Here is a 57,671-nt window from a genome sequence, read left to right on the forward strand (position 1 = left end):
AGTTTATGTGTATCAAGATTTGAGCCATCGATCAGGGGAGATTGTCCGCAATTAATTGAGAAAAATAATAGTAAGAGAGTAACAGTATATTTCATTCGATAATTCCGAAAGCGAAGATAGAGAATTTCATTGGTATTTTATTACGAACAGATTTGATCCACTACCTGCAAGAGGTTCCCCATTTAAAGGACCATTGGTATAGCCCGTTAAATATGGATGTCCTTGCGGATCTGTTGTGATTGAGTAGGATTCAGAAATATACCCCTTCTGTCCGGCGATAGAAGTCCAAATTTTGTTTCCATTAAAATCGTATTTGGTAAGAAACAGATTCTTTCTATCACTTGTCGGATCAGAATGAGTTTGATTGTCTAAATTGCCATTTGTAAAACCAGTAACATACAGTTCTTGATCTCTTCCAACTTTGACTCCCATACCCGTAGAGGTTTTATTCGAAACTGCAAAGATATTTCCAGTAAATCCAACCTGGCGAGTCCAAACTCGATTGCCACTGCTATCAAATTTAATAATAAGCAAATCCAATACACCGCCAGATTTTACTTGGTTATCAATGCTTCCGTTTGTGGATCCAGTGAGATAAATATTTCCAGATGAGTCTGTCGAAATCCCATTAGAACGTGTATCCTTTCCAGTAGCACCTGTTAACTTTGTCCAAGTTTTATTCCCATTGGCATCAAATTGGATTAAGAAGGCATCGTTTGTTCCATTTACAACAACTCCATCCATAGAGGTCATATTACTAGTTAAGCCAGTTAAATAAATTTTTCCGTTAAGATCACAAGTTATACCAGTTGGCTTTGGACCAGCAAATAACTTTGTCCATTGTTTTGCTCCGGATGAGTTGTATTTTACTATGAAATATCCAGCCCCACCGCCGGAAAAAGTTTGTCCATCTAAACCACTTATTGATGTGCCTGTTACATAGATATTTCCAGTAGTATCAGTCGTTACTGATGAAGCACTAGTGTAGCCAGTTACACCTAATAATCGAGTCCATTGTTTATTGCCATTGGAATCAAACTTCACTACGAAAAAATTACGATCAGCAAAATCAGGAGTTCCAAAGAATGCTTCTCCATCTAATGCTCCATTAGTTTCTCCGACTGTGTATACATTTCCCAAAGAATCAGATGCGATTCCGTAGGCTATTGTTTGATCTCCGGCGATTCCCATCAATCGAGTCCATTGCTTGGAGCCTGAAGAATTGTATTTTGAAACAAAAAGATCGTAAACGCCTGTAATATTTTGGCCATCAACGTTACCACCTGCTTGCCCCGTTACATAGACATTGCTATTAGGATCTGAAGTAATCGACTTAACTTGAACTCCTCCTGAAGTGGCTCCTAATATTCGAGTCCATTCCGGTTTTGGTCCCGGTAAACTGAAACCAGATAATAATTGTAAGATGGATAGCAATTCAAGATCGCTCGGACCTTTTTTTTCGTTCTTACAATTGGAAAATGCTCCAATCGTAATCAGAACTAATAATAACTTACTGATTATTGTTTTGATTTTGTTCATATTAATTTCCTTAAACATGAATTAAAGTAAGGTAGAATCATAAGATCAATAAAGCTCCCAATTCGATACCAGCATTGCAGACTTGACCGTTTGATTCGAAAATACAAGTTGAACGAATGCCAGTTCGAAACACAACCGACCTGATTTGAAGACCTTGCCAACCAAACTCCAAATAAGTTGCTGGGTTGGTACCAGAGAATCTCTGACTATTTCCGGAATATTGTACAGTCGATGAGCCAATTCCGATGTTTGTATAAAAATCCCAGATTAAACTATCGCCGATTCGAAATGATCGATTGAAGTAAAAAAATTGATTTAGAAAAGAGTAATTCGATGCGTTTGAATTAGATACTTGATATTCTAATCGAATGCCTGGTCTGAATTTAAGTAATTCAAAGAAAGCAGGTTCTAAATATATCGCCCCGCCGAAGGTAGCTGGATTTGAGGCTCCGAGAGGTGAACCATTCGCTAACGCTTGAATTGAAAAACCAATTTTGTGATTCCAGTTTTTATCACCTGTGTTCAAATACTTGGGATTTAAAACAGGATTCAAAGTTTCGGGAGCGTCTGAAGATCGGATCTTGTTCTTATCTATATGGATAAAGCCCAAATCGGTTTTGATCATCAATTCCTTATCTGAATCTTCCGCGACAATTCCCTTAATGTTGCTACCATCTTTTAATTGAAAAGAGGTGTAGTGATAGGAAGTGTCTGATCCGTTTTTTGTGGGATCAAGGGAGGCAATATCCTTCCTCGGAATTTCATAACTCTTTTCCTTCCAAAGGAATTTTACCCTTATATCAGATTCTTCTTGGAGTTTACCAATGAACGCTGAGCCGTCCTTGAGGACTATTTCGGCAGAATAAATCGCTGAGGTGCCAAACCACGAGGAAAATAGAAACAGAGTAAATAACGTGCTTTTGTGAGAGAAAAACTGGTAGTTGAACATAATTTAAGAAACTAAATGAGACATTTAACTTATGAATTTCCTTAATTCGCAATTTTAAGGAATAAAATATTCCTATTAATGCGAAAGAGAATTCTATAAGTCAAAAACTCACCTAATGGCTTATAGTCAAGTGAATCTAAATCACAGACATCTAAATTATGAATAAAGTAATTCAATTAAAATATATTTGATAAAAGTATGTCAAAAAAATCATTGACTCGGGTTGTTTAAAAAAGTCTCACTATGATTCATTCAGACTCTTTTTAGGAAACCAGCTATAAAATGAAATTTGATATTCAAACTTTTACTCGTATAAGTATTCTTAAAGTTGCTCTTGCTCTCTTAATTGTTTCTTCAAGTATCGCCGCCTTTCCATTTTTACAAATGTTCTCTCTTGCTGGTCCAAGTTCGGAAACAGGAATTCCTCAGCCTCTCCCCGAGGTAGTCGTCGATTCATTCGGAGCAGTGAATGCATCGATTCCAATTCAAGTGCCCAAAGGGACTAAAGACATAACTCCATCCATTGAGTTGCAGTATAATTCATTTCAAAATGACGGATTAGTAGGTGGCGGTTGGGATCTGTCGGGTATCTTAACGATTTCAATCGATCCGTCAAAAGGAATTCACAATGATGGAAATGATGCTTACGTTAGTTTTGCCGGTAAGTTAATTCAGACTTCACCTAACGTTTATCACACTAAAATTGAATCATTTTTCCAATTTAAGAAACTCTCGGATTCTTGGGTAGCACAGGATCGAAATGGTACAAGTTATTATTTTGGTGAGGATGCTACCTCCGAAAATCCTAATTCAAATGCGACAATTCGAAACCTAAGTGGAAATTCCAGAATATGGGCGCTTAATCGCGTAAGAGATTTGCATGGGAACGGTTACAATATTAAATATCAGCCATATAGTTCTTCAAACGGAACACCAATTCCGGACAGAATTGAATACAACCAAGGCAATACAGTAATTCTATTTGATATTGAAGATCGTACTGATGCTGTAGAATCGAATTTCTTGAATATCCAAGCTAAATTGACAAAGAGAATTCGATCTATTTCAGTTACACAAAAACAAGACAATGGAACGGTTACTGAATCAGAGAAATATACACTTAACTATAACAATAATCTATTTGATAAAAAGAATCGGCTTGTTGGTGTAGATCGTAAAAATTACGGACCCATTGCATTTAATTATAATAACGATTCACCGACAGCTGGTTCTACTTCTAAATCTTCTCCTTCAGCAATAGACATGAGTTATCGTTTTGAAAATTCAGCAATTAAGTCAGATTGTGATTTTGCGGCGTTGGTATGTGCATGTTCTGCTGATGCAACTTGTATGGCAATTTCGGGCGGATTCGCTGGATTGGCTTGTTGGGGTTATATGGATTCCATTGGTGATATGTGCGTGAATGGAATGGTCGGATCTCAAACTTTACTTGCAACTTTTAATCCTAGGAAGGCTCCTGAGCCTGTATGGATTTCAGGCAATAAGCAGAGCAACCAGCTTGTTCGATATGACAGCTCAAACCCCGGTGCGACATCGCCGATTGGTGGAAAAACGTTTACATTCAATGAAAAGTCAAAGGTATTTCAGGGAGATATTGATGGGGATCTTGTCTCAGACTTTATTGCATTAGAGAATGATAATGTAGAATTAAATATGAGCCTAAGTTTAGCAGGTTCCAGCTTTAATCCTATTGGCATTCTGACAATTCTAAAGTCGAATCCGAACTCTTATCAAGGGCTTGTGGATCTCAATGCGGATGGGAAGAGTGATTTTATTCAAACTGATGCTTCTAATAATTTTCAAATCTATTTAGCATCGGGTGGGACCTTAAATACAAATCCGATAACACTTGCCATTCCAGGTATCGGCTCCTCCTTCAGACAATTTGTCGATATGGATAACGATGGAATTGCTGACTATGTTAGAATGACGGATAATCCAGACGGAAGCAAGAATTTGAGCATCTCTTTCTTACGTTACAGTGGCGGAAATTTTTCCATTAGAACAACTACGTCCAGCTATATTGGTGTGTCGGGAACGGAAGGGGATCGATTTCTCGCTGACTCCAATGGAGACGGCTATTTAGATTTGATTACGTTCTCTGCTGATAATAATCTCTACGTTTATCTATCCGATGGGCATGTTGTTAGATCACCATTGGCTTTCCCGGTTAGTTACACGATGCCCTATTACGAAGTGTCAAGCAGCATCGCAAACAGTAAACGCTATTCGATGCGTGATATGAATTGGGACGGTGCGGCAGATAGAATATCATTAATCAATAACGGTTTCCAAATTGACCTATATAATCCATCTACTTTGTCTTTTGATACGACTTTCGAAGTGTCGAGTGATGGCAATCAGGTTAAACAGTTTGATGTAAACTGGGACGGAACGTTAGATTCTATTTCTTTCTATACATTCTTCTTTCAGGGCACAGGGTTCCATGTAAAGAATGGCTCGGATGATAGTAATACAGACGTTGTTTTTGATTATAACGAAACCGTTCCTGTTCCACCAAATCCGGCTTTGATGGCATCGGATAGCGCTAAAGTTTATAGTAACTTTGTGAATACGAAAACATTTTCGGATGTCGACGGAGACGGGAAGGCGGACTTTATACGTTTTCAAAATGGAACTATTTATGTTTCTTATTCTCGAAGTAAAAACAATAGTCTCTTTTATTCGAATGGAGGAGATGTTAGCTTCCCTGCGGCTTCTTTTTCAGTCGCAATGGATACGAATCAGGATGGCCGTTCCGATTTTATTGGATTTAGAGGATCAATGCGGAACTTGGTCAACGATACTTTCGTGAATAATCTTCATTCGTTTGAAAGGAATTCTACAGCTCATAGTAATACTCTGAATATTGATTACCTTGAACCTTCTTATTCCAAAAAAATTTCTCAGGGACTTTTAACTGATATTTTAAGCGTACAGGAAAAGGGAATTCAAATTAGCTACGCGAATACCTATGATTCATCAAATTCAAGTGTGGTGAATGCAATTAATACAAGTTCGATAGGTGCTTTCTTGAAGCCAAATTTAGCTCCATATTCTGTAGCAACGAACGTCTACTCGCAAGTTGCTAATGGAATTGGAGAATCCGAATCCTATATCTTTGAAAATGGGAAAACGTATATCCAGGACCAGGATAATCGTTCCATGATGGGATTTGCAAAAATTACTATAGCAAATAGTCGAACCGGAGAAAAAAATATTTCTCTTTATCAAGGAACAAATCCAAATTTTGCAGGGTTGGAAACAAAGCGAGACAACTATCTCAATAATAATCTCATATCATCAATTACTTCTACATTCGTTTCTCTGAGTAGTCCATTCGGGACCGTAAACGTAAGAAAGTCGCAGGAAGTGAATACAAAGTATCAAGATAATGCGTTGCTTTCGACTTCTCAGGCAGATTATACATATGATAGTTACAATAACATTCTTTCTAAAGTAACTCAAATTGATGGAAATGCCTCTCTTACATTGAGAGAGGATAATATTTATAATCCATCATTGGCGGATTGGGTATTATCAGAAATTATTCAGAAAAGAAAGTCGAAGGGAGGAAACGTCGCTTCTCAGGTTGAAATAATTTATTCAAACCACATGCCCGCTGACGTTAAGACTCTACTTAAGGCGGGAACTACAGAGTATTCTGTACAAACAATGCTTTCTTATGATAGCTATGGAAATCCCACTTCAATTAGGGAAGCGAGTGGAAATATAAATTTAATCGAGTATGATTCTATCGCTCACACATATGCTACGCGAATCACGAATTCTTTGGGTATACAAATTCAAAAATCTTATGATTATGTTTTTGGTAGTGAATTAACGAATATCGATCCAAACGGAAATCGATCTGAAAAGCTATACGATTTCTACGGACGATTGATCGGAGTAAAATATCCGGGAGAATCTGATTGGTCCGAGGTTGTGGAATACATTCAGACAGGTAGTCCTTCTGGAGAAAAAGTCAAAAAGACAATTCAAGATTCGAAGACAGGAAATTCTTGGATTCAGGAAACTCATGACGCATATGGACAGGTGATTCGAGCAGAGTCACTTGCCGCGGATGCAATTGTTATAATTGAGGATAGATCTTATTATTCAAATGGACTTTTGAAAAATAAAACAGAGCCTTATATTGGAGTTACCCCTTTCTTAACTTCTACATATTTATACGATTCTGAAAATAAGGTAATTACTATCTCCGATACGGCAGGCAAAAAAGTAGATTTTGTTTATTCTGGATTTTCTACAGATACAGTAACGACCGTTAATGCGAATCAAATTAATTCATTATCAGTTACAAAGAATGCACTAGGAGAGCTTCTTTCCAAGATGGAGAATGGAAAAACCATTCAATATGCTTATAATTCCAATAGCAAAACGACGCAGATTAGAGATCCTGAAGGTAAAAACGTCAATTTCGCTTACAACCTATTAGGTCAAAAGCTTTCGCAATCGACTGTTGATACCGGATCGACAACATTTCAGCTGTCACCGAGTGGAAAAGTTCAAGAGCAACGAAATGCAAACGGTTCTTATACAACGTATCAATATGATGCTTTAGATAGAGTGATCCGAATCGTTGGAAACAATGCCAGTGGCACTAAAACCATTCAGTTAAATTACGATGAATCTGGCGTTACAAATGGTGTTGGACGAATTACTTCTATCACTGATTCTATCGGAAAAACTGATTTTCAATATGATGTAAGAGGAAATCAGACTAAGATTCGCAAGTATCTGAATCAAGAGGATCTTACTTTAATATTTTTGAAAGAATATGATTTAGGGAATCGTGTTACAAACTTAACGTATCCAAACGGAACCGTCCTTCATAATCAGTACACACCCGCAGGATACTTAACTTCAATTACCATGGATTCCGCAGATGGAAGCAGCTCCGGGCAACCTGTTGTAAACTATATCGGACCTCTAATTGAAGGAGGTAAATTTAAAGTTCAGCGAACCGTTGGTAATGGAGTTCAAACGAACATTTATTTTGATCCGATCAATCGGAGGCCGACCGAGATCGTAACAGGGATAGATTCCGATGTATATGAGAGTCTTAAATATGACTATGATCTTTCCGGGAATATTACGAAAATTGAAGATTTAAAAAACCCTGGAAGAACGCAGAATTTTCAATACGATGCTTTCAATCGTTTGACGAATGCAAACGGTAAATACGGCACCGAAGACTATCAATATTCGGATACCGGAAACCTAATAAAGAAAGGTCCGAGTACCTATTCTTATAGTGGTAGTAATTTGCATGCAGTGACGCAAATTGTTTCTCCACAAGGAACCAAAACGTATTCCTATGATAGCTCTGGCTTGATGACAAATCGGGATGGAGATGTCTTGGAGTATAGCCCAATGGGTAAACTTCAGAGAATGATCACGAAAGATGGGGAAACGTTCACATACGATTATGATTATAAGGGTTCACGTGTTCGAAAGAGTAAGCAGTCTGATGGAACCAGCGTGGTCAGTCTCGATGGCGACTATGAGATAAGTTTTCGTCCTGGTTCTTCGCCTTTGCATACACTGTATATCAAAGGGTTAGGCGGAGATATTGTTTCTCAATTATCTTTGGAAAATGTGGGATTGCTGACTAACGCTCAATTTGAGACAGAAAACCAATCGAATGTTGCAGGCATGCTTATTCATCCTAAAGATTCCCTTTGCAAAGGAGTGGCAAAGGATTGTGGTAATTATTATAAGAATAAAACATACGATCTTTACCTTTCTGGTATTGAAGTTTTATTTGCAGCTCGGAACGGAAGAATTGGGAATCAATTCCGTTTAACTATGATTTCATTATTCGGTATTTGTTTGATGGGATTTATAGGCTTAAGTATAACTAAGTCGAAATCGTTTCAAGGCTTTGAATTGGCAAAAGTAGGAATCACTCCAATACTTTTATTAAGCGTTTTTATGGGATTCAATTTCTATTCCTGTGGATTGCTTCCTGGAACTGGCAATAAAAACGGAGATCCTCCTTGGGTTGTTTTCCCATCTACGATTCCAACGGACACGCCATCTGTTTCGAATCCAGGAGTCGGTTCCGGCGGGGGGAATATTGGAGGAACTCCAGTGCCAGGGATGATTTTCTTTCATCCAAACCATCTTGGATCCATTTCCATGGCGACGAATGGTGCAGGAAAACCTATTTCAGGTGGATCTGCAATTGGAACAAGCTTCGTCTCTTACAAACCTTATGGTGAAATTTTAAGAACGGATTCCTATGGACCTGATGTATTCAGAAATAAATATACTGGTCAAGAAGAGGATAAAGAAACTGGACTTTTATACTATAAGTCTAGATATTACGATCCTGCGATTGCAAGATTTTTACAGGCAGATTCGGTTGTAAACGGTGATTCTGCTTCAGGTAGCAACCTCTACATGTATGTGGAAGGTAATCCGTTAAGCTATCGTGATCCAGGTGGCCAAATTAATATTTGGCATATGTTTATGGAGATCATTAAGCATATGGCTGGAGGAATTACTCTTGCTGCAAAGGCATTGGACGGAACCCTGCGTGCAATTGGAAGAAGCATTGATCACATAGGAAGGGCTATTGCGCGAAGTGCAGATCATATTGGAAGAACAATTGCTCATAGCGTAGACCACACCTGGAGACCAATCCTTAAAAATATAGATAAAGGAGCGCGAGAGGTTCTTAAAAATGTAGATCATAGTGCCCGGGAAATGTTTAAGAATGTGGATAAAGCCGCGCGGGAAATGGGTAGGGGAATTGATGGAGAAGTCCGGGTAATTCTAAGTGGTGGAAAGTATTCAAGGAATAGCAGTACTCGCGATTATAGTTTAGAGCATAGTGATTTAGTTAAATGGGTAGAAAGTTGGAATGGAACTATGATCATTGGCGGAGCGATTATGATTATTATAGGTGCTGTTTTTGGACAACCAGAATTCATTGTTTGGGGAATCATGACTGTAATTGCTGGTATAACGGGTGCGGATTTTGGGATAGAAACATCTGGGGGAACTGAAGGGGCCGGATGAGTTTAAATAAACTACTTTTATTCTACATCATTTTTTCGTGTTGTCAGAGTTGTGTTTTTACTGAAAACAAAGTAGAAATGAGGGCCAAAAATTCCGATTCGGCTTGTTTTCTTTACCGGCTGAAATTTTCAGAAGATTCTGATTATAGCGGTATGTATTCTAAAGATTCTTGGCTTTATCGTACATCATTACTTTCGAATTTTGAACAAGGGATTCATCAAGGTATAGAAGATGTAAATAAAGCCTGCCGCAATTTAAGCGGAGAAAATGTCGCAAGAAAATATATCGAAATTTTACTGAAATCAACTATGAATCAGCAAAACCCCGATGAAATGGCGGAATTACGTAAGAAGACAGTAATGCTTTTATCTGCCGCTACTTTATTTTTGATACCTTCTTGGTTTGAATATTATTATAAACATCAGTGGAGCATTGGAGTCGGCACAAAGTGCCAAAAGATTTTTGAAACAACAGATTCAGTTACTGTTTACATCGGGATAATTTATTTCTTTGTACCTTGGAAATGGGATTCCGCACTTCTTTCTACGCCTATTGAATCGAAATTTTATAAACAAACATTAGATATTATTTCCGAATACGAAACAGCATGTAGTGGCCAGATTTAAGTTTATATTGAATGTGTTCGAAAAATTCCGAATATTTTATTTAGCTCCACTATTTATTTTATGCAACGGTAGTGGTGCTGGCTTTAGAAAATGATAGATCCGGTGGATGCTCACTCGGTTCGTGATGAAAATAACTAGAGTGTATCTATGAAAAAAACTTTTCCGTACGCTTTTTCCGAAGATTTAGAGGATTGTTTAGCCCAGATGGTAATTCCTATTTTTGTAAAAAATGGGAATCGAGTTGAGTTGAGAGGTACTGGGTTTTTAATTAAACATCTTGGAATAGACTATTTAGTATCCGCACACCATGTTTTTGAAAATGAGCAAGATTATTACTGTTTGTTAGATATACAGGGCTTCATTATTTTGAAGGGGGAAATAATGACTTATATTCCAATTGGTTTGATGACTAAGGATACTTTTGAAATCTATAAACCAGATATAGTTTACTTTAAACTTCCAGAAGGTTATCTGAATTTATTTAAAAGAGCTTTTGTTCCTTTTAGATCATCAAGTTTGCTGAAGGAGGAATCTGTTGAATTTGATAGGATATTCTTATTTGGATTCATAATATCAAAGACAAAACACTTGGTTTCTATGGGGAAGCTTCTTATCGGTATGGATATTTTGCAGTTCGAGCCAAATATATTGGATGGGAATAAACTTATTGTGGATAAAGCATTAACTAGAGAGGATAATTCAAAATTACCAGAATTGCATGGATTGAGCGGATCGCCTGTTTTTTGTTTTACGAAGAAAGGATTGCATATATTAGGAGTTGCTAAAGAGTATAGAAAAGATAAAGAAAATAATAAACTTGAAGTATACTTTGAACCAATCTCATTGCTCAATCGTTTTCTTCATGGGAAGGATGAGGATGAGGAAGTTGATTTTGATATTTTTTGGTTACCTAAATGGTATTTAAAATTATTGTCCATTCCTTCAAAGGTTGGATTTTGTCTTCCGAAAATACGACTTTCTCCTCCAAGGAAGCCAGATTAATAATTTGGTTTTCCGTGTCGCTTTCTATACCGCTCTTAAGTGACCTTTAACTTTTTACCTGTGGTTGATCACTAAGATTTTATTTTTTTCCTTAACTTATCTTTTGTGTATACACTATAAAAAATTCTATGACAGCTGATTCGTAAATTTCGGTATAAATTGCATACTTCTTTTCTTGCCGATGAAATCAAAGGTAATATCGAAATAGAGAGTTCTATTGAACCTCTCTTTTCAGGAAATAGATCAAGAGCTTTGTTCTGAAGCAACTTTATTCCAATCTAATCTCGCTTCATCAACCAAGACGAATTCCTTTGAGCTGAGATCGCAAGACTTACATACAATTTTAAACAACCAAGTATTATCTTCCTGAATGAATCGTTTCTTGGTGACTATACCGAACCAATGCTTACAGTTCGGACAGACTTTTGTATGAATTTTAGAGGTCTGATATCTCAATAATTAGAATTTAACCTTTTATCCCAGTATTTTGATATTCTTTCAATAGAATTCCAGCATTGCCTATACGCTTTTTGCCAAGAATCCTCGTATAAATGCTTTATTCCTATTTCAGATCGATGAAAACAATGATCCCAAGCAGAAAGATGTCTAGGAGGATCTATTAAGATTTTATAATTCATAGCGTCACGATTTCTCTTCACTGAACGAGACCATTTAAGAGATCTTCTCTTTTTCTCATCATATTTGATTTCGCGGTTATAGAAATTTAGCTTAGAAGATTCAAGAAATGCCGTATATGAGAAAGGCAGTGGTTTTTGAATCAAGACCTCATTTGAAAGACTGAATTTGTTTAGCGAATCCGCGATTCTGTTAATTAGTCTTTTTTTATTGATCTTCGTTGAATCTCTTCGAAGAAGATTGACTATGTAATAAAATCGTTCTTTCCATGAAGCGTTTATGTGAGGGTTTTCTGATAATAATTCAAATCTTTTTGAAAGAGCAGAAAAGTTGCTAATAGCTTTGTTTACTGCATGGGACCAAGAAACCCATCCTTCAACATGATTTTCCTCTCTTTCGGAAAAGTTATGTTTTCCATTTAAGTTGTTAGCGATACCTACAACACGGGAATAGTAAAAATCATATCTATTTAGTTTTATGAATTTTCTTGCAAGCATAGCCATAATCCTTTCCCTTAAAATTGATAATGTCCACTGCTAGTTGGATAATTTCCTCTTCATTGTAGTATCGTTTCAGCTTTGAAAGTTCTTCTACAACCAAACAGATATTAGTTTCTTCATGTTTGCCGCCTCGCCTTAATGGTACAATATGCTCGGCATTCGTATTCTCTGGAGTAAGTTCTCTTCCTGATAACATACACTTTTTCTCCTGTTGGTTTAAGATCCGGTAAAAATCTTCTGCTTTAAACTTATAAACCTTCTCGCTGTCTTTCTTGCTCATCGAGAAAGCCCAGAAAAGTTTTTGAAATCATTCCTCTGAAATCGAGTGTATAGGATTCGGGGAAGATTTTCCTTTTTAGGTTTTAAAAAGAAATCGATTCTTTGATCATATCGAGTCTTATTCAACCTCCGTTTTTCAATCAGCTTTAACTTGACCCATTTCCGAATTATAAGCATCGCTGATTGTTTGTGAACATTTAGAATAGAGCAAACTTCCGAAATTGAATGGTATTTGTTTTCACCTTTCTTTGAATGAATCAGATGCCAAATCTTTGATGCAGTCTTTTGGTGTTCTCGTTCTTTCTTTCTCTGAAAATTAGGAACATGCGGACTTGACCAAAATTGATTATGAAGGTCCATTTCCTTCTTTATGGCAGGACCAAACTCGCTAAATTCTGAAGAGTCATTCAGTAAAACATAATCATTTCGGGTCCGTGAATTGGATTCAGAATCCTCTTTTTGAAGGATGTATGAGTAAGAATCAATTGAAGTAGTAAGCCAATTTTCTGTCTTGAACTCACTCTTTTTAAGCTCATATTTTTTCCCCCGAATTCCAACCGCCTTCGTCTTCCTGGATTCGTCAGAGAAAAAATTCCATCTCCAGCAATCGACATCATCACCAATCAGCACATCCAGCCCGAAGACTTGAGCATTCTTCAAGAAGGAGAATTCATTCAAATAGCGAGTTGAGTTTTCGGGACGGATATAATAGTACGAAGCAAAAGCAGATTTCAAAACTCTGTGATTTGCCTCTGCTACTTGATTGTGAACTCCATTCTTGGACCATCGATCTTTAGCCCATCTGTAGCGTATGTCCTTTGATCGGGCAGAATGGTTTACAGATCTGTGGTTAGAGTAAATGCCCCAAAGCCAAGGATACCCTTCATCAGTCATCAATGGAGTGTGTAAAGGAAGGTGATCTTTGATGATGGGTCCAAGGGTGTTAGCCTTCTGATTTGGCACTGAATTGAAGAAAACAGGGCCTTTTTTCACTCCAATTGTGTGAACTAAGGTGCCTACTTGCCTGCCTCCAAGACTCTCAGAAAGGTAAATAGAAGCTGTTGAACCACCATGTCTGTATCGTTTTCTACCTCCATTTGCTCTCTCAGAAGCGGAAAAAAGGACCATTGTATCTGCTGAAACGTAGGGTCTGTTTTCCATTAAATGGGTAATATCAGTGTTTTCGTCGGGTGGTAGGGTAAATCCTTTGAACTCTTGATCGAGGGCATCATACGTCAGTTTCTTGTATTTTGGTAATTGCTGTGATGCGAAAAGCTGGAATCGTTTCTTTAGAAGTGAAGCACCTTTGTAGGATATTTTCAGTCTCTTGCTGATCTCAGTTGAGGTAACTACCTTTGGGTGTTGAATCATGCTCTCGTAGAAAACGTATGAGAACATCCACAGAGGAAGTTTCATGTGATGCAGAGGAGTGTAGCTCAGCCTTGACGTTAGATATCTACATTTCTCACAGCGGATCAATTCAGGTTGAGTTGAGATCTCCTTAGTCAGTAATTTGTCCGGACAATTAATGCAATATTTAGGGTAGAAATCATTCAGTATCTTCTTTGTTAGTTCAGTAAAGAAAGGAATATTGATTGCAGGGTTCTTACGTTTCTCCTTAAGTTGTGCTGAAGTGAGAGGCTTAGGGGGAGAGGGTGATTGGGAGGATGACTTCGTGGATGCGAAAGGAGTGAAAGTATTTGTAATACTCAAGTTCAGATCTTGAGGAATCTTCAGTTGAGTCTGCTTACTTAGTGTTTCAGGGATTATCGGAAATAACTGATTTCCAGTTCGGTTGGGATAAGTCTGATGAGATGAAACGGAATTTTACCCAGAGCCCAAGTATGCAGAAAAACCGGTTCAAGATGAACTTCGGAGTTTTCATACCGATCAAGTAATAAAGCAAAAGACAGGAGCTTAAATAACGAAGAAGCCTGTTTATGATTCTGAAAAAAATAGTCGAGGAACTGATCAAAAGTAATCGCGGCTTTTTTGAAAATTCAGATTTTTATTGCGAAAAGACCCGGGATTCGAAAAAACTCGATAGGCCTTTGCTTCTCAAAATTCAAATGACGTTCTTCAAGAATCACGCCGTAAACTATCGCGGATTTCTCAGCGTTGTGGTTCTAAACAAGTTGTAGTCATCGATCGTTAAATACTACAATCTACTTTGTAAAAAATAGGAGGCTCTGGCAAATGCAATCGGCCGAACATCTAAGAGCTGTGATGGCGCCAATTTTTTAGGAAAGGGTTTAATTTTTTGAATCGATTAAATATTTCTTGAAAATGAAATGTTATCCTAACATTGTTTGAATCTTAAAAACTTAAGAAAATTTTGGAGTGTATAATGTTCAGGAATTTAAAAAAAAATATTGCTTTGCTTTTCTCTATTGGATCTTTGTTTTTTTCTTTTTCTTCGGTTTTCGCTTTGGGAACTTATTCGGAAGGTTGGGCGGTTGTGAGACTTATCCAGTTTGAAAGCCGAGGAATAATTTTCGATTCTCATGAAGGTCTTTTGGAATTTACCACTTATGATAAATCTGAAAAGTGTGAAGCGTCGAAAGATGAATGTTTCACTCCTTTGAAAGAAAAGATCGAATTTTCCGTTCGCCCTGAAAATGCAGAAGTCGTAAATTTTTTAAATAGTAATGTAAACCAAGAAATTTTAGTTCAGTATAGGATTCATAAAATTGAGCCAATTGCTCTTTCCACGGATTTTGAAATAATCGGAGCGCAAAAACAAATTGCTACGATTCCGAAAGAGGTGCCGGATAAAATTATCGTGGGTAAATCCGGATCAAAAAGAAATTTTTCTGTTTCTGGAAGAATTCTTAAATTAGAATATCAAGGAACTCTAATTGGAACTTATGAAGGTTTGTATCTGGACGAAGTTCGCGGCAAGGTCCATCCTTTTTCTGTAACCAACGAGGAGGTGGCCGCGTTTGCTTGGAATACGATGAAGTTCGGAACCAAATACTATATTGGCGTTTCTGTAGCTTTTGCGACCGGTTGGAGAAAGTCGGATTATGATATTTTTGAAATTAATTATAATTCTTCTGCTGGCGGAGTTTATACGGATTCAAAAAAGTAACTGAATTTCTTAGGTGGAAGTATTTTCTTTTTTAAAGAGGTTTGTTAACCGACCTCTTTAAAAAAGAATCATTCGATAGACGAAGAGCAATGCGAAAAATTTATCCTTGATCATTCTCCGGTATTTTTTCCAAATCGATAAGGTCGGTTAACCAGTCGGAAAGATTACCGGCTCTGTCTTTAATTCTTGCTTGAAGTAAAAGTCTTCTTTTGAATTTTCCAAAAGAGCTCGGAATTCTGACAAGGATCACTTTACGATCGGGTTCGAATTCGTACGGAAAAATTTGTCCGTCTAAAAAGATCTCGGCTCCGCCCGCGTAACCTGAACCGATGTCGGATACGGAATACATTCTTTCTATCACTGAAGATGGTAGGACTTCTGGTGTAAATCGATGGCGGGAGATTAAAAATGGATGATCGATTTTTGGTTTGGAACGATCTTCTAGAACGGCAATGATCCCGATCTTATTCAAAACCGCGCTTGTTCCTCCGCTTTCGGAAGTCGTTTTTAAAATGATCCAGCGTTTGGTACCTTCTTCGAGTAAATAGAGGTTTTCTCCTCTACCAAGTTTTTTTCCTTTCCATAAAAATTTCGCATCTCCCGACCAACTAACTCCGGTCGATTCGATTTCAACGAGTTCGCTTTTTAAAATCAAACCCTCGGGTAACAGGTTTTCGCGGGGAGTTCCGACCTTTTCAAAGAGAATATTCCCTTTTCCGAATGTATTTCCTTTCGGAGTCTTGAGTAGGAATCTGTTGTCTTGAGAGGAATATTCCGTTGGAGTTGCTTTCGTTACGTGTCCTTTGAAACCGGAATTTAAAATTTTGAACTTCAAGAAAGAACGGTTTTCTTCTTTGTCTTCGGCTATGATTTCCAAAGGGATTTCTTGGTTTTCTGAAAATTCTCTCAGATCGATGCTGGATTTTAAAGAGGGAAAAAGATTATAAACATAAACAGGGGGATTGAGGGATGAACGGTTGGAATCATAGATTGACTGATGGTCTCTTGCTTCTGCATAACTCATCTTTTCAAACTTTCTTTCATAGAGAATTTTTCCATCAAACATGAATTTTGCGGAATAAAGGTTGTTCTTGTTGTGAGAGTTCATTCTATCAAACGCACCGAGTTTGATTCTCACTTCCCCGCCGAGTTTCAAAGGTTCATTCAATTCATAAATTCCATCTTCTTTTTTTTTAAGAGGAATTCTAAATTTTTGGCCGTCTGAGGAATCGACGTATAAAACCAGTAATTCGGGCGGAGTTTTGTCTCGATCGTTCATCTTAAGATGCGCAAGCGGGTTAAATGTGCTTCCGTTTCCGTGAAGTTCGAAGTGTAAATGGGGAACTCCCGTTCCTGATTCTCCGATTCTTGCAATCGGCTGTCCTTGTTTTATGGGGAATTGATGATCTGGAAATTTTACGGAAAAAATTCCATCGTTTAAAAGATGAAGTGCCTGTCTTAAATTTTCCAGTTCTTTCTTAACGCCTTCTAAATTGAACAGGTGCGCAAATTTAGCCCGTAATCCGGAAGAAGAACGAAGCATTAAGTTGAGTCCGTACCCTGTCGGAGATTCGGAGACGGATTCCACAATCCCGTCAAAAGGAGCGATTGCCGGAAAACCATTGAGATGAAAGGTTTTAAAATCGGCTCCCATGTGGAGATGATGTGTTCTATATTCTGCAAAAGAACCGGAGACCGGAGTTTGAATTTCCATTGGAAATCGAAGTTTTCCTTGTAATTCGGGAAAAAGAAGGGATCGGTCTTCCGCTTTCAAGCCTTGCACTAGTAAGATGAAAGCAAAGAAAAGGACGGCATAAGAACCTGTCCTAAAACTGGGACAGAACCCGGAACGCGCACTATCTCGCGACCTTTCGGGAGCGAGATTTGAGTTTAGAAAATGCTTTGTTGAGTTCCCGCGGTTTGATCTTTCTGACAAAGCGGAAAACTCAAGTGCCGTCGGCTCTTTAAGGATCGCTCGATAAAACTCAGGCGTCTCGTTTCTATCGGCGTTCGAAGAGTTTTGGGACGCGCTGTAAGTCGAAAAAGCAAAAAATCTTTTCATCTTCCGAAAAAGCTGAGTCAAAAATCGGAATTTGTAAAGCCGAAAAGGAGCCGTAAAAAAACTCCTTGCGCGGAAGTCCGACCGCAAAAGACCTTTCTAACTATGTTTATTGTCCGACTGACGGTTCTGATTGTAGTCGTATTACAATTTTATCACTGCACTTATTTTATGAGAGAACCCGGAAATCCTCCGAAAATCGACGGAGTTCCGATTCCGGACGATCAGCGAAGACTTTATGTCCAAAATTTTAGAAACAATTCGTATGGAATGGGAATTCAAACTTTACTTACGGAACTTGTTCGAGCCGAGATCGATACGAGAGGAAGATTCCTTCAAACGAGAGAAAAATCGATCGCGAGTTATCGACTTTACGGAGAAGTAGTACACTACCAGCTTGTCGGAAATCTACTCGACCAAGGGGGGCAATCTATTTCTAGAGAAATGCTCGTAATTGTTCGATTGGAACTTCAAAAGGTGGGAGGGCAAAAAATACTATTGGAAAGAGAGGAGATTCCGGTAAGAATCATATTCTCCGATCAAGTTGGGTTTAGAGAGAGCGAAACTCAGGCTCAGGCCAGGCTTTTGAAAATTATGGCGATTCGAATTGCGGAAGAGGTGGAACGAGCTTGGTATTTTTCTATTGCCGGAAAGATCGATCCTTGATAACCTTGACTCGTTCCTTGGATAATCTTATATGAATCGAGAAAAACAGGAAGCCATTCTAAACAAAGCGGAACCCGCGGTCCGTATGGAAATGCAGACCTTTTCAGAATATCTACAGAAAGAAGGTCTAAAGATTACCAACCAGAGAATGTTGGTCGCTGAAAGAATATTTTCCCTTCACAATCATTTCACAGCGGAAGGACTTTTAGAGGAATTCAAGGATCAAAGAGATCAAATTTCCAAAGCTACAATTTATAGGATTCTTTCCATAATGGTTTCTGCGGGCTTATTGCAAGAGCATAATTTCGGAAAGGATTATAAATATTACGAACATATCATAGGACACAAGCATCACGACCATATCATCTGTACGGTCTGCGGAAAAATCGTGGAATTTATGGATGAAAGAATCGAACAACTTCAAGAGCAGGCCGCAAAAGACAACGGTTTTAAAATCACGGGTCATAGCCTTAACATCTATGGAACTTGCAACGAACATTCTGCCGGTAGATGATTTTTCAAACCACTTCCGAAGATCCTCGAACCAGAGCCAGAACCGGAATTCTAAATCTCAATGGAGTGACGCTGGAAACTCCGGTGTTCATGCCCGTAGGAACAAGGGGAGTCGTAAAAACCCTTTCTACCGACGATCTGGAAGAACTTGAGTATTCTTTAATATTAGGAAATACGTATCATCTTTATCTCAGGCCCGGGACTTCTGTGTTGGAAAGTTTCGGGGGGCTTAAGAAATTTTCGACCTGGAAACGGGCGCTTCTTACCGATAGCGGAGGCTATCAGGTTTTCAGTCTTAACTCTCTATTTAAGTACGAGCAAGACGGGGTTCGTTTTCAATCTCACATCGACGGAAGCAGGCATTATTTTACTCCTAATTCGGTTATAGACATACAAAGGAGTATCGGCTCCGATATCATGATGGTCTTGGACGACTGCGCCCCTTTCGATTCCAGTCCGGAAAGACTGAGACAATCTTTGGACCGAACGCATCGATGGGCGGAAATGTCTGTGGAATATTGGGAAAAGAATAAGAGTTCCTCCCATCTTTTCGGAATCTTTCAAGGTGGAATCGATCTTGGTCTTCGGTTGGAAAGTTTGCGAAAGATCGCCTCTCTTCCATTCGATGGAATCGCAATCGGAGGACTTTCAGTCGGAGAACCGCGTAAGGATTTCATTCGAATTTTGGAAGGAGTTTCTGATTCTACGGATCGAAATCGTCCTCTCTATCTGATGGGAGTGGGAACCGTTCCGGATATTTTGGATGGAGTGAAGAATGGAGTCGATATGTTCGACTGTGTGCTTCCGACTCGAAATGCGAGAAACGGTCAGGTTTTTACATCTTTAGGAAAAATCAATCTTAGAAATGAAAAGTGGAAGAGTTCCGACGCGCCTATGGATCCGCATTGCGGCTGTAAGGTGTGCAAAAGATACAGCATCGGATATATCAGACACTTACATCACGTGGGGGAGATCACCGCATTCTCGCTTTCGACGTATCATAATTTGTACTTTATGAAAAATTTTCTTTCAGAGATTCAGAAGTCTATTCGAGCGGGTGAATTTTTAAAGATCTATGCCAAGTGGAAAAATTTGTATGAAAAGCCTGAATTTTCCGGTTGACTATTTAAAGAATCGACTTTCCCTTAGTAAGCTGGCTGGAAAGAAATAGAAAGGAGTTGCTGATCATTTATGGAAATAACCAGAAGAGAAAGCGGGAACATTGTCATTCTGGACATAAACGGAGAAATCGATCTCTACAATGCCCCAGAAATTAAAGATGTCATCGCTAAACTCATCGAGGAACAAAAATATTATACAATCATCAACCTGGAAAAAGTTTCCTACATTGATTCTTCTGGTATTGGCGCTCTAATTTCCAGTCTTTCCAACCTGAAGAAATATCAGGGCGGGCTTAAAATTATCAACGTCTCCGGATCCGTAAGAAAAGTGTTTGAGTTAACTAAGCTCACTTCTTTTTTTGAGATTTTTGATAATGAGTCAGAGGCAGTGTCTGCCTTTAAATGAGATCGGATCATAATTTTATCCTACCTTTTCTGAAACCTGGTGCTGCAATGAAATCAACTCAAAGAAAAATACTTTCTTCTTTTATAATCTTACTTGCAGGATTTTTTATTTCCTGCGGAGCCGAACTTCCGATTCAGGAGTTAAGTGATGCGAAAAATTCCATCACAAGAGCGAAGTCTGCAGGCGCTGAAAAATATGCTCCGGCAGAATTGGAGGAGGCTCGTAAAAACCTACTTACTGCACATCAAAAGGCCTCGGAAGAAAATCTTACAGAGACAAAAAAATCCGCGTTGTATGCGAGAGCAAAGGCTCTGGATGCTTCTGAAAAGTCTTTTCCGTTTGCCGTAGACGAGGTTCGTAAAGAATCCAGTGTTGCGATCGAATCGGCCGAAGAGGCTTATGCTTCTCAGCTTGCTTCGGAACCTTATAATACTTCTGTGCAGCTTCGTAAAGAAGGCGACGCACTTCGTGAAACTGCGGATCGTACTTTGGAATCTTATCCTAAAGAATCCGGAGACGATGGAAAACTTAGAATGAGGCTCGCGGCATTCGATCAATACGAAGCTTCTCGTCAAAAATATGCGGATTCTAAAAAAGCTGCGGATGAATCGAAAGTATTAGCCCTTTCTCAAAAACAACAATTAATCGATTCTCTTGCGGATATCGAAAAGAATTTAAACGATGCGGATAAATACGCAGAAGGGAAAGATCCGGAAGTTTCCGAAACGAGAAATCGTTTGGAGTCCGCCAAAGCCAAGATCGAAGAAGGGAGGATTAGGGATGGATACTCGGAGATTGATGATATCCGTAAAAAATCCGGAGAGCTTGTTGCGAAGAATATTAAGGCTTATGCTGAAAAACAGAAGGAACTTGCAAAACAGAGCGTAGCATCAGCCACTACAAAATTGGCTTCTTTTGATAGAAATAAAATTAATGCGTCCAGAGATTTTCAGGTTTCTTATCAAAGAGCGGAGGAAAACCTAAAAGCCGCGGAAGAGTCCAGAGTATCCGCGGAAGATTTATATACTTCTGAAAAATACGAAGATTCAATTTCTCGTTCCGAAGAAGCGATCCGCCTTTCTAGAATTGTCGTAGACCAAGCTATTGAGCTGGCCGAAAGAATAGAAAGAAAAATGGCGAGTGATAGTGTTGCGGGCCGTGATACAAAAACCGGAACCGATGGTCAGAAGGATCCTAAAAATCAATCTGCAACGGATGGCAAAAATTCCTCTACAAAAGTGGGGAAAGACGGTTTGCCGGAAGGTTGGAAACGTTATGTGGTTCGTAAAAAAATTCCAGCCGATTGCCTTTGGAGAATCGCGAAAGATAAAAGACATTACGGAACTGCGAAATTGTGGAGAAGAATTTACGAGGCAAATCGTAACAAAATCAGAAATCCGAATTTGATTTATCCGAAACAAGTGCTCTTGATTCCACCTAAGAAAGGTCCAACCCAACTTAATAAAGCTCAGGATTCACGTAAAAAGAAACCTGCTACTACAGAAGAAGTGGAGGCGATCGAAGCCGACCAGAAGCCTGCAGAAGAGTCTGAATCCGGGGATGTGGATAATAAGAAAAAGGCTGAAACAATGACTCCTCCAACGACTGAAGATGAGTCTGCGGAAAATGATGAAATCACTCCTGAAGAAGAGAATGAAGGAGAGGAAGAAAATCCGGAAAATCTTCAATAATTGTGAAAGAGATTTTTTGAAAAAAAGGCCCGGTTGTAAAACCTGGCCTTTTTTGTTTGTGGTCGTTGCTTCGACTACTCCGCTTTTTACAGAAGAATTTTTACTCGTGAAAGATAAATAACGTGAGCAGGGTCGTAAGAAAATGAGAAAAATTTTCTAAAAGTAGAAGTTCCTGCTTTTAAAATTTGCTCGTAAAATCGCGATTTGTTGTAGTTCCCACATTTTAAGAATAGATTTACAGAGTTCAAATTCCAACTTCCTACCAAAAAGATGAATCATGGATTTCTTACGACCCTGCTCACGTTAAATATTCTCTTTAGGCAGAAACGAATTCCATTAGAATTCCAAGCAGAATCGGCAATGTAGCGATTATGGCTGCAACAATATTCGTTCCACCTTGTTTTCTTAATTTTTCATTTGCTTTTGAATTCAAAAATTTGATTCTCCTTTAAGAAAAATACATAGAAATCAACAATTGAATTCTTTTTTTTGAGAGTAAATTCGCTTAGTCCATTCCTTCGGTCTCGAAAAAATCCGGCACTCCAACCGAATCCTGGTCGGAATTCCGGTACCCGAAAATCTACGACGATCGCTTATTTTCGAATCCCTCTGAAATTCACTTGATTGTGGTTTTCCGATTGTAAAACTCTCTTTTGGATTCAAATGAAACGCGCCTATACTCATCCGGTTTCGTCCGTAAGTTATCAAGACTATGAAACCTTGGTAAAACTCGCTTGGGAAGAGGATTGTCCGGAAGAAGATATCACCTCCGTTTCTCTCTTTACTCCTGACCGGAAAGCTACTGCGAGTTTGAACGCGAGAGAGTCCGGGATTCTTTGTGGAACCGGTGTATTAGAAGTTTTGAATGTTTTTTCGGAGAATCAAATCCGGTCGGAACTTTTGAAACAAGATGCGGAGAGTTTCCAGAAAGGAGACACCCTTTTGAGAGTCCGAGGCAATCTCGTTCAAATCCTCAGAATAGAACGAATTTTATTAAACTTTCTTCAATATCTTTCCGGAATTTCCACTCGAACCGGAGAAGTCGTCCAAAAATACGGACAAAAAGGTCTGATGATTCTCGATACGCGTAAAACTCTTCCGGGTTATCGTAAGCTCGCAAAATACGCAGTTTATTGCGGTGGCGGGAGCAATCATAGGCTCAATCTTTCCGAGATGGCAATGATTAAAGATAATCATCTCGCGATGTATTCGTCCTTTCGCGAACCTGTGGAAAAAATCAAAGCTCGTTTTCCGGGTAAAATTGTGGAGGTGGAAGTCGATTCTCTCTTACAACTCGAAGAAGCGATAGGTTCGGGGGCCGAAGTGATTCTACTCGATAATTTTTCTTTGGAAGATACGAAGACTGCGTATTCCATTCTCAAACAAAAGGCGCCTAACGTTCAAATTGAGTTTTCCGGAGGAATCACTCCCGAAAAATTAGAAGCGCTCTCGGAATTTTCGGGAGCGGGTGTTAGTATGGGTTATCTAACGCATACGACCCGTTTTCTAGACCTCGGTTTGGATATAGAGCAGCACTAACAACTATGGGATTTGTGAAAACTCCTGCAACTAAAGATATGCTCCTGGAAGGAGTTCGCGAAACGCTCGGAGAGAGCGCCTATGAATCCGTTCAAAAGGCGTATGACGTATCTGAACGAGCGCATCAGGGACAGTTTCGTCTTTCGGGAGAACCTTATATCGTCCACCCTCTTCAAGTGGGATTTATTCTTTACGAGCTCGGTCTGGACGAAAAAGTCATTTGTGCCGGTCTTCTTCATGACGTCATCGAGGATACCCAGTATTCTCGAGACGATATGATTCGAGATTTCGGAGAAGACATCACCGATCTAGTGGAAGGTGTCACTAAAATTTCTAAGATCAAAAGCCAATCCAAGGAAACCGAAGCGGCGGAGAATATTCGAAAGATTATCGTAGCGACAATCAAAGATATCCGGGTTATTCTCATCAAACTTGCGGATAAAACTCATAATATGAGAACTCTTTCGTTCCAACTTCCGGAAAAACAAAGAAGAATCGCTCAAGAAACCCTTTCTTTATACGCTCCGATCGCTGGGCGATTGGGAATTTATAAAATCAAATCCGAATTGGAAGATCTTGCGTTTCAGGTTTTAAATCCCGAAGAGTATCAAGAAGTAAAGAAGAACATCAATTCTAAAAAATCGGAAAGGGAAGGATTTATCGAAACTTTGAAGATCATCCTTCTTCAAAGGCTTTCCGAGATTCAGATCGAAGCGGATGTGGACGGAAGAGCAAAGCACTTCTATTCCATCTATCGCAAGATGAAACTTAAAGAGAAAACCTTCAACGAAATTTTCGATCTTAGAGCGATCCGTATCATCACGAACGAAGTAAAAGATTGTTATGGAGTATTGGGAATCGTACATACTCTTTGGAATCCTGTCCCTGGTCGTTTTAAAGATTATATCGCTACTCCGAAAACGAACATGTACCAATCCCTTCACACGACAGTGATCGGGCCCGACGGTAAACCTCTCGAAGTTCAGATTCGTACCCGCGATATGAACGATATCGCCGAGTACGGAATCGCAGCGCACTGGATGTATAAAGAGGGAAAACCTTCCGTATCCGAAAAGAACGTAAAGGTAAGATGGTTAGAACTATTAAGTTCTTGGCAGGATTCTGCGTTAGACCCGAAAGAATTTGTGGAAGAACTCAAATACGATCTTCACGAAGACGAAGTCTTCGTATTCACTCCGAAAGGCGAGATCCTACAGCTTCCCAAAGGTGCGACGATCCTTGATTTCGCGTTTCGGATTCATACCGATGTCGGTTTAAAAGCGAAAGGTGGAAGAATCAACGGGAGGATGCTTCCTCTCCGGACCGAACTTCGTTCCGGAGATCAGATTGAAATCATCACCGACAAAAGAACAAAACCTTCCCCGATTTGGTTGCGTATCGTTAGAACTCCTTCCGCAAGACAGAAGTTGAGGAGTTATTTTCGGAAGTTAAAAGAGGAAAACAAAAAGGATCTTCAGCAAGAAGCCGAGTTCGCCGCCGAGATTACGCTTAACGTGGAAGTTTTGGAGGAACTTAAAAAGAAACCTCCTTCAAAACCCGCGAAACAAATCGATTTAGGTGCGGGAAAAGTGATTGTCGCAGGTCTTCGCGGAATTCCGGTGAGACTTTCCGGTTGTTGTTCCCCTCTGCCGGGAGACGGGATCGTCGGATTTGTCACTCGAGGGAGAGGGGTCAGTATCCACAAGAAGGGATGTGTTACCGCCAAACAGCAGGAACAGGAAGAATCCATGCGCATCATCACTGTCGAATGGGATTACGGCCAGAGCGAATCGATTCCCGTATTGATCGAAGTAAAATCGAAAGACCGGCAAGGCATCTTTATGGAAATCGTAAAATCTATTTCCAATACGCAGACCAACATCAGAGAATCCAAAGCAAGCACCGACCAAAGGGGAAATTTGGTCGCTATCTTTGAAGTGGACGTGGAGCATTTGGATCAACTCAAGGAGATCCTAAGTAATCTAAAACAAATCCCGGACGTATACCAAGCGCATAGAATTAAAAATTAAACGAGGTGATTTCTTGAAAATACATTCTATTTTTTGCATATTTTTCGTGCTTTCTGTTTTCACTTTTCTTGCATGCGGAGATAAAGAGGAATTCGAAACGTCGACCGTCGTGGAAACTCTTCCTTGGAACGGAAATCCGAACTCCATTCCTGTCGTTCTTAGAGGACCGAATCCGATCGTTTCTCCCCATGCGAAAAAGGGCGGAACGTTTCGAATCTATAGCCATCAATTTCCGAAGTCCTTGAATTACTATTTGGACCAATTTTCCACTACGGCTCATATTTTCAGTCTGATGTTCGAGCCTCTTTTGGACTACCATCCGATCACATTGGAGCCGATTCCTCATCTCGCCTCTTCTTGGAAAGTATCTCCGGATAAAAAGAAGTTCACGTTTACGATTGACGCAAATGCGGTTTGGTCCGACGGGAAACCGGTCACTGCAAACGACGTTTTATTCACTTATGAAACTTTGATGAATAAGAACAACAACACGGCGGTTTTTAGAATCGATCTTTCTCGTTTCGAAAAACCGGTCGTTTTGAGCGAAAGAGAGATCGAATTTACTCAAAAAGAAATTCACTGGTCGAACTTTAACACGATCGCAAACTCTCTCTATATTCTTCCGGCTCATTATTACAAAGATAGAAACTTCGATAAAGAGAATTTCGATTTTCCGGTCGTCTCCGGTCCTTATTTCATGCTCTCGGCGAAAAAAGGCCGTTACGTCAAAATGCGAAGACGTGGGGATTATTGGATGCGTGCATATCCTTTTTACAAAGGGCTCGATAACTTCGATACGATTCTGTTCAAAGTTTATAACGAAGAGTCTATCGCGTTTCAAGCATTCAAAAAAGGTGATATAGATATATATCCGACCTATACGGCTTCCTTCTGGGTTAAGGATGCGATCGGGGAGAAGTTCGACGAGAATTATATTCTCAAACAAAAGATTTATAACTCAAAACCGATCGGGTTCCAAGGTTTGGTTTTTAATATGAGAAGGGAGATTTTCTCGGACGTTAAGGTTCGTAAGGCGTTCGCTCATCTCGTGGATCGGAAGCTACTTGTCGAAAAATTGGCTTATAACGAATACGAAGAAACAAACGCATTTTATCAGGATCTTTGGCCTGCAAATTCTTTCCCGAATCCTCCTCTTGAATTCGATGTGAAAAAGGCGAGAGAACTGCTTGCAAAAGCGGGTTGGAAAATCAACTCGAAAGGGATTCTGGAAAAAGACGGAAAAGAATTTAGGTTTAGCATATTGGAGAGAGATAAGAAGTCCGAAAAGTATCTAACGCTCATTCAAGAAAGAGCGAAAGAAGTCGGGATCATCATCAATTTGGAATCGACGGATCTTGCGGAGTGGAGTTCCAGAATGGACAAGTACGACTTCGATATGACCTGGGCCGCTTGGGGCGGGGGTGTGTTCAAGGATCCGGAGGCGATGTGGTATTCCAAATATGCGGAAGAAAAAGGACAGCCTAATCTTTCCGGATTTAAGAATGTCGAGGTAGATAAACTTATCGAGCAACAAAGAACCGAGTTTAACGTTTCGAAACGAAACGAGATCCTGAAAAAAATCGATAAGATTTTAACCGCGGAAGTTCCCTATGTTCTTTTGTGGAATACTAGCTCGACAAGAATCATGTATTGGAACCGGTTTAAAGCTCCGAAAAATCCGCTCGGAAAATTCGGAAGCGAAAGGGAAGCTTCTTCTCTTTGGTGGCTGGATGAAGAACAATCTTCGAAATTAAACGACGCGATTCTAAAAAAAGAAAAACTTCCTCCGGTTCCGGGTAAGGTTTACTTTCAATAGATTCAAAACTATGAATAAACGGAATCGATTCGAGGAACTCGGCAGCGTTATACGGGATTTTTTGAGTTCCCCTAAGATTCCGAACTTTATCGAGTTTTTGGAAAAAGGACTCGATAAGGAGCTGTTTTATGATCCCGAAAAAACGAAGCCGGAAATACCGATCGAAGACCTTCCGGTCGATTATCGTCTTCGCGAATCGGGATTTGCAAGAAAAACATACGAGAGACTTTTTCCAGTTTCTCATCTATTTCGCATAACGCATAGGTATGAGCGGGAATATTTGGACAACTTCATGCCTCTGTCCACGGGGAAATATATAGGAAGAGGTTCCTACAAATTTGTATACGCGCTTCCTTGGAATCAGGTCGTAAAGGTGGGAAAATCCAAACTTCCGTCGGACCCGATCTTCGGTTCCTTATACAAACACGTTCAAAAAAATTTGGATCGTTATCTCAAATCGGAAGAGATCCAACTGATGGAATTTTTAGAATCCAAAGTTTGGACAAGATCGTCGAAGGAAAATATACGTTTTAAATTTGCCCGTCTCGGCTTGGAAAGACTTCACTATTGGAAGTTGAAGTCTTTGATACCGGATCTAGTGTTACCCACGCGTTATTTTATGGGATTGCGCGCTAGAACGACTCCGTTCGGGATTCCGATTTTCACTTTGACTCCTTGCGACAATCAGAATCTTCTACCCGGAAAACATCTCAAAGAATTTATACGACTGAACGAAAAAATCCGTCAGAACCCGTTGCAGGACGCATTTTTTCCGAAGTGGAAGTTGAACTTCGACACGCATAAGTTCGGTGTCGTCAGTCGGTCCAAATTGAAAAAGATCGCTTTGGATTTTCATCGTGTGATCGAAGTGACCAAACATCTGGCCGAAGAGGAGGAATTGATCTTCGATATTCATTCCGAAAATATCATCATTACGTTTCCCGATTTTTCCCTAAAGATATTCGATTATCATGTTTTTGACGAGCACCTCTACGAGCCGAGCAAGGAGAATCCTTCTCCCGAAATCGATCATATCAATACAATCCGCGAATTCGTTCGCTCCTTCGAACTCGGTTAATATTACTGCTGAATCCCGGTTAAGAATACTGCGAATTTTGGTTTTATAAATGCAGAAATTCTAATGCTCTATTGTATGCCGCTTGGCGGCTGCTATGCGACCGGTGTAAAAAAGTTAAGTTCTAAAAAAAATAATCTCTAATGAATGTCAATTTCTAGATTGGGGGAAGTTTCCCCCTCGCTTCAGACGCGTAGCGTCTTTCGCTACCCCCTCTCCGGGAAACTATTTTGTACACTCCCCGGACCTGGTCTTTCTAAAATACAAGTAAGTTAGAATATTCTTGTTTTTGAATTCATATTGTATATTAGAGTTGTTGAAAAATTTCATGATTCAGATTGGCGAAATCGCTTCAAATATTCATTTCAATAAAGCGGAAACGGATAGAGAGTTACTACTCGAACGCAATGATAGAATACTATGACAATATTATTTATAAAATTAGAATATTCATTTAAAAAGTCTGGATTTCCCGATTTGACTTGATTTTTGAGAACCGCTGTACTTTTGCAAAACCGACCGCTTATTTTCGAGTATCATTTTCAAGCGGCCGAGTAGTAATTTTTCAACAACTCTATTCTTCAAAAGTGTAAAATTGCCCGCACGAATTTTGTACGGGAGACGGATTTCGCGAACGAATACAATAAGAACTCGAATCCGACCTTTTCGAAGGTATTCGTTCGAATGTTTTGTAGAAAATGGTAGGAGTCATTGAAAGAGCATTTTAGAAATCGTACAAAAAACAAATGATCGTATCTCAAACGCTTTTTTTACTAGCTTTGTTTTTCTTTTTACAGAATATACTTCCTTGGAAGAGTGGATGAGAATACAAAAAGGAATCTTTAGAAATGATCGATCGTTATTCCAATCCCGAAATTTCCAAAATCTGGGAATTAGAGAACAAGTTTGAAATTTGGAAGGAAATAGAAATACTCGCCTGCGAGATTCGTATGAAACGGGGAGAAATTCCACCGGAGGATTTTCAGGAAATCAAAACGATGGCAAAGTTCGATGTGGATGAGATTCTGGAGATTGAAAGTAAGGTTCATCACGACGTGATCGCGTTTTTGACAAACATGAATTCATACATAGGGCCTGCGGGAAGACACGTTCACTACGGTCTGACTTCCTCCGATATCGGAGATACTGCGCTTTGCGTCCAGATGGTTCAGGCCATGGACTTGATCCTGAAAAAAACGGACGCACTCATCTCCGTAGTCAAAGAAAAGGCGATTCAATACAGAGATCTGCCTTGCATCGGACGTTCTCACGGGATTCATGCGGAACCGATGACCCTTGGACTAAAGTTCGCATTATTTTTTGAAGAATTAAATCGAAATCGAAAAAGGATGTCCGAGGCGAGAAACGAGATTGCGGTCGGAAAGCTTTCGGGAGCTGTCGGGACTTATTCCAATATAGATCCAGAAATCGAAGCCTATGTCTGCGAAAAGATGGGCTTAAAAATCGATCCGATTTCCACACAAGTCGTTTCCAGGGATCGTCACGCGTTTTATCTTTCCGTTCTCGGGGTCACGGCTTCTTCTTTGGATCGTATGGCGACAGAGATTCGTCTTTTGCAAAAGACGGAGGGAAGGGAAGTGGAAGAGCCTTTTTCCGCGGGACAAAAGGGTTCGTCCGCGATGCCTCATAAAAGGAATCCTGTGATCTGCGAAAGGATTTCCGGTCTTTCCAGGGTGATCCGCGCAAATGTAAACGTGGGTTTGCAGGATGTGGCTCTTTGGCATGAAAGAGATATTTCTCATTCTTCGGCGGAAAGGGTTGTGCTTCCCGATTCCACCATCGCGCTCGAATACATTTTGGATAAGATGTCATTCGTAATCAAAAATCTTCATGTGTACCCGGATGCGATTGAAAGAACGTTAGACGTCACACGTGGATTGATCTTCTCTCAAAAGGTTTTGCTGGCTCTGATCGAAAAAGGAAAGATCGTAAGAGAAGAAGCTTATCTGATCGTTCAAGAGCACGCAATGGCGGTTTGGGCCAATTCATCCGAAACTCTCAAGACTAGACTGGAAAAAGACAATCGAGTCAGCCGGGTTTTAACCCGAAAAGATCTCGAAGATATTTTTAAAATCGAGCCGTATCTTGAGAAAGTGGGATTGATTTACAAACGTTTGGGTCTTGAATAAGTGCTGGTCGGAATCTTCGGTTTAGGATATACCGGAATCCGAATTGCGAATAGATTGAAGTTGCAAGCGGAGATTCAACTCAAAACTTTCTCTGCCAAAACCCGAGTGGAAGGAACCGAAGTTTTTGATTTTTCGAATCCTTTTGCTTTGGAGGAATTTGGGAAAAAATTTTCGAGAGAAAATTTCGATTTATGCGTGGTCACATTCCCCGTTCAGAAACTTTCCGATCCGATTTCGTTTATCAATCTTTTGTTTTCTATAGGCAAAAAATTTATTCTTCTGGGAACAACGAGTATTTATAAAAGAGTTCCGGACATCGTCGAATCCACTCCTCTCGTCGAAGAGCACGATCGTTTTGCGGTTGAGAATGAATGGATCGGGAGAGGCGGAAAAATTCTCAGACTTTGCGGAATTTACGGGCCTCTTCGAAATCCCGGGGATTGGGCAAGAAAAGGACTTGTGAAAAAGTGTTCAAGACAACTCAATCTGATTCACGGTGACGATGTGGCTCTTACGATTTCTCTTTTGATTCGCAAAATTCAAACGGCGGGTTGGGATGCGCTTCCGAACGTTCTCAATCTGTCGGACAACCAATGGCATACTTGGAAAGAAATATTTTCCTTTTTAGAAGAGCATGAAAAAATTTCCAAGACTCAAATTGAAGAATCACTTAAAGAGGATGGTTTTATCGACAGTGAATTGATTCGATCCTTACTTCCCGATTTACAAACCAAAAACTTTTGGATAGAATTAGGAAATCTGGAAGGAATCGGTGATTGACGAAATCAAGAATATTCTCCATTTTTTTCTATAGGCGAATTTGTTCCCTTTTTGATTTTTTGCTTTGTACGTTATTGGTCCGATATCCGCGGAAAAATTACAGCCTGTTGCATTTTTGCAATTCTTTCCTATTTGATTTTGGACTTGAACGTTTGCGTTCGAATTCCTATTCGGAGACGGAATATAGAAAAAGTCGCACGAATTCGAAAATAAATCCTAAACGATTTTGAAAAGAGCAAGCCTAGATGAGAGTTTAAGTCCATAATTAAATCGAATCTGCGATTTATGATACGGAGAATGAATATGGAAGAATTACTTTCAAAGTTCGGTTATTCTGGTTTTTTCGGAATCATTTGGATGATTTTTTTGATACGTTATTTGCTCTTTTCGGGGATTGTGTTTTTGATCGTTTGGGTTTTTTTGGGTAAAAGATTTTCTCACAAACTTATTCAGGGCAAAAGACCGGAAAAGAAAAAAATCATTCACGAAGTCAAATATTCCCTGATAGCTTTCCTGGTGTTCGCGTTGTCCGGAGTATTTATCGCCTGGTCTCACGTAAAAGGGTACAATCTGATCTACGAAAATGTCGGCGATTACGGGTTCGGGTATCTTATCTTCAGTGCGTTTGTGCTGATTCTTTTACATGATACTTATTTTTATTGGACACATCGAATGATGCATCATAAATTTTTCTTTAAATATTTTCATCTTGTGCATCATAAGTCTACCAATCCTTCTCCTTGGGCGGCGTTTTCATTTCATCCTTTGGAAGCGATCGTCGAATCCGGAATCGTTCCGCTTGCGTCGTTTGTGCTTCCTTTACATCCGGGAGTGATAATCGTATTTTTCGTTTATATGACTTCGTTGAACGTGCTGGGTCATCTTTCCTATGAATTTTTTCCTTCCTGGTTTTTAAAAAGCGGGTTCACGAATTGGCATAACACGACTACACACCACAACATGCATCATAAATACTTCAACTGCAATTATTCCCTCTATTTCAACTTTTGGGATAGAATCATGGGTACCAATCACGAAAAATACAAGGAAAAGTTCGAAGAAGTCGCATCCAGAGTTCCTAAAAAAGAAAAATTAATATTATAAAAATATAATGTTTTTGATTCTGCCTTCGCATACTACTCGAATGCAATAATAGAATACCATGACAAGATTATTTAGAAAATTAGAATATTCATTTAAAAAGTCGGGATTTCCCGATTTGACTTAATTTTTGAGAACCGCTGTACTTTTACAAAACCGACCGCCTATTTTCGAGTATCATTTTCACACGTCCGAGTAGTAAATAAGAAGTAAGAGTTCCGTCCATTCGAGGTGAGTATCGTAAATCATAAGAGTTTAGATGTCAGAGTTTTAGGCGATCTGCCTAGGAGAGGTTACCTACGTTGCGACTTATACAGGAGCAGCGTGCTTGAGTTTCATTCTATTGATTATTGTCTCTTTTATTTTGGCCGGTTTTTCGATTTTATCCTGATTCCATTCGCTTTTTAAACACTGCCAATCTTTCCAAACTCGGCTTTGCGTATTTACTGATCCAACGATCGTAGATTTCTTGAATGGGTAGATTGTCCAAATAATTCCATCGAACCCGCCCTTTTCTTTTTACGATCAATAAGCCTGCATTTTCCAAAATCTTCAGGTGTTGAATTATAGTACAGCGATCTAATGGTTCGAAATAAGAACAGATTTCTCCTGTTGTTTTAGGTTCTTTCCTAAGAAGATCCAAAATTTCTCTTCTTTTAGAATCTGCAAGCGCCTTAAAAATTAGATCCTGCTTGTCAAGTTTAGACATGTTACTATAATATAACATATTAAAAATATAATTATTTCAAGAGGAATTTATATGGATTTAAGATTCACGATACAGACCAAGATCCAAAAACCTTTGGAAGTGGTTTTTCAAGCAGTCTACGACCCGAAACATTTAAGCGGATATTTTACAACCGGAGGCGCAAGTGGTCCTTTGGCGGCGGGAAGTAAAGTGGTTTGGAAGTTTGCGGATTTTCCTTCGATGGAAGGGGAAGATGAGGGAGTTGTCGTCAACGTAGTCGAAGTGGTTCCCAATTCCAAGATTGTTTTGGAATGGAATGCTCACGAAGGAAGTTATGAGGGTAAAAACAAGCTTCTAACTGTTGGCGGGTACAAAACCAAAACGGAAATGATTTTCGAATCCTTGGATCAAAACAATACTCTTGTGAAAATTACCGAATCCGGTTGGAAGGTATCTCAAGCTGCGTTAGACGGTTCTTATATGAACTGTCAAGGTTGGATGAACATGAGTTGTTGTCTCAAAGCGTATTTGGAATACGGGATTAACTTGAGAAAAGGTTTTTTTTGAATTGATTCCGTATTGTGTTTGTCTTAGAGTTCATCTCGAAACCTTCAAAGAATATCTTTCGTGTCCGGCAAGTTTTTAAAAAAATGTGGGAGTTCCCATAGATTACGTCCTTGGAGTTTACACCGCTTTTGTGCGGTTTTCCCTCTTGTTTAAAATTGGTGGGAGTTCCTACATTTTCAGGTTTTGAAACTGGTTTTTAGTTTTTTTACATTGAAAATTCTAAATTGGATTCCGTTTCCGAATTCTTATTACTCATCTGTTTCGTCCTTATTTGTTTTGACTGAAAATTTTAACCTCACGTATGTGGGGAAAAGGTTTTCAAAATGCTCACACGTGAGCATTTTGCGGTTCAACCCCACGTGTGTGGGGAAAAGTTAGTCCGTATGAAAATAGACTACTCAGACTCCGGTTCAACCCCACGTGTGTGGGGAAAAGAAATTTGAGAAAATAAAATCACTCTCTCATAACGGTTCAACCCCACGTGTGTGGGGAAAAGAATATCTAATCTGTTTATTTGGCGGAATGTCCCGGTTCAACCCCACGTGTGTGGGGAAAAGTTTAACTCACAAATCAAATATGGGAGATGAAACGGTTCAACCCCACGTGTGTGGGGAAAAGATTTTTTAAACAAAATAATAGTTTGCCTCATTCGGTTCAACCCCACGTGTGTGGGGAAAAGGTTGAGGAGTTTGAACTTTAATAATGCCATCTCCGGTTCAACCCCACGTGTGTGGGGAAAAGGTATTCACATTTTTTAATTCAGCTGTTCTTCCGGTTCAACCCCACGTGTGTGGGGAAAAGAAAACCATGTAATAATTATTTTTGATAATTATCGGTTCAACCCCACGTGTGTGGGGAAAAGTATCTCTTCAGCTTTCCAGTAAGAAGCCTGCGCGGTTCAACCCCACGTGTGTGGGGAAAAGGCCGAAGGGTTCGACAAACATATCGAAACTTTCGGTTCAACCCCACGTGTGTGGGGAAAAGTGCGGATTATCGTAAGGCAGCTCAAATGATGTCGGTTCAACCCCACGTGTGTGGGGAAAAGTTCAAAATCTTTAGGAAGCAATGTAATAATTCCGGTTCAACCCCACGTGTGTGGGGAAAAGAAAAATACTGAATCCGAATGTAATCGCTGTATCGGTTCAACCCCACGTGTGTGGGGAAAAGTTTGACGATTGAACGGATCGAGGCCGGTGCGCGGTTCAACCCCACGTGTGTGGGGAAAAGCTTCTCCCAATGCGATTGAACGCACTTTCTCCCGGTTCAACCCCACGTGTGTGGGGAAAAGTAGCGTAGATCAGCACGAATGCCACCTGTTCTCGGTTCAACCCCACGTGTGTGGGGAAAAGTCTATTCCAAATGAAAGAATGGTTCATATACCGGTTCAACCCCACGTGTGTGGGGAAAAGATGCGGGATTGACTTTAGAAGATGCCGCTAAACGGTTCAACCCCACGTGTGTGGGGAAAAGTTGCGGTATCGATAAAGCAATTGTAAATCGTTCGGTTCAACCCCACGTGTGTGGGGAAAAGGCTAAAAGCTTGTATAGGATAAATCCGGATTTTTTGCAATCTATTTTTGGGTTCGAGTCAATCTATGATGGCAAATCGCCTCTTACTAAGAACGTGTGAAACGTAACCGTAATCAAGCCCAATAAACCAAAAACGAAATTGAAAAGAGTGAAAGTAAGATGCCTTATTTTAAAACCAATTGAAAGTGTGAAAAACCTCTAAGCAGATTGTCTAAAAATATTACTGATCCCTATAAAATAAAGTACCGTTCATTTGAGCAGAAACCCCGCGTTTTAGACGCGGAACTTTGGACACTCTAATATGTGGAGATAAGTAGAATTGTTGAAAAATTAATACTCCATCCGTTTTTGTTTTATAAAAACGACCGATTGAAGCGGTTTTGTCAATTGGAACTATAGAATTTTTCAACAACTCTATTTTGATGATTAAGCCACTTCCGGAGAAATATGGCAAATCACGTTTGTATTTAATGGGCTGTCTCTATAAAGTCTTGTATATCTGCCTCTGTTCACGTTATTTTGCTGCTGCTTCCGGTGGCGTTGGACTTAATATAACGGTAAAAGTTTCTCTTGGACCAGGATTAAGTGACTTCGTCCATAGAAAGAGATATTCATTCCAACTCCCTCCCTTCCAATTTGTGATAGAATAATCATATCCAGCACCTAAAGTATCATGATCTGAAAATGAGACCTTGCTTCCGGATTTTAAACATCCTCCGTTTATAACGAAGATTACAAGACGATTGGAGCCATCATTGTATTTCGGATAGTATGCGTAATTGCCACCGCCGCCACCGGCCCACCAATTCCAATAATACTTCGGATTTGCAGAGGTTTCGACTCGGATACGCCCGCTTTCTATGCAGTTGGGATCGCCTCCATCCTGATACAAATTGAACCTCGTAAAATAAGTGTCTCGCACAGCGTCCACTTTGAGCCATCCGTTCGGAGTCTTGCTATTTGCTTGAATTCTTTTACCGGTTGCATCGGATATAAAAGTAACCCCATCGTATTTTCGTTTAGGCCTGGGTTGGGGTTTAGCTTTTCTCATAGATTTGTCGCTTGGCAATTCTAAACTTTGGTCGTTTGGAAGGGCAAGTAAAGCCAGAAGTAAATTATTTTCTGATGATTGTTGATCCGGTAGACAGTTAAAAAGAAACAAGAAGAGGAGAAGACAAAAGCCTCCAAAATACTTCGATATTTTAAATTGATTTGTTTTTTTCTTTTTTTCTTTTCGCAAGATTTTCTGTATCATTTTCATATCTCCATTCAAATTTCTATATATAGTAATACATAATTTGAAAAAGAGAAAATGTTCAGGATAGGTAGGATAGCCCTATTCAAAGATAAATTTAGATTCCAAAAAAGACTTTTGATTTTAAAGTTTATCTTAAGATGATTGTCGGTAAAAAAACGAACGGTTGTTATGCGAAGTTTTTATTTCGAAAAGCTACTCAATGATTGAATCAAAGATAAAAAAAGCAAGAAGACATTGTCAACTTTTCAAAGTTTCTACTCTGTCAAATATCTGGAAAACGGATGATCGTCTGGATCGAATCAATGTTCGTTTGTCGTCTCTGGATTTATTACTTCACTTGAGTGATAGAATTGCTGTAGGGTTTTTACTCGCTTACGTACCGAAATTAAGTCCGATTGAAAATGTTTGACACAAACGGAAAAGATATCTTCTTTTTAACTACGCTCTTGAAACATTCAAAAACGAAGCGAAACGAATCTTAAAGAAATTACTACTCGAACGCAATAATAGAATACTATGACAAACTTATTTCGAAAATTAGAATATTGGAATCTTTCTTTAAAAAGTCGGTATTTCCCGATTTGACTTAATTTTTGAGAACCGCTGTACTTTTGCAAAACAGCCCGCTTATTTTCGAGTGTCATTTTCACGCGTCCGAGTAGTAAAAACAAAGGAAATTCGGTTTAATCTTTCTAGGCATCGATCTATATTGTCGTTTTAATTGTGTTTTCTGAATCTGTTGTCGCTTAACAAAAATATATTTTAGATTGCAGTTGTCTCTGGTTTCTCTTGTGAATTTTATATCTCTTTTTTCGATACATCGTATCGTTTCTGTGTTTGGATTAACCGTTCTGAAAAAAACGATTACTGATCCCTATAAAATAGAATGCCGTTCATTTGAGCATAAATCCCGCGTTTCGACGCAGAACTTTGGACGCTCTATTATGTAGAGATGAGTAAGTTTTTTTTAGTTTCTTAGACGATACTACCCGGAAGCAATCAAATCGTCTTTATTTGGCAGATAAGATTTGATTCTAGGTATCTTTCAGATTTGAAGATTCTATGAGATCTTCCTAAGACTACTTAAGGCATTATTTTTTGATTGCCAAGAGGCTTATTATTTGTTTGGTGGATTTATGAATCCCCAACGTCCCGCCGCCTTAGGTTTTATTTTTGTAACTGTTCTCATTGACGTAATAGGTTTCGGAGTCATTATCCCCGTTTTGCCGAAGCTCATTCAGGAATTAACTCGCGGATCTTTGAGCGACGCCGCTTGGTACGGAGGCCTCTTGATGTTCGCTTATTCGTTCGTTCAGTTTATCAGTGCGCCATTTGTTGGAGGATTGAGCGACCGATATGGGAGAAGGCCTGTTTTACTCGCGTCTCTGTTCGGCTTTACGTTGGATTATTTATTTTTAGCGTTTGCACCTTCCATTTTTTGGTTGTTTGTCGGAAGAGTTGTGTCGGGCATTATGGGAGCAAGTTTTACGACAGGCTATGCCTACATTGCGGATATCAGCCCTCCCGAAAAGAGGGCGCAAAATTTCGGAGTTCTCGGAGCCGCGTTCGGATTGGGATTTATCATTGGACCCGTGATCGGAGGTTCTCTTGGACAATTTGGTTCTAGGGCGCCTTTTTTAGCCGCGGCCGTTCTTACGTTGGTAAATTGGTTGTTCGGATTTTTTGTTCTTCCGGAATCATTGACCAAAGAAAATCGAAGAAAGTTCGAATGGAAAAAAGCAAATCCGATAGGTTCGCTTATCAATTTAAAACGTTATCCGATGATTATCGGCTTGGTAGCTGCATTTTTTCTAATAAATACCGCGGCGCACGCCGTCCAAGGAACTTGGAATTATTATACGATGGAAAAATTTCAATGGAACGAGGCGATGGTAGGTTATTCACTCGGGGTCGTCGGGCTTATTTATGCGGTCACACAAGGAGGGCTGATTCGGATCATTCTTCCTGTGTTGGGTCAGAATCGAAGTATCTATCTCGGTTTGGCCTTGAGCGCACTCGGATATGCGTTATTCGCTCTTGCAACGCAAAGTTGGATGATGTTCGTATTTTTAATTCCTTATTGTTTGGGAGGGATCGCGATGCCTCCGCTCCAAGGAATCATGTCCTCTCAAGTTCCCCCAAGAGAACAAGGGGAATTGCAAGGAGCGCTCACAAGTCTAATGAGCGTTACCGCGATCATCGGACCGATTTTGATGACTGGATTGTTTTCGTATTTCACGGCAAAGGGAACGCCCGTGTATTCTCCAGAAGCTCCACTTTGGATGGGAACGATATTGACTGCGGCGAGTCTTTGGATTTCCGTGGGTTCCTTAAGAAAGCATCATTCTTGAGTTTCCGCAGCTTGATCTTTCTGATAAGACAGAAAACTCAAGTGCCGCCGCTCTCTCCTCCTATGTTTCTTGTGTCAGGCCCTTCCGTTATTTTTTTTTACATAAGACCATATTGAGCTAATTTTCGATTCAATACTTCTTCAGGCGTAGAATCAAAAAGATCTCCCGTTCGAATCATTGAATAAAGGACTTCGATCATTTTGCGTGAAGCGGCGATGATCGATTTTTTAGCTCCTTTTTTACTACTCGAACGCAATACTGATCTCTCCATAAAGGAGTACCGTTCATTTGAGCACAAATTCCACGCTTGGACGCAGAATTTTGGACACTCTATTATGTAGAGATCAGTAAGCTTTGAAAAAATAGACGGTTATATTGCGTAAAAGATTAAGGAATTCAAAAACAGTCGGAATCAATCTTGAAAACATACAAGTTTGCGATTTTAGAAATGGAACATCGAAAAAATGCGGAAATCCTAGGGGATTTTCTCATACGAATCGAGCGCATTTCTATTCAAAAATCTTGAAATCTAAAACAATCAATCTAAACTTTAATCTATGAAAATCATTTCTGCGGTTATAAAAGAACTCGGAGACAATTTCCGAGTCCGGAGAATTCTTCCTCCATCGAGGCTCGTCAGGTAGGTCCGTTCGTATTTGTGGATCATCTGGGTCCGGTTTCGATTCAAACCGGAAAAGAGCTGACGGTGCGTTCCCATCCTCATATCGGACTTGCGACGATTACGTATCTCTATGACGGAGTGATACTTCATAGAGACAGTATCGGATCGGAAATGCCGATTCGCCCTTATGAAGTGAATTGGATGACCGCAGGTTCCGGAATCGCACACAGCGAACGTTCTCAAATGGATTCTCAATATTCTATCTTGGAAGGAATACAAACTTGGGTTGCGCTTCCTAAAGAATCAGAAGAAGTGAGCGCGGAATTTTTTCATCTTGATCGAAAGGACATTCCGGTCATCGAGGGAAAGGGTTGGGAACTTCGACTTGTCGCGGGAGAATTCTTAGGAAAACGTTCTCCGGTAAAAGTATATTCTTCTCTTTTTTACGCCGACTTGGACGCGAAACCCGGAGCCAAGGGAGAATGGAAAATTCCTTTCGATCAAGAATCCGCTTTGTATGTCGCGAGAGGAAGTTTGGAAGTTCAAGGTCAAACGATCGGCGTCGGTCAGATGGCTGCGTTTCTTCCGGGAGAAACGATTTCTTTTTCTTCGACACAAGGAAGCCGTTCGATTCTTTTAGGAGGTATTCCGTTTCCGGAACGTCGACATCTTTGGTGGAATTTCGTATCCACCTCTTTGGAAAGAATCGAACGAGCTAAACTTGAATGGAAGGAGGAACGTTTTGCGGCGGTTCCTGGTGAAACGGAACGGATTCCGTTGCCGGATAAGTGAATTAGAATATTTTTCCAAATTTTGATTAGAGTTGTGGTTGAATTAATTTTTCGCCAGCTTTTGTTTGAGGGAAAAGGTGATCACAGCGATTTTACTAATCTGAATTTTTAATTCAGCCACAACTCTATTCTGTCTTTACTCATCTCTATAAAATAGAATCTCTAAAATTCTGCTTCTAAACGCTGGATTTGTCCTCAAATTAACGGTATTCTATTTTATAGAGATGAGTAATTGGAATACCTACTTTTGATAGATGGCTTTAAAGCTTTACTAATATTATAGAAAAGGAATACCAATATTTTCATTTCAATTGGCTTTTTGAAATAAAGTTTTATAGTATTATATAACTCTAAAATATAACAAACCGTTTTCGTATGAAATCTTTGTTTGATGAATGCCGTTAATTAGAAATTCATTTTATCAAGATTTACTAAAGAGTTTGTCCCAAAACTATCTGATTTTATCGGAATCTCCGTGAATCGCGACGATTGTTTTGGGACAGACTCAAAGCTACAATTTACGGTCAAAAACCGAATCTAAGGGCTATTATAGAATGCGATTTTTCAATCTATCTATTTTATAGATGTCCTCAACGACAATCTTGTTCCGCCTGAGCCATTCTCATTTTCCACTCGGAGTTTTCCGCGCCCGGAAAGGGCCAAAATTGGTTCCATCTGGAAACGGTTAAACGCACCTTGGCCGCAACGAACGGATCAGTCCGACAAGCTTGGACTAAAAGATTGTAAGAGGTCGGCCAACCCATGACCAAGGCTCCCAATACAGCTCGATCCTCTCCAAAATGTGACGCCCCGTAAGGCAGCATAATCCCAGGCATAGGGTGCCAAACATTTGGTATTTGAAGGACATCATCGAATCCGTAGTATTGAAATCCGGGAGCATTTAGCGTTTCCCAATCCGGATCCGAGTAAGAATCACGGTGCACGCCTAAAAATTTACGATCTACGGAATGTGTCAGTTCGTGATGCATTCCTTGCACCTGATAACATTCAAAAGATCTGAAATTGGGAATATCTCCGCATGTAGTCGTGCCATAACGCATAGCTTGCATGTCCCATGCTACGCTATGAGCAAGAAACTTAACATCGGAAAATGCGGGTACCCTCAATCCATAGGACGTTGTCATAGTTCTACAAAGTATAATTTTTTCCACACCGGCTTTGATCCAATACCCTCTTGGATATCTGGCGATTTCTTTTTTCAGTTGTTCCACATAATAATCAATATCTTGCTGAGAGTCGTAGTTTAGATCGCAAATAATCTCAACTTCTGCCGAAGTTTTGAAGGAGGGAAGATTTGTAATGATTTCTACATCCCGATCATAGTTCTCTGCCCGATCGGGAGGAAGTTGCAAAGGTTGTTGTAGCACTGCTAATGATCCCTACAAAAAAGAGTACCAAAAATATATCGATCATATCCCATTGTCATAATGCAAAGATTAGAAAGGGAAAAGTTAAAACGTTTGGAAAAGCGTAGGTTGAAGGGAATTCGTTTACTTGAGAAGGGCTATACATGTTATAGAGTAAGCAAAGAGCTTGGAGTCAGTAAGCAATCGGTAATGCGTTGGCGAGATAAATATGAATCGGAAGGAATCGAAGGAGTAAAATGGAATGGCCAACGAGGTCGACCGACCAAGTTGAGCATTTCAGAGAAGAAAGAATTAAAAAGAATCATCTTGAAAGGTCCGATAAGTAACGGTTATCCGAATGAACTTTGGTCAACGTATCGCGTATTGGAAATCATACGAAAAAAATTCGGAGTAACGTATCATCAAGATTATGTGGGAACTCTCTTGCATCAATTAGGGTTTTCGTATCAAAAACCAAAAAGAAGAGCGTTGGAAAGAGATGAAAATGCAATTGAAACTTGGAAAACGAAAACTTGGCCCGGTATAAAAAAAAGCAGAGAATGAAGGGTTTAAGGTCATATTTTTAGATGAAAGCGGAATCAGCCAGAATCCATATACGGTAAAAACTTGGAGCTTAATCGGAAAGACACCGATCCTTCGTCACAAGATGTCTTGGAAAAAGTTATCAGTAATAGGCGCTATTTCTAAAAAAGATTTTTACTTCCAGATCATAAGAGGCTCTGTTAAAAGCCGGGATCTTATTTATTTTTTAAAGATACTTCTAAAGGAAAATCGCAAAAAAATTTTAATAGTCTGGGATAATCTATCTGCCCATAAAAGCAAAGCAATGAATGAATTTTTAAAAGAGAATGAGAAAAGGCTTCGAGTGGAATTTTTGCCTCCTTATGCTCCGGAATTAAATCCGCAAGAATATATCTGGTGTCGTTGGAAGAAAAACTATATGGCTAATTTTTGTCCGGAGAATCTTAGCCAATTGATTCAAAGAACTAAATCTACTTTAAGAATATTGAAATCAGATACCTTCAGTTTCGATAGTTATTGGAGACAAGCTGGTATTTAGGTACCATTTTTTATAGGGATCAGTAATGAAAGTAAAAGATCGGAATTTTTCTCATTCTTTTGTTCGTTACAAAAGACCAATGGAATTAGAATTAAAAAACAGAGGATGAAATGTAACTTCATATAAAGGCTCCTTTTTTAGAAAAACAAATCGTGGTTGAACCCACGTTACTTAGTAAACGATCTTGGAATCCATAAAGTGCCAAAATGATAAAATAAATGTTTACACCAGGAGGCTTCCGAAATTTTTGGTTTTAGAATGGAAATCCGCAACATCGCTATCATCGCCCACGTAGACCATGGGAAAACCACACTTTTGGACGGAATTCTCCGTCAAACCGGAGCCGTCACCGCCAAAGAAGACGGAGAAAGGATCATGGATTCCAATGACTTGGAAAAGGAAAAAGGAATCACGATCAAAGCAAAAAATACCGCAGTGGTTTACAAAGGAACCAGAATCAACGTTGTGGATACTCCCGGTCACGCGGATTTTGGCGGAGAAGTGGAACGTGTTCTCGCGACAGCGGATTCCTGTTTATTACTCGTAGACGCTTTCGATGGCCCAATGCCTCAAACTCGATTCGTATTGGGAAAATCCCTGCAGCTTGGGCACAAACCTATTCTAGTAATCAATAAGATTGACCGACCAGGTGCGAGACCGGAAGCGGTCGTAGACATGGCGTTTGACTTATTCTCCGATTTGGGAGCGACTGACGAGCAACTTGACTTTCCGATCGTATATGCGTCGGCAAAACAAGGTTGGGCGGTATATAATCTAAGCGAATCTCCGGGAACAAACTTGGACCCTCTTTTAGATACTGTTTTGAAACATGTTCCACCGGTTCAAGCGGACACGGAAGCTCCGCTTCAATTCCAAGTCACTTCTTTGGATTATAACGACTATGTAGGAAGAATTGCGGTCGGGAAAATCTACGCGGGAAAGATGGCGCTTGGAATGAATGTGATCCAACTTGCGGCGAAAAAATCGGATACGGCCACATCTGCCGACACGGCTCTATTTAGAATTACTAAATTATATAACTTTGAAGGATTGAAACGAAACGAAGTCAACGCTGCGGAAGCGGGTGATATCGTCGCGATTGCGGGGCTTCCGGACGTATTTATCGGAGATACGATCTGCGAACCTGGAAAACCGGCTCCAAGACCGGCGATCGAAGTCGAAGAACCGACCGTATCCATGTTCTTTATGGTAAATAATTCTCCGTTTGCCGGTAAGGAAGGGAAGTTCGTAACGACTCGAAACATTCGTGAACGTCTGGATCGAGAACTTGAAACCAACGTGGCGATGAGACTCGAAGAAACCGAAGATAAGGATCGTTTTAAAGTTTTAGGACGCGGAGAACTTCACTTGTCGGTTCTGATCGAAACGATGAGAAGGGAGGGATTTGAGATCCAAGTTTCTCGTCCCGAAGTAATCTTAAAAACCAACGAACAAGGACAAAAACTCGAACCGTATGAGTATTTGGTAATGGACATTCCGGATCAGTTTACCGGTCAGATCATCGCCGAACTCAATCGTAGAAAGGGCGAGCTTCAGTTGATGGATGCGCATCCGTCCGGAATGACTCGAGTTGAATTTGTAATTCCGACACGCGGAATCATCGGGTTTAGAGGATTTTTTATCTCCGAAACGCGCGGTGAAGGAGTGATGTCTTCCCGTTTTTTAAGATTCGACCTCTACAAAGGCGAAATTCCCGGTCGTAAGAACGGCGCTCTCATTTCCATGGACTCCGGAGAATCTACGGCGTACGCACTTTGGAAAATTCAGGAAAGAGGGGAATTAGTCATCGGACCAAACACGGCGGTTTATCCTGGAATGATCATCGGAATCCATTCTCGCGAAAATGATCTCGAAGTGAATCCTGTAAAAGAGAAAAAGCTAAGTAACGTTCGTTCCTCCGGTGCGGATGAGGCGATTCGTCTCATTCCTCCTAGAAAATTTTCTCTGGAACAAAATATAGAATTTTTAGACGACGACGAACTTTTGGAAGTAACTCCCGCAAGTCTGCGTCTTCGTAAGAAATTTTTAGATGCGACTATGCGTAAGCGTAATAAGTAACGCGAGCAGGGTCGTAAGAAAATGCGAAAGCGATTATTATGTTGCGACCTGTAGATAGCCATCACCTTACCCACAAGTTAAGAAGTTTGGGACGATAAGGATCAAAAACTGATATTTTTCAAGTGTTCCGACAAGAATGATACTTTTTACTTGCAAGAAGTATGATTTTTTGATAGAGAAAAATCTCCCGAACCTTTCCACCTATTTCGCGACCCGTAGAGAGCGAAATAGAGTTTATTCTCCCCCACCCAAAAATAAGGGAAACTCAGCACAACGCTCTCTAAGGATCGCGTTGTGGGAACTAAGTTTCACGGGGGATTTTGTCGGAATTCCGACGGATTTATCTTTGGATCCAAGTATTTGGTGGGTTGGTTCTGTTAGAGAGCAACACTTTAGTTCCTTATTCGCCCAAACTTTCAACCGTCGAACTCACGTTAAATAGATCAAATCCGAGAGTCTTAGAAATTTTTGAAATCTAAGACTTCTTTTGTTTGCGATCGTTATTTCCTCTGTCCCATTTTTGCTTTTTTGTTTTATGATTTTTAAAATCTTTTCTGTTTTTGAATGTTCTTTTCTTGATTGTGTTTTTATGTTCGAGTTCGTTTTCTTTAAAAGTTATTCGAAAACCTCGCTAGAGTTGTTGAAAAATTAATTTCTCTATCCATTTCTGCTTTATTGAAATGGGAGTTTGAAGCGGTTTTGTTAATCTGAATCATGGAATTTTTCAACAACTCTATTCTCATTGAAATGAGATTTGCTCTTATGAACTTTCTCGGTAAAAGACAGAACGGACGCGCCGGGGAGAAATTCATAGAAACTTTCGGATCACAACGCTGTGATTTTATAAGAATAAAGAGTTTATGGAATGAAACAGGTTGCGCTTCTGTGGAAGCTCCTTCGTTCGGATATGGAGCAGATTATTCAATCATTTTATACGTCTTACGGTTTGATTTTTCGTTCCAAATTTTAACGACGAGGTTTACAAATAATTAGAGATTCATGAATTATATTGTTTATTAAAATGTTAGGAGATATTTAAAATTCATTTTAATCGTTTCTTATTTTCGCTTGAAGTCGGTATTTTTGGTTGGGTTCTGAATAAAAAGGCGATTTTATGGAACGGGAAATGAAGGGAAGCACTCTAATTGGAAATTGAAAAAAAGTAATGAAAGCTTTCATTAAAGATCTTTGGTTTCATCGTGATAACGAGATTCAGTCTCTAAACGGTCTGAGAGCGCTTGCAATTATTTTAGTCATTTTAAATCATTATGCTCTTGCTTGGAAAAAAATCGGGACACTTCAATCTGATTCCCTTTTTTGGTCGGGGGTGGATTTGTCTTTTGTTCTCAGCGGTTTTTTGATTTCAAAGGGACTTCTGAGCGATTGGACTCGAAACGGGGCGATCAATTTTCAAAAATTCTATCTGAAACGCACGTTTCGAATTTTTCCGGCCTACTATTTTTTTATTACGTTTAGTTTGATCGCTTCCAGTTTTGTGCTCAAAATCGCGGAGAAGAAAGGACTCGAACAGGAAGCCTATGTGCTTTCTTTTAAACTTTCCAATGCGTGGGGGGACTTCGTATTTTTAGGAAATTATTTTCCGGGAATGAACATTCATACCTGGTCTTTGTCCATGGAAGAGCAATTCTATTTGGTTTTTCCTTTTTTCTGCAGCCTCTTGCTGTTTAAGATGAATCCTAAACGTAGGCAGCTTTTCCTATGGTGTTTGCTTTTGATTCCCACTATGTCTCGCGTGATCGTTTACATGACTACGGCCATACCTTTGACCCCGGAATATTTTAATGAGATTTATTTTCCTTTTCACACTCGATTCGATTCTTTGGTGATGGGAGTGATCGCGATGGATCTTTATGTAGGTCATAAGGATTTGGTGAGTCGGTTGAAGTCCGATAATCGATTGTATTATTCACTTTTATTTTTATTCTTTTCTTTCTTATGTGTGGCGCATTGGGCGAATTTGAGTACGGACAGCTTTTTTACTCATACTTTCAAATACAATCTTTTGAACATAGGCTTTGCGGGAATCCTATTGTTTGCGGTGGTTCGTTCGGAAGGTTTATTGAGTCGCTTCCTAAGTCTGAAACTTTTTGTTCCGGTGGCGAGATTGAGTTTCACGATTTATCTTTGGCATTTGATTCTGATCGGAATTTCCCTATCGATTTTAAAAATTCGAACAGAACCTAGTTCCACCTTAGTGCTCTTATCCCAATTTATTTTCGTGTTGGTTCTGGTCGTTATTCTTTCGATTCCTTTTTACGCTTTGATCGAGTACCCGTTTCAATATTTGAAAACAAAAATTCTTCTTAAAAAAAGATCGAGCGAAAAGTCTCTCCAAGTTCAATCGGAGTCTTCCATTTGATTTTTACGAATTCGTTTTGATCGAAAAAACAACGATCAGGCGATTGCGAAATTTCGGAAGAGAATTGATAAACGACTTTGTTTTAGGGAACTCTTGTGTTTGATTTTTGTTTTTTAGAAATGTGGAAGATGCGGGCGACGCAAACGAAAACAAATCCGGTTTTAATTGCGGATCAGGTCGCTAAGTTGGGTGTTATTGTGCGTTCTTTAATTTTTCGATTTCCCGGATGAGTTCTTCTTTATTTACGTTCGGATCGGATTTTAGTTTACGAATGAGTTCGTCTGCGGTCGCTCTTTTGTTGATCGCTTTTGTATCGATGTTTCCTTTTAAAATTACCGGATCTCCTACGGATACGGAGAGAATTTTTCCGTTCTCAACCGGTTCTAAGACGCCGGAGTGTTGGAAGATTTCCACGATCTTGCACGGAACTTGGTCTTTTCCCACAAGAAAGATCATTCCGGGTTTGATGAGCTCCGACCTTGAAAAAACGGAAACAATTTGCTCCGCAGCGCTTACGGCCGACTTGTAAAATACGACTCCCGCGATTTCGTTGTCAATTGTTACGCTTTTTTGATTCACATGAGTCGTAATTCTTCCTTGAAACGAACCTCCGATTTTTGTGAATGTTATCCTGGAAAATTTTAAAGTTTTGTTGTCGGGAGAAACCTCTCCGAGCAGATTTCCGCTTAACGTTACATTACCTACCTCTCTGACCTTGGAAGCGGCTCCCATCTCGCTGAGTTTCCAACGTTTCGGGTCGGATTCTCTTGCTCCCATGTGAGGCTGGTGAAATTCTTGATAAAGAGTTTCTTGTAAGAGGATTTCGCTTTCACTGGTTACGACTCCGCCGGTTCTGATTCTCCATTCCTCTCTGTTATCACTTGTGATAAAGCTGAGTCTTACGATGGTTTTTCTTTCGAAGGAAAGATCCCCGTTTGATTTCGGAAAGATGCCTAATACTTCGATTTTCATTTTGCCGTCTTTAGTCCATTCCGCCGTCTCGGAAGAGAGATAAAATCCGGTCAGATCCGGATTCGGAGGGATCGGTTTTCCTCTGAGACTTTTGCCACAATCAATAAACAAAATACTATATAATAAAATAAGAATATATTCGATTTTTATTCTCATAAAAGTTCCGATTGTTAGAATTTATTTTTTTTTGTTCGGGTAAAGTATCTTTTTAAAATACCGATTTTTTTTCGGTTCGAAAAGTTTGCGAAGAATATTTTGATTTTTGTCCGAGGAAAATTTTTCGATCAAAACCGGAGAACTCGAATCGATCATTGAGTGCTGTAGTAGTGTCAGGAATTCTGCGTTTAAACGTGGGATTTATGCTCAAATTAACGACGCACTGTTTTATAGAGATCAGTAAGAGCGTGGGTTCGGTCTAATGAGAGCTTAAAAGTTGTAAATTGTCTTTTGATCTCAAATTCAAAGAAGGTTTTTTGGGAAAGAATGAAAATGCAACTAAATCGCTTAGTAAGTTAACGGTCCAATTGAAAAAACTCCTATGTATAGTATGATGAATCTGACAGATATTTTTGAGTTCATCATTTACGGATTCAATGATTGTCCTTTTTCTCAGAAGAATTTTATCAACTAAGGGCATTCATTTAACGTGAGTTCGGCGGTTGAAAGTTTGGGCGAATAACTCGCAACCTGTCGAACGACTCAGAAAACTCAGCGAATGTCTCTTTAAAGATATTGCTTCAAATATTCTTTCCCTTGAAGATGACTTGGAAAGAAAATCGGAAATCTTTTACCGGTTTGGGCTCTGGATCTTCTGTAAGATTTGGATGCGTTCCAAAAAATTTCATATTCGGTATCCATACGAAAAAGAAGTTTTTCCCAAAAAATAAAATGCGAATCTATAAATTCTTGACGAATATCCTTGGCTCTGAGTGTCAAAGGACATTTACCGGTGAATTCTTTCATGAATACGAGACCGACTAAAACTCCTCTCGTATCTAAATAAGGCTCGAGTGGAAAGGTTCTGCAACTGATCGAACGGTTTTCTCTTTCGCAAAATTGAATTCCTTTGCATTCGCAAAAAAGCGTTTCTTTGGAATCGTACTCCGAAAGCATTTTCTTATCCGCTTCCGTTTCCGGGCTCCATACCTTCCAGAGATCGGTTCTCTTTTTTAGCATGGAAAATTCGGAACGATACAACGTAGGCACGGCATTTTCCGCGATGCAACAGAATGGAATCCCATCGTTGTCTGGTTTACACAGTTCCCCGCAATCAAACTCGGTTAATTCTTCTTGGAGTAGGGAATAATAATAAGAAATCTCGTCTTCCGCAAGATGTTTAGGATCGTTTTTCTTTGTTATCGTTTTCAATGGATGAATTGTTTCGGTTCTGACCGACTTTGTTTTTCTTTGAATTTAGGATCTTGCGAAAGATTGTATATCCTGAGAAGAGAATTCCGGTAGAACAAAGCATTCCCCACTTTCTGTAGAACAACTCAACACCGGGAGAGAGAAAACCATTTTTCTGTGCTAAGGCCATCAAGAGAGCGAAAATTGTCAAAAGTGAAAACGCGCTTAGAAAGAATAATACGGTAATCCTCAGATTCTTCAGAGTATTTTCAAGATCTTTCTTAAATTCTAAAAACCGGGAATAGAACTCTCTTGTTTCTTCTCCTTCGGAGAGTCTCTGTACGTGATAAAACGATTCGAATTCTTCGGGAATCTTGGTTGTGTCTAAAAGCAAGAATTCATAGTTTAGAGTTTTATCGTATTCTTCTCTCGATTGCGGAGAACTTAAGGTCAGATAGGCTCGGGTTCCTTCCTCCCGGTCCAATTCCCTGGAAGGATTCCAAGGATCTGATTCCAGTTTTTCCAAATACTCCCGGTACGCGGCTTCGATTTTCCCGAAGTCGGAATTCCGGGAAACATCCAAAAGCCTATAATAATCCGGTTTGGTATTCACTGCCATGGGACTTTTTGAAAGGGAATTCCGGCTTTTTCGTCCGATCGGTCCCTTTCTCCTATCTATGGAAAACCCCTTTACAGCCGGTCCTGCAAGCAGAAATTCAGTCCTATGAGCGTTCTGGAACTGGAAAAAAAGACAGGAAAAGTCTATATTGAGACATATGGCTGTCAAATGAATGAGTACGACTCCGGAATCGTTTCCAGTTTGATGAAGGACGCCGAATATTCTTCCTCTCCCGACCCGGAAAATTCCGATATTATCTTTTTAAACACTTGTGCGATCCGGGAGAATGCCCACGCAAAAATTTACAATCGCCTTCAGTCGCTCGGATATCTGAAAAAAAGGAACCCGAAACTTGTCATCGGAGTTCTAGGGTGTATGGCACAGAATTTGGGAGATGATCTTTTCCATCAGGAACTTCCCCTCGATTTGGTCGTAGGACCGGATAATTACAGAAGCCTTCCCGAACTGATCCAAAGAATTCGAAGCGGGGAAAATTCCATCTCTCTTACCCGTCTTTCGAAAATCGAAACCTACGACGAAATCGAACCAAGGGTTGTCAACGGAATCCAAGCCTTTGTCACCATCATGAGAGGTTGTAATAATTTTTGTACTTTCTGTGTGGTTCCCTATACTCGAGGAAGGGAAAGAAGTAGGGATCCAAAAAGTATCGTCCGAGAAATTCAGGATCTCGCGGAGAAGGGAATTCGTCAGGTCACTCTACTGGGACAGAATGTAAATTCTTACAAAGAACAAGGACGGGATTTTGCCGATTTGATCCGGATGCTCCTTGATGAGACTACCATCGAAAGAATTCGTTTTACTTCTCCTCATCCGAAAGATTTTCCGGTTCGTCTTCTTCGGCTGATGGCGCAAAATCCTCGTTTTTGTCCGAATATTCACCTTCCCTTACAGGCGGGGAACACAAGGGTTTTGGAAGAAATGAAACGCTCCTATTCCAAGGAAGAATTTTTGGATGTGGTTCGAGAAATCAGAAACATTGTTCCCGATGTCGGAATTACGACCGACATCATCGTGGGCTTTCCGAACGAGACTGAGGAAGAATTCGAAGATACTCTTGCCGTAGTGCGTGAAGTGCAATTCGATATGGCGTTCATGTTCAAATATTCCGAAAGAGAGGGAACGATGGCTCAAAAGAAACTTCCCGACAATGTCCCCGAAGAAACGAAGTCTGCAAGACTTACGAAACTTGTAGATCTGCAAACTTCAATTTCCCACGAACAAAATCGTGCTCGAATCGGAAGAGTATATTCGATTTTGATTGAGAATACTTCCCGCAAGTCCGAGAAACAACTCTGCGGAAGAACTCCTTGCGGAAGAATGGCCGTTTTTCCTCTTCCCGAAGAAAGAAGCGCTTCCGAAATGATCGGTTCTACGGTTTCCGTACGGATCGAGAGCGCAACCAGCGCGACTCTGAAAGGGAGGATCCTTTCTTGAAGGATTCGAACAATCGAAAAAAAGTTTCCGCTAAAAAGTCTTTAGAGCATACATCCGCAAATAAAACAAAGAAAAATACTACGAGTTCCGGCGCAGATCTCAGAACAGTTCGTTTGAGCAGCGTGGAAGACCTTCCGCCGGATTTTAAAGTCCATACGGATAAACGTAGGTTTTATATGGCGATTCCGATTTTGAATCGTTATATTTTAGGGGAAATCCTTTCCCCGTTTTTAGTGGCTCTCGCATTTTTTACTATGGTTTATATGGTTCTCGCTCTGCAAAAGATGATCGGTCTTTTTGTGGGAAAGGGAGTGGACCCGCTTCGTCTTTTGGATTACTTCGGTTATCTTCTTGCCAATACTCTTCCGATGACGATTCCGATGGCTTGTTTGATGAGTGGAATCATGGCCGCTGGAAGACTTTCAGGGGATTCGGAAATCACAGCGATTCGTTCCGCGGGAGTCAGCTTCCCGAAAATTTATATTAACTTTCTTGCGTTCGGTTTCGTGATGGCTCTCGTCGTGGCTTATCTGAACTTTTATCTTTCTCCCGAAAATACGAGAAAGATGAACGAGTTCAATAAATGGGTTCTTGCGTATAATCCTTTGCTTGCGATCACTCCGGGACAATTCAGCGGAGATAAAACGCAGGACCTTTTCGAAAAACGCGCCCGCACGATGTATACGGACGGAATGAATTCCGACACAGGACAACTCAAAGGGGTTCAGATTCGAGAATGGGAAATTTTTCTGGAAGGAAACGAATACTTCAATCTCGGCGGAAAGATGATTCCGATGGGCGGTTCTCGGATCATCCAGATCATCAACGCGGGTAGGGGAAATCTCGTGGAGAAAATCGGACCCGACGGAGAATACGAAAAATCCATTCGTCTTAAAGACGGTTGGATCTTGGAATGGAGCGACGATCGGAAGAGTTTTTCCGTTACCGATTTTAGAAACGGAGAAATGGATTATAATATTCCTAAAGGGAAGGAAAAGAAGACCTTGGAGTTAAACGTAAAACCGGAAACTTTCTCTATGCCGGTCCTCTTTCAGATTCGAAATAACATAGAAAGCGAAGGCCTTGAAAAAATTCCGGGACTTGAAACCTTAAAAGAGATGGGTGTAGAGATAAAAGGTTTAGTCGGATTAAAGCAAATGGTGGAGCAGATGAAGATCGAACTCGCCATGGGAGCGGCTAACGGAACTTTGACGCCGGATCAGATGACTCAACAATATTCCGTTCTGACTCAGTTGATGGCTTTGATGCAACAGGGTAAAAAGGTCTTAACGGATTTTAATGTGGAAATTCACAGAAGAATCGCGATGCCGATTTCTTGTTTGATTTTTTTCTTTATTTCGTTTCCTTTGGGGCTCGTAGTCAAACGTTCCGGAAAAGGAATGAGTTTTACGCTTGCGGTCGTTTTCCTAATGATCTACTTTACATTTTTTACCTTGGGGAGTACGATTTCCTATAACGATAAGGTTCCCGACTGGATTGGGCCTTGGAGTGCCAATATTTTGATCGCGCTTTTGAGTATCAACATTATGATCAAAAGAACCGACATGGATCTGCCGAAACCGGTTCAAAAGATTTTGGATAGAATTTCTGATCAAAAATCAAAATTGACAAAGAGATTGGAAAGTTTAAGTATATGGGTAAAAATAAAAAAGATCACAAAAAGAGGTCTCTGACCCGGGGATATATAGTCGGTTAGTGTTAGAATGAATATAATGAGTCAGAAAAACGCGATCATTTGGCATCTTACTTCAGGGAAAGAGTTCCCGATTCAAATTTGGAAACATCCTCGCATTAATATCGAATTGAGTAAGGTTCCTCTCGACGGTCTTGGTGCGATTGATTTATTGAAGTCCGATATTCATGTTTTTTTCCTTTCCGTAGGTTTGGGGGAATGGAATGAGATTCGAGAATTTATCAGAAAATTTGAACTTCACCCCTACGCAAGTTTAATCTTGGTTTATTCCGACGACGCTGAAAAGATCAGCGGAACCGTTCCCGAAAACAGTAAGATCGAAGTCCTCGAACATCCGGTTCATCCGAGGAATTTAAGACTTATCTTGGATAGGACAATTCAATCCGAATTTTATAAACTCGCCGCAAACGAAATTGGCAATAGTTGTTTGACGAACATCGGATTTTTTGAAGGGGTTTTCGAACTTGCTCAAAAAGAATACAAAGATGCGACGAAAGCGAATGAAGCCTTACAAGCCATTTTGGAATTCGAATCCAAAGTCAAAAAGAACAACGAGGAAATCAATAAAGCCCTGGAAAGAGTGAACGAACTTAAGAACAAGGAGTTGCTCGCTCTTCACGAACGTCTTAAGGTTTCCGAGATCTTGGATTCCATGAAAACTCAGGAATTGAAAGATGCTCTTGATTTTAAAAAGGCGACCGAGCAAGCGTTGAACTATTCTCATATAGAAGAGATCAAGATGGATAGGATTCTGGAGGCTCAGGATCGTCTTTTTGCGTACACTGAAAAAGAGATCAAAGATTTGGTCGAAGAGAATCGCAATCTGAAAAAACGTCTCGGAATCCAGTAACGGTTTTTGCAAAGACATAGAAGCGCTCACAAAATCGCGCCGAATCCAAAATTGTTGGCTTTTTTCAAGAAAGTCTAATATTCTGAATTTTGAAACAAACTTATTAACGTGAGCAGGGTCGTAAGAAATCCATGATTCATCTTTTTGGTAGGAAGTTGGAATTTGAACTCTGTAAATCTATTCTTAAAATGTGGGAACTACGACAAATCGCGATTTTACGAGCAAATTTTAAAAGCAGGAACTTCTACTTTTAGAAAATTTTTCTCATTTTCTTACGACCCTGCTCACGTTATTACGATTTTCTTTTCATGTGCCGAGTAGTAAGGACAAGGCTTAATTTTTTTTAGTCTTTGAAAAGTTCTTTGGAAAATTCCTGATAATCCGCGGAATTCTTTCCGAATTTAAATTCCGCGTATAAGAGTCCGTGTTTTTTCCGTAGAATATCGTATTTTTCCTGGGCTTGATCGTCCCGATTTTTTTTGGAAAGGCGGTACGCTCTTTCGTAACAATTTGCAAGAAAACCCTGGGCTTCCGAGTCTTCGTAATATTTGTTTCCGATTTGAATATATCTTTCCAAAAGATCCATGGCTTGTAGAAAATTTTTTAAGGCAAGTTGATGTTTGATGTATTCTCTATAGACGTTTGCCTGTAGATCTCGATACGTTTCGGTATCCTTGACCTTCGGATTTTGGATTTTTTCCAAAGAATTCATCGAGGAAACTAAAAGATGAATGGAGTCCGATCTGGATTTGTTTAAGTCTCTTGTGAGGGATCTTTCAAAATTTTCGCGGCGATTTTTTCTTTGCCATTCGTAACGATCCGCTTCGAAGGTTTGTTGGTCGAATTCTTTTCGTTTCGCATTTACAAGATCGTTTGTTTTTTGAAAACGATCCACGGAGTTTAGGAAATTTTCTTTCGCTTTTTCGAAAAGACTTTTGGAATTTTCCTCGCTTGCGTCTCCCAAGATGTCAAGGTCTTCGAATTGAAGAGAATCTTTTCCCCAATTGGATTCTCCGTTGCTTCCGTCCGGAATCAAAATTTCGATCTTCTTTTCGTTTGGCGCTTGTTCGCTTCTGAGTAAAAAGGGAGAATGGAAGAAAAGAATTAAAATCGTAAGAAATCTAAAGTAACACGAAGAATGCTTCATCTGAGATCGGAACAAAGAAAAAACGCGAAAAGAATCGCGGATTGACTTTGAAAAAAATGTTCTATGTCAATTTAGGATTGGTCTGAAATTTGCGTCATCAAAAAATTAGGTCGAAAATAAACAAGAAAGAGTTATAAAAAATGAAAGAAGCTTCGGTACCAGCAACTAAGAGGATCGCACTCGTTGCGCACGATAATCGCAAAGAGGATTTGGTATCCTGGGTCAAAGCCCACAGGGAAATCCTTTCTAAACATCGTCTATTCGGAACGGGGACGACGGGAAAATTGATAAGCGAAGAAACGGGACTTCCGGTTACCAGATTTCTTTCCGGACCGTTGGGAGGGGATCAGCAGATCGGAGCTAAAATTGCGGAAGGGGAGTTGGATATCGTTATCTTCTTTTGGGATCCGCTTACCGCTCAACCTCATGATCCGGACGTAAAGGCCCTACTCAGGATCGCGGTGCTTTATAATGTGCCCATGGCTTGTAATCGTTCCACGGCTGATTATATGATTAGTTCTCCTCAATTCACGATATCCTACGAAAAAGTTCTTCTGAACTTTGAATTGTTGTGTGAAAGTTAAAAACGAAATTTGTTTTCGTCAGGGTTTTAGTGGATAGATTTCAGAGATCAGATATCAGTGTAGCGTCCTAGAAAAAGTTGTCAGTAAGAGAGGTGTGTAAAATGACAAGAATCAAACGTTACAGCGAAGCATTCAAAAGGAAAGTGATCGATGAAATAGAGAATGGCAAATACAACCAGAACCAGGCAATGAAATACTACGGAATTCAAGGTTCAGTGACAATTCGAGGCTGGATAAAAAAGTATGGCAAGAATCATCTGATAGGTAAAATAGTGAGAGTGGAAACCTTGAATGAATTGAACCGTCTCAAAGAGGCAGAGAAAAGGATACGAGAATTAGAAAAGGCGTTATCGCATGTGACGATAGAGAATGTTCTTTACAAGAGTTTAGTGAAGGTTGCGGAGAGAGATTTAAAGATAGATCTAAAAAAAACTATGGTCATCTTGTATCCAAGAAGCCGAAAGAACTTTAGAGAAACTGAATATTAGAATAAATATATCGGATGCTTACCGATATTTCGAAAAGCCCCAGGAGGCGTTTTACCAAAAGTTCATACCTAAAACGAGTAAGTCATTCATTTCAACGGAAGAACTACTTCTTACCATCACCTTACCCACAAGTTGAGAAGAATTTTGGAATCAGAAAGATCAAAGTCACAGATTCTTCAAGTGTTCCGACAAGAATGAGGCTTTTTACTTGAAAAAAGTATGATTTTCTGATAGAGAAAAATTTCCCGAGTCTTTCCGCCTCCACCCCCACCCAAAAATAAGGGTGGGAACTAAGTTTCACGGGGAATTTGTCGGAATTCCGACGGATTTATCTTCGGATCCAAGTACTTGTGGGTAAGGTGATGACTTCTTACCGATCCCTATAGAATAGAATACCATTCATTTGAGAATAAATCCCGCGTTTAGTTCGGCCGGAAAGAAGTTTTTGAAATAAGTTCCAAAAACTTCTTGTTCATGAATTCCTAGTTAACGTGAGTTCGGCGGTTGAAAGTTTGGGCGAATAAAAAAACTAAAGTGCAACGACTTCCCGGAACTCAGGCGCAGAGCTTTCCTAAACTTATGGATCGCGTTAACTCAGCGAAACATATAATCGCTTTCGCATTTTGTTACACCGAACTCACGTTAGTTACGCAGACTTTTTTTTCTCATTCGGAAATGCGACAAACTTCAAATCTTTGCGAGAATTTTTCAAAGAATTCATAGTTTGTAGATATAATCTTTTGATTACGGAATGCTTCCAGCCGAACCAACGAGAAATTTCATCGTACGTATAAATCGTTTCGACTCTCAAAAGTTTTTTCCTAAGTTTTTGTTTTGTCTTGGAAGAAAAACTCGCGGCGTTTTCCCGTTTGGAGAAAAGAATTTGATGAGACACTTCCATCCTTTCCAAAAGGGCCAATTCTTGGCTTCGGGCCGCAAATCTTTTCTCCATTCTTTCCTTTAAAAAATCCTGAACCGAATTTCCGGATACGGAAAGAATACTTTTCAAAAGTAGAATCTCCTTTCTTTCCAAAGACAAATTGTGTTTGAGTTTGAGTATAAGAACGCCTCTTGGGTCAAAAGTTCGTAAAATTTCTTGTAGGAAAATCCTATCTTGAGAGAGCTCCGTTCTATAGTCGGG

Annotated in this window: 40 protein-coding genes, 6 pseudogenes and 1 CRISPR repeat array (2 of these 47 cut by a window edge); of the genes and pseudogenes, 27 read left to right on the forward strand and 19 right to left on the reverse strand. The window is 39.8% G+C overall.

Features of this window, described 5'->3' with window-relative positions:
- The 3 genes in view from FHG67_RS05220 to FHG67_RS05230 are tightly spaced (at most 37 nt apart) and all read right to left on the reverse strand, a layout consistent with a single transcriptional unit that may run on beyond the window.
- A protein-coding gene (locus FHG67_RS05220; RefSeq protein ID WP_004497992.1) for a Kelch repeat-containing protein crosses the window boundary here: on the reverse strand, positions 1-95 show its start. 1,267 nt of this gene lie to the left of the window's left edge; 95 of the gene's 1,362 nt are visible here — the first part of the coding sequence; the start codon lies at positions 93-95; its stop codon lies off the left edge, out of view.
- Between the two features lie 31 nt (positions 96-126).
- Positions 127-1,539 (reverse strand): SBBP repeat-containing protein, encoded by a 1,413-nt coding sequence (locus tag FHG67_RS05225; RefSeq protein ID WP_004499991.1) that lies wholly within the window; start codon positions 1,537-1,539, stop codon positions 127-129.
- 37 nt (positions 1,540-1,576) lie between these two features.
- Positions 1,577-2,488 (reverse strand): LA_3334 family protein, encoded by a 912-nt coding sequence (locus FHG67_RS05230; protein WP_004499994.1) that lies wholly within the window; start codon positions 2,486-2,488, stop codon positions 1,577-1,579.
- A gap of 282 nt (positions 2,489-2,770) precedes the next feature.
- On the opposite strand from FHG67_RS05230, the gene FHG67_RS05235 reads away from it, so the two are divergent.
- The 3 genes from FHG67_RS05235 to FHG67_RS05245 all read left to right on the forward strand — a co-directional run bounded on the left by FHG67_RS05235 (position 2,771) and on the right by FHG67_RS05245 (position 11,187).
- Positions 2,771-9,559 (forward strand): RHS repeat-associated core domain-containing protein, encoded by a 6,789-nt coding sequence (locus FHG67_RS05235; RefSeq protein WP_004499990.1) that lies wholly within the window; start codon positions 2,771-2,773, stop codon positions 9,557-9,559.
- On the forward strand, positions 9,556-10,185 hold the full coding sequence (locus tag FHG67_RS05240; RefSeq protein WP_004495647.1) for a hypothetical protein: 630 nt from the start codon (positions 9,556-9,558) through the stop codon (positions 10,183-10,185). The genes FHG67_RS05235 and FHG67_RS05240 overlap by 4 nt, the downstream gene beginning before the upstream one ends.
- 147 nt (positions 10,186-10,332) lie before the next feature.
- Entirely contained in the window at positions 10,333-11,187 is an 855-nt protein-coding gene (locus FHG67_RS05245; protein ID WP_232616662.1) for a hypothetical protein, read from the forward strand.
- Positions 11,188-11,639: 452 nt separating this feature from the next.
- Here the strand turns inward: FHG67_RS05245 and FHG67_RS05255 are convergent, their stop codons facing one another.
- The 3 genes from FHG67_RS05255 to FHG67_RS05265 are packed head-to-tail and all read right to left on the reverse strand — an operon-like array spanning position 11,640 to position 14,372.
- On the reverse strand, positions 11,640-12,326 hold the full coding sequence (locus FHG67_RS05255) for a hypothetical protein (protein WP_004495598.1): 687 nt from the start codon (positions 12,324-12,326) through the stop codon (positions 11,640-11,642).
- Positions 12,289-12,603, reverse strand: a complete 315-nt coding sequence (locus tag FHG67_RS05260) for an HNH endonuclease (protein WP_036076159.1) — start codon at positions 12,601-12,603, stop codon at positions 12,289-12,291. Before FHG67_RS05260 ends, FHG67_RS05255 begins: the two co-directional genes overlap by 38 nt.
- On the reverse strand, positions 12,600-14,372 hold the full coding sequence (locus tag FHG67_RS05265; protein ID WP_232423675.1) for a transposase: 1,773 nt from the start codon (positions 14,370-14,372) through the stop codon (positions 12,600-12,602). The genes FHG67_RS05260 and FHG67_RS05265 overlap by 4 nt, the downstream gene beginning before the upstream one ends.
- Before the next feature lie 577 nt (positions 14,373-14,949).
- Between FHG67_RS05265 and lsa26 the strand changes: the two genes are divergently transcribed.
- Positions 14,950-15,693: a surface adhesion protein Lsa26 gene (gene lsa26, locus FHG67_RS05275; protein WP_004495607.1), complete on the forward strand. Its 744-nt coding sequence runs from the start codon at positions 14,950-14,952 to the stop codon at positions 15,691-15,693.
- A 100-nt stretch (positions 15,694-15,793) separates the two neighbouring features.
- Here the strand turns inward: lsa26 and FHG67_RS05280 are convergent, their stop codons facing one another.
- Entirely contained in the window at positions 15,794-17,467 is a 1,674-nt protein-coding gene (locus FHG67_RS05280) for a M23 family metallopeptidase (RefSeq protein WP_004499364.1), read from the reverse strand.
- Positions 17,468-17,857: 390 nt separating this feature from the next.
- Between FHG67_RS05280 and lptE the strand changes: the two genes are divergently transcribed.
- The 12 genes from lptE (at position 17,858) to FHG67_RS05345 (ending at position 32,643) form a co-directional block, all read left to right on the forward strand.
- The gene (gene lptE, locus FHG67_RS05285; RefSeq protein WP_016758679.1) at positions 17,858-18,418 is read left to right on the forward strand and encodes an LPS assembly lipoprotein LptE; all 561 of its coding nucleotides are present in this window, start codon (positions 17,858-17,860) and stop codon (positions 18,416-18,418) included.
- Positions 18,419-18,449: 31 nt separating this feature from the next.
- The gene (locus FHG67_RS05290) at positions 18,450-18,932 is read left to right on the forward strand and encodes a Fur family transcriptional regulator (RefSeq protein ID WP_002614343.1); all 483 of its coding nucleotides are present in this window, start codon (positions 18,450-18,452) and stop codon (positions 18,930-18,932) included.
- Positions 18,929-20,053: a tRNA guanosine(34) transglycosylase Tgt gene (tgt, locus tag FHG67_RS05295; RefSeq protein ID WP_004502168.1), complete on the forward strand. Its 1,125-nt coding sequence runs from the start codon at positions 18,929-18,931 to the stop codon at positions 20,051-20,053. Before FHG67_RS05290 ends, tgt begins: the two co-directional genes overlap by 4 nt.
- Positions 20,054-20,122: 69 nt before the next feature.
- Positions 20,123-20,458, forward strand: coding sequence for an STAS domain-containing protein (locus FHG67_RS05300; RefSeq protein WP_000406878.1), 336 nt, complete (start codon positions 20,123-20,125; stop codon positions 20,456-20,458).
- Positions 20,459-20,505: 47 nt separating this feature from the next.
- On the forward strand, positions 20,506-22,149 hold the full coding sequence (locus tag FHG67_RS05305) for a lipoprotein LipL71 (protein WP_004502246.1): 1,644 nt from the start codon (positions 20,506-20,508) through the stop codon (positions 22,147-22,149).
- Between the two features lie 624 nt (positions 22,150-22,773).
- Positions 22,774-23,688, forward strand: a complete 915-nt coding sequence (gene nadC / locus FHG67_RS05315) for a carboxylating nicotinate-nucleotide diphosphorylase (RefSeq protein WP_016760137.1) — start codon at positions 22,774-22,776, stop codon at positions 23,686-23,688.
- Between the two features lie 5 nt (positions 23,689-23,693).
- Positions 23,694-25,718, forward strand: a complete 2,025-nt coding sequence (locus FHG67_RS05320) for a RelA/SpoT family protein (RefSeq protein WP_002556599.1) — start codon at positions 23,694-23,696, stop codon at positions 25,716-25,718.
- Between the two features lie 13 nt (positions 25,719-25,731).
- Positions 25,732-27,534 carry an extracellular solute-binding protein gene (locus FHG67_RS05325; protein WP_004495561.1) on the forward strand — a complete coding sequence of 601 codons (1,803 nt, stop codon included), beginning with the start codon at positions 25,732-25,734 and terminating at the stop codon, positions 27,532-27,534.
- A 10-nt stretch (positions 27,535-27,544) separates the two neighbouring features.
- Positions 27,545-28,612 carry a hypothetical protein gene (locus FHG67_RS05330; protein ID WP_004495608.1) on the forward strand — a complete coding sequence of 356 codons (1,068 nt, stop codon included), beginning with the start codon at positions 27,545-27,547 and terminating at the stop codon, positions 28,610-28,612.
- An 845-nt stretch (positions 28,613-29,457) separates the two neighbouring features.
- Positions 29,458-30,759, forward strand: coding sequence for an adenylosuccinate lyase (gene purB / locus FHG67_RS05335; RefSeq protein ID WP_004495542.1), 1,302 nt, complete (start codon positions 29,458-29,460; stop codon positions 30,757-30,759).
- Positions 30,760-31,539: a Rossmann-fold NAD(P)-binding domain-containing protein gene (locus FHG67_RS05340; protein WP_004502224.1), complete on the forward strand. Its 780-nt coding sequence runs from the start codon at positions 30,760-30,762 to the stop codon at positions 31,537-31,539.
- Between the two features lie 303 nt (positions 31,540-31,842).
- Complete coding sequence (locus FHG67_RS05345) at positions 31,843-32,643, forward strand: sterol desaturase family protein (protein WP_004502200.1); 801 nt, start codon at positions 31,843-31,845, stop codon at positions 32,641-32,643.
- A 379-nt stretch (positions 32,644-33,022) separates the two neighbouring features.
- Here the strand turns inward: FHG67_RS05345 and FHG67_RS05350 are convergent, their stop codons facing one another.
- Positions 33,023-33,349, reverse strand: coding sequence for an ArsR/SmtB family transcription factor (locus FHG67_RS05350; protein ID WP_002614340.1), 327 nt, complete (start codon positions 33,347-33,349; stop codon positions 33,023-33,025).
- A 51-nt stretch (positions 33,350-33,400) separates the two neighbouring features.
- Here FHG67_RS05350 and FHG67_RS05355 point away from each other — a divergent pair, with 51 nt between their 5' ends.
- Complete coding sequence (locus FHG67_RS05355; protein WP_004495662.1) at positions 33,401-33,895, forward strand: SRPBCC domain-containing protein; 495 nt, start codon at positions 33,401-33,403, stop codon at positions 33,893-33,895.
- A gap of 345 nt (positions 33,896-34,240) precedes the next feature.
- Positions 34,241-35,426: a CRISPR direct-repeat array (repeat unit 29 nt; unit sequence CGGTTCAACCCCACGTGTGTGGGGAAAAG).
- 513 nt (positions 35,427-35,939) lie between these two features.
- On the opposite strand, the gene sph is transcribed toward FHG67_RS05355, so the two are convergent.
- Entirely contained in the window at positions 35,940-36,686 is a 747-nt protein-coding gene (gene sph / locus FHG67_RS05360) for a sphingomyelinase (protein ID WP_016758599.1), read from the reverse strand.
- Between the two features lie 452 nt (positions 36,687-37,138).
- Positions 37,139-37,327, reverse strand: a complete 189-nt coding sequence (locus FHG67_RS22635) for a hypothetical protein (RefSeq protein WP_004499372.1) — start codon at positions 37,325-37,327, stop codon at positions 37,139-37,141.
- A gap of 492 nt (positions 37,328-37,819) precedes the next feature.
- Between FHG67_RS22635 and FHG67_RS05370 the strand changes: the two genes are divergently transcribed.
- On the forward strand, positions 37,820-39,034 hold the full coding sequence (locus FHG67_RS05370; RefSeq protein ID WP_004502241.1) for a TCR/Tet family MFS transporter: 1,215 nt from the start codon (positions 37,820-37,822) through the stop codon (positions 39,032-39,034).
- A 97-nt stretch (positions 39,035-39,131) separates the two neighbouring features.
- On the opposite strand, the pseudogene FHG67_RS05375 reads toward FHG67_RS05370, so the two are convergent.
- Positions 39,132-39,281 (reverse strand): annotated as a pseudogene (locus FHG67_RS05375) (IS110 family transposase); the annotation flags it as partial.
- Between the two features lie 310 nt (positions 39,282-39,591).
- On the opposite strand from FHG67_RS05375, the pseudogene FHG67_RS05385 reads away from it, so the two are divergent.
- A pseudogene (locus tag FHG67_RS05385) lies at positions 39,592-40,448 on the forward strand (pirin family protein).
- 589 nt (positions 40,449-41,037) lie between these two features.
- Here FHG67_RS05385 and FHG67_RS05390 read toward each other — a convergent pair.
- Positions 41,038-41,844 (reverse strand): annotated as a pseudogene (locus tag FHG67_RS05390) (LIC13305 family lipoprotein); the annotation flags it as partial.
- A gap of 51 nt (positions 41,845-41,895) precedes the next feature.
- Here FHG67_RS05390 and FHG67_RS05395 point away from each other — a divergent pair.
- Positions 41,896-42,895, forward strand: a pseudogene (locus FHG67_RS05395) (IS630 family transposase).
- 23 nt (positions 42,896-42,918) lie between these two features.
- Here FHG67_RS05395 and FHG67_RS22960 read toward each other — a convergent pair.
- Positions 42,919-43,017, reverse strand: a pseudogene (locus FHG67_RS22960) (LIC13305 family lipoprotein); the annotation flags it as partial.
- A gap of 136 nt (positions 43,018-43,153) precedes the next feature.
- Here FHG67_RS22960 and typA point away from each other — a divergent pair.
- Both typA and FHG67_RS05410 read left to right on the forward strand, forming a co-directional pair.
- A complete protein-coding gene (gene typA, locus FHG67_RS05400; RefSeq protein ID WP_004495584.1) occupies positions 43,154-44,974 on the forward strand; it encodes a translational GTPase TypA in 1,821 nt (606 codons plus the stop codon).
- Positions 44,975-46,139: 1,165 nt separating this feature from the next.
- Positions 46,140-47,354 (forward strand): acyltransferase family protein, encoded by a 1,215-nt coding sequence (locus tag FHG67_RS05410; RefSeq protein ID WP_004499365.1) that lies wholly within the window; start codon positions 46,140-46,142, stop codon positions 47,352-47,354.
- Positions 47,355-47,546: 192 nt separating this feature from the next.
- On the opposite strand, the gene FHG67_RS05415 is transcribed toward FHG67_RS05410, so the two are convergent.
- The 4 genes and pseudogenes from FHG67_RS05415 to FHG67_RS05430 all read right to left on the reverse strand — a co-directional run bounded on the left by FHG67_RS05415 (position 47,547) and on the right by FHG67_RS05430 (position 50,292).
- Positions 47,547-48,482 carry an LIC12353 family lipoprotein gene (locus FHG67_RS05415; RefSeq protein ID WP_002619457.1) on the reverse strand — a complete coding sequence of 312 codons (936 nt, stop codon included), beginning with the start codon at positions 48,480-48,482 and terminating at the stop codon, positions 47,547-47,549.
- A gap of 259 nt (positions 48,483-48,741) precedes the next feature.
- Positions 48,742-48,963 (reverse strand): annotated as a pseudogene (locus FHG67_RS05420) (transposase); the annotation flags it as partial.
- A gap of 86 nt (positions 48,964-49,049) precedes the next feature.
- Positions 49,050-49,694 carry a hypothetical protein gene (locus FHG67_RS05425; RefSeq protein WP_004499362.1) on the reverse strand — a complete coding sequence of 215 codons (645 nt, stop codon included), beginning with the start codon at positions 49,692-49,694 and terminating at the stop codon, positions 49,050-49,052.
- Positions 49,663-50,292 carry a J domain-containing protein gene (locus tag FHG67_RS05430; protein ID WP_002619479.1) on the reverse strand — a complete coding sequence of 210 codons (630 nt, stop codon included), beginning with the start codon at positions 50,290-50,292 and terminating at the stop codon, positions 49,663-49,665. The genes FHG67_RS05425 and FHG67_RS05430 overlap by 32 nt, the downstream gene beginning before the upstream one ends.
- A gap of 105 nt (positions 50,293-50,397) precedes the next feature.
- Between FHG67_RS05430 and miaB the strand changes: the two genes are divergently transcribed.
- Genes miaB through FHG67_RS05445 form a run of 3 tightly spaced genes read left to right on the forward strand, consistent with a single transcriptional unit; the run spans position 50,398 to position 54,311 of the window.
- Positions 50,398-51,747, forward strand: coding sequence for a tRNA (N6-isopentenyl adenosine(37)-C2)-methylthiotransferase MiaB (miaB, locus tag FHG67_RS05435; RefSeq protein ID WP_004499355.1), 1,350 nt, complete (start codon positions 50,398-50,400; stop codon positions 51,745-51,747).
- Positions 51,744-53,441, forward strand: a complete 1,698-nt coding sequence (locus FHG67_RS05440; RefSeq protein ID WP_004499353.1) for an LptF/LptG family permease — start codon at positions 51,744-51,746, stop codon at positions 53,439-53,441. The genes miaB and FHG67_RS05440 overlap by 4 nt, the downstream gene beginning before the upstream one ends.
- 39 nt (positions 53,442-53,480) lie before the next feature.
- Positions 53,481-54,311 (forward strand): hypothetical protein, encoded by an 831-nt coding sequence (locus FHG67_RS05445; protein ID WP_004499369.1) that lies wholly within the window; start codon positions 53,481-53,483, stop codon positions 54,309-54,311.
- Positions 54,312-54,654: 343 nt separating this feature from the next.
- Here the strand turns inward: FHG67_RS05445 and FHG67_RS05450 are convergent, their stop codons facing one another.
- The gene (locus tag FHG67_RS05450) at positions 54,655-55,458 is read right to left on the reverse strand and encodes an FcpA-related putative periplasmic flagellar protein (protein WP_004499373.1); all 804 of its coding nucleotides are present in this window, start codon (positions 55,456-55,458) and stop codon (positions 54,655-54,657) included.
- 140 nt (positions 55,459-55,598) lie between these two features.
- Here FHG67_RS05450 and FHG67_RS05455 point away from each other — a divergent pair, with 140 nt between their 5' ends.
- On the forward strand, positions 55,599-56,042 hold the full coding sequence (locus FHG67_RS05455) for a methylglyoxal synthase (RefSeq protein WP_002619489.1): 444 nt from the start codon (positions 55,599-55,601) through the stop codon (positions 56,040-56,042).
- 101 nt (positions 56,043-56,143) lie between these two features.
- Positions 56,144-56,530 carry a transposase gene (locus tag FHG67_RS05460; RefSeq protein WP_004495655.1) on the forward strand — a complete coding sequence of 129 codons (387 nt, stop codon included), beginning with the start codon at positions 56,144-56,146 and terminating at the stop codon, positions 56,528-56,530.
- A 646-nt stretch (positions 56,531-57,176) separates the two neighbouring features.
- On the opposite strand, the gene FHG67_RS05465 is transcribed toward FHG67_RS05460, so the two are convergent.
- Positions 57,177-57,671, reverse strand: partial view of a sigma-70 RNA polymerase sigma factor region 4 domain-containing protein gene (locus FHG67_RS05465; RefSeq protein WP_004495617.1) — the 3' portion only. 354 nt of this gene lie beyond the right edge of the window; 495 of the gene's 849 nt are visible here — the last part of the coding sequence; its start codon lies off the right edge, out of view; its stop codon occupies positions 57,177-57,179.

Origin of the sequence: Leptospira weilii (assembly GCF_006874765.1) — a bacterium.
GTDB classification, from domain to species: domain Bacteria; phylum Spirochaetota; class Leptospiria; order Leptospirales; family Leptospiraceae; genus Leptospira; species Leptospira weilii.

Bases quoted from the DNA above. Each gene is read 5' to 3' on its own strand.
- typA (WP_004495584.1), top strand. From the start codon at position 43,154: ATGGAAATCCGCAACATCGCTATCATCGCCCACGTAGACCATGGGAAA.
- FHG67_RS05355 (WP_004495662.1), top strand. From the start codon at position 33,401: ATGGATTTAAGATTCACGATACAGACCAAGATCCAAAAACCTTTGGAA.
- FHG67_RS05290 (WP_002614343.1), top strand. From the start codon at position 18,450: ATGAATCGAGAAAAACAGGAAGCCATTCTAAACAAAGCGGAACCCGCG.
- FHG67_RS05300 (WP_000406878.1), top strand. From the start codon at position 20,123: ATGGAAATAACCAGAAGAGAAAGCGGGAACATTGTCATTCTGGACATA.
- FHG67_RS05410 (WP_004499365.1), top strand. From the start codon at position 46,140: ATGAAAGCTTTCATTAAAGATCTTTGGTTTCATCGTGATAACGAGATT.
- FHG67_RS05460 (WP_004495655.1), top strand. From the start codon at position 56,144: ATGACAAGAATCAAACGTTACAGCGAAGCATTCAAAAGGAAAGTGATC.
- FHG67_RS05320 (WP_002556599.1), top strand. From the start codon at position 23,694: ATGGGATTTGTGAAAACTCCTGCAACTAAAGATATGCTCCTGGAAGGA.
- FHG67_RS05260 (WP_036076159.1), bottom strand. From the start codon at position 12,603: ATGAGCAAGAAAGACAGCGAGAAGGTTTATAAGTTTAAAGCAGAAGAT.
- FHG67_RS05450 (WP_004499373.1), bottom strand. From the start codon at position 55,458: ATGAAGCATTCTTCGTGTTACTTTAGATTTCTTACGATTTTAATTCTT.
- FHG67_RS05330 (WP_004495608.1), top strand. From the start codon at position 27,545: ATGAATAAACGGAATCGATTCGAGGAACTCGGCAGCGTTATACGGGAT.
- FHG67_RS05255 (WP_004495598.1), bottom strand. From the start codon at position 12,326: ATGGCTATGCTTGCAAGAAAATTCATAAAACTAAATAGATATGATTTT.
- sph (WP_016758599.1), bottom strand. From the start codon at position 36,686: ATGAAAATGATACAGAAAATCTTGCGAAAAGAAAAAAAGAAAAAAACA.
- FHG67_RS05235 (WP_004499990.1), top strand. From the start codon at position 2,771: ATGAAATTTGATATTCAAACTTTTACTCGTATAAGTATTCTTAAAGTT.
- FHG67_RS05455 (WP_002619489.1), top strand. From the start codon at position 55,599: ATGAAAGAAGCTTCGGTACCAGCAACTAAGAGGATCGCACTCGTTGCG.
- FHG67_RS22635 (WP_004499372.1), bottom strand. From the start codon at position 37,327: ATGACACTCGAAAATAAGCGGGCTGTTTTGCAAAAGTACAGCGGTTCT.
- FHG67_RS05415 (WP_002619457.1), bottom strand. From the start codon at position 48,482: ATGAGAATAAAAATCGAATATATTCTTATTTTATTATATAGTATTTTG.
- miaB (WP_004499355.1), top strand. From the start codon at position 50,398: ATGAGCGTTCTGGAACTGGAAAAAAAGACAGGAAAAGTCTATATTGAG.
- FHG67_RS05350 (WP_002614340.1), bottom strand. From the start codon at position 33,349: ATGTCTAAACTTGACAAGCAGGATCTAATTTTTAAGGCGCTTGCAGAT.
- FHG67_RS05445 (WP_004499369.1), top strand. From the start codon at position 53,481: ATGAGTCAGAAAAACGCGATCATTTGGCATCTTACTTCAGGGAAAGAG.
- FHG67_RS05240 (WP_004495647.1), top strand. From the start codon at position 9,556: ATGAGTTTAAATAAACTACTTTTATTCTACATCATTTTTTCGTGTTGT.
- purB (WP_004495542.1), top strand. From the start codon at position 29,458: ATGATCGATCGTTATTCCAATCCCGAAATTTCCAAAATCTGGGAATTA.
- FHG67_RS05370 (WP_004502241.1), top strand. From the start codon at position 37,820: ATGAATCCCCAACGTCCCGCCGCCTTAGGTTTTATTTTTGTAACTGTT.
- FHG67_RS05305 (WP_004502246.1), top strand. From the start codon at position 20,506: ATGAAATCAACTCAAAGAAAAATACTTTCTTCTTTTATAATCTTACTT.
- FHG67_RS05230 (WP_004499994.1), bottom strand. From the start codon at position 2,488: ATGTTCAACTACCAGTTTTTCTCTCACAAAAGCACGTTATTTACTCTG.
- lptE (WP_016758679.1), top strand. From the start codon at position 17,858: ATGTTTATTGTCCGACTGACGGTTCTGATTGTAGTCGTATTACAATTT.
- tgt (WP_004502168.1), top strand. From the start codon at position 18,929: ATGATTTTTCAAACCACTTCCGAAGATCCTCGAACCAGAGCCAGAACC.
- FHG67_RS05345 (WP_004502200.1), top strand. From the start codon at position 31,843: ATGGAAGAATTACTTTCAAAGTTCGGTTATTCTGGTTTTTTCGGAATC.
- lsa26 (WP_004495607.1), top strand. From the start codon at position 14,950: ATGTTCAGGAATTTAAAAAAAAATATTGCTTTGCTTTTCTCTATTGGA.
- FHG67_RS05245 (WP_232616662.1), top strand. From the start codon at position 10,333: ATGAAAAAAACTTTTCCGTACGCTTTTTCCGAAGATTTAGAGGATTGT.
- FHG67_RS05430 (WP_002619479.1), bottom strand. From the start codon at position 50,292: ATGGCAGTGAATACCAAACCGGATTATTATAGGCTTTTGGATGTTTCC.
- FHG67_RS05225 (WP_004499991.1), bottom strand. From the start codon at position 1,539: ATGAACAAAATCAAAACAATAATCAGTAAGTTATTATTAGTTCTGATT.